The organism is Streptomyces sp. NPDC002884, assembly GCF_040295245.1.
Classification (GTDB): domain Bacteria; phylum Actinomycetota; class Actinomycetes; order Streptomycetales; family Streptomycetaceae; genus Streptomyces.
Genome location: NZ_JBEOVB010000032.1, coordinates 57,672 through 106,510, shown reverse-complemented (window position 1 = coordinate 106,510; position 48,839 = coordinate 57,672). Strand labels below are relative to the sequence as shown.

The window sequence follows — 48,839 nt, the reverse complement described above, 5'->3', positions numbered from 1 at the left end:
GGTCCCGGAAGCCCGGGTCCACGCGGCCGCGCGAGCAGCACAGGCCGACGGCTTCATCCGCCGTCTGCCCGCCGGGTATCACACCCCCGTCCGCACGGTGAGCCGGGCACCGGCTCCAGGCCGTTCGCGGCATTCCCGGACGCCTCCGGCATGGCGGCCCCGGCCGCGGCGTTCACCGCCGCCGAGGCCCCTGTGCCCTCTGTCGCGCAGGGGTTCCAGCCCTGGCCGACGGCAGCCCGCCTCGTCCGCGGCCGCGGACAGGGAGCTGCCGTCGGCGCACAGCGTGCCGACGCGGGTAGTGCCGGGCCCTGCGTCAGAAGGTCAGGTTCCAGGCGTCGATCTTGCCTGTGTCGGAGGCGGCGTTGTCGTTGACGCGCAGTTGCCAGGTGCCGTTCGCGACCTCGGAGGAGGCGTTCACGGTGTAGGTCTGGGCGATGTTGTCGGCGCTGCCGCCGGTGTGGTTGTGCAGCGTGTAGACGGTGCCGTCCGGCGCCACCAGGTCGACCTTCAGGTCACCGATGTAGGTGTGCTTGATGTCCACACCGACCTTGAGGGTGGCCGGGGCGTTGCCGGTCACGCCGGTCACGGCGATCGGGCTCTCCACGGTTGCGTTGTCGTTGACGGCGAAGTCCGCGAGGTTCTCGAAGTACTTGCCGGGCGGCGGGGTGGTCCCGACGGCCTTGAGGGCGTCGACCTGTCCTTCGCCGAAGAACGAGTTACTGGCCGTCGTGCCCGTGCAGCGGCTGTCCGAGGGGCAGGCGATGTCGTTGGCCTGGGCGGCCAGCTTGGCGCGGATCTGCGCCGGGGTGATGCCCGGTTCGGTGCTGGCGATGAGTGCCGCCACGCCGACCACGTGCGGGGTGGCCATCGAGGTGCCGCTCTTGCTGCCGTAGCCGCCGCCGGGGACGGTGGAGTACACGTTGCTGCCCGGCGCCGCGACGTCGATGACGCCCTGCCCGTAGTTGGAGAACGAGGCCTTGGTGACGCCCGTGCCGTTGGCCGCGACCGTGACCACGCCCGGCAGCTCGGTCGGGATGTCGAGGCAGGCGTTGGTGATGGTGCGGGTGACCGGCGTCGAGTCGTTCGGGCTCGCGGAGTCGGTCGTCTTGTGGGCGAGGTCGTAGTTCTCGTTGCCCGCCGCGGCGATCTGGAGGGAGCCCTTGCCCTCGGCGTACTCCTGGGCGCGCTTGACGCCCTCGATGATGGCGGCCTGGTCGATGTTGTCCGGGCAGTTGAACTGCCACGGGTCCGTGTAATAGCTGTTGTTGGTGACCTTGAAGCCGTGGTCACCGGCCCAGACGAAGCCGCAGATGGTGTTCTCGGCGAAGAAGAAGGCGTTGCCCGGCTCGGCGACCCGGACCGCGGCGATCGTCACGCCGGGGGCCACGCCGACGACGCCCTTGCCGTTCTTGGCCGCGGCGACGGTGCCCGCCACGTGGGTGCCGTGCGTGTCGACGTCCCGCCAGGCCCCGGCACGGGTGTCGGGCTTGCCGTAGGCGCAGGAGACCGAGTCGGCCGCGTCGAAGTTGGGCGCCAGGTCCTGGTGCCGGTCGTCCACACCGGTGTCCAGGATGCCGACCTTGACCGAGGCGGAGCCCGGGTTCACGGCCCAGGCCTGGTCGGCCTTGATCTGGCTCATGTCGGCCCGGACCGGTTCGCCGGCCGGGGTCGAGGCCTGGGCCGGATCGGCCGGGAGCGCCGGGTTGTAGGCGTCGGCCGGGACGTCCGAGGTGCGCGTGGCGCCGACCTGCTGCACGCCGGCGACGCCGCGCATGGTGGCGGCGAACCCGCTGGACGCCGAGTGGGCGACGATCACGCCGATGGCGTCGAAGTTCGAGAAGACGGTGCCGCCGTTGGCCGCGATCGCGGAACGGACCGCCGAACTGTCACCGGGGGCGGTGATCACGAGGTAGGCACGCGTGCCGGCCACCCAGGTCGCACTCAGGGCAGCCGGCACGGCGGCCGGAGCGTGGGCCTTGGCGGCCGACGCGGCGGAGGGGGCGACGGGGAGCGTGCCCGCGAGGGCGCCCGGGGCGCCGAACGCGAGGACGGCGCCGAGCGTGGCCGCCAGCACCAGCGTGCGTCTGGATCGGCCGGATATGGGGGGTATCAATGCGTCCTCCGGAGACGGCCCCGCCGCGCCGAGGGCACCGGCGGGGCCGTACGAAACGAATGGTGGATGCAAGATGTCAGGTGCATGCTCCTGTGCGGAAGTACCTTTCCGCACAGGGATGTCACAGGAGCATGGCTGAAAAGAGACGCACTCCGGGAATCCGGGGGGCGAGATCCCTCGGGAGCCCGGCGACGCCGACCGCGCCCTGGCATACGCCGCCGACCTGGCGCCGGCCGTGCTGCCCGCACCAGAGTTCCGGACCCGACCTGAGACGCTCCCCGGCCATCGCCGCCCTTGAGGCCGTTCTGCACGAAGGCCTGCGGCCCGCATCCGCATCACCTACGACGGACCCACCACCGTCACCGATCCCCTCGTCCCCGGCGCCCGAGACCAGTACGCGACCGTCGTCCTCGCCCGGATCAGCGCCGGCACCTGGCTGTAGCCCGCCCCGAGCGGCCCCGCCCCCAACTCCCCGCCGACGTCGATGAGATGACCGCGCCCAACATCCACGGAACCTACCTGCCCGCGCTCAAGACCCACCTGCCGCTCGGCCGACCCGAGCACTCGACCAGCAACCAGCAACTAGCAGCCAGCAACCAGCACGATCGGCGCGGGGCCGGCATCCACCGCGGCAAGGGCGGTATCGGCTCGGTCGACTCGTCCCGGCATCTGCCCGTCCCCGGCATCGGAGTTGCCGGGGACGGGCCCTACCGGGCCGCCGCTTTTCCGGTGCTGTTCATGGGCTGCAGTGGGCCCTGCTTCGATGCCTCCGGTTGCCGCAGATCCTCGGCCAGCTCCGGCTGTCAGTGCCGCCGGTTAGCCTTGCCCGCTCGGAACAACTGAGGGAGAGCCGGGCCAAGTGCTCACATCGCGTATGCCGGACCGATGGATCTTCAGCCAGGGCGACTTCACGTCACGCGCGGCGCTGCACGAGCGATACGGCGGCTCGCGGATGGCAGGAATCGCTCCCACGAACAAGAGCACCCATATCTTCCTGTTCGGTTTCCAGCACGCACCCAGCAGCGGATGGCGAGACGACGGCTTCTACTACTACGCCGGCGCCTCCGACCTCAGCACCGGAGACTGGGAGTCCAACCCCGCAAACAAGGCGATCGAAACGGCCTGGAGCCGCGGTCGGCGTCTGCAGATCCTCGAGGCCCCCGCGGTCCGGCGCGATCGGCTGTGGCGGTTCGTCGACTCCTTCATGCTGGAGGACATCGCCGGAGAACTCACCGTTCCCCACCACCCTGACAGACCACCGGCCCGCCACCCGCTGTTCCGCCTGCGCAGCATCGACAGCGTCACCCACCGGCCAGGACAGCTCCTGCCACCTGGCGATCCCCGATACGTGGACGTACGCCGCGTTGAACGCTGCGACCTGCTGTGCCGCGAAGCCCGGGAGTCCCCCCTGGCCCACGAACGGCCCGAGACCAGACTGTCCAAAGCCTTCGAACGCTACGTGATGAGCCAGGGCTACGCCGTCCACCGACTCGGTATCCGGCACACCGCAGGCTGCTCCCCGATGCTCACCGACACGTGGATCGCGCACCTCAATCTGCTCATCGAGGCCAAGGCCGGCCCAAACACCACCGACGACGTCCGCATGGCCATCGGGCAGCTTGCCCACTACACCCGCCACACCCCCGGTGTCCTGCGCAAGGCCGTCCTCCTGCCCGCCAAACCCGACCGAGAACTCAGGGAGCTCGTCCGTGACATGGGCGCCGACACCATCTGGCCGGACGGCAACACATGGTGTACCACGGGCCTGTGGAGCGACCTCATCGGCCTGACGAGGCACGCCGCACATTGAGCAGCGGTCCGTCCTGCCATCCGCCGTAGCGCATCCCCAGCAGGTGCTGACACGGCACGACGCGTGACCATCTGTCCTTGATGGCCTTGTGGTCCCCTGGCGGCCGCCCGGCGGGGCACTCGGCCGGGGCAGCGTGGCGACAACCGCAAGGTCGAGCTGCTGACCGAGCTCACCGACCCGGTGCGGGCGGTCTTCGGCTCCCGGGGCGGGCGGCGCAGCCCCAGGCTGCCTCCCCGGTCGGTTCAGCGTCTGGAGTCCACCATCGCGACGATGGCCGCCGACACCGACCGGCAGCTTGCTGCCGCCACCCCGGCGTCCTGACAGCACCAGCGTCTGGTCGCCGCCTTGCTCGACGGCGACTCGACCGATGAAGGCGCCACCCCGCGGTCCTCATGTGGACGCTGCCCGCCAACAGGCGCGCCCGCCCCGGGCTGTGCCGTCAGCCGGATGCCTGCCAAGTGGTGGTGAACAGCGCGCATTCGAGCAGGTCGGGTGATGCGCCGAACGGCCAGCTGTCACCAGCTGGCACCGGCGGCCAGCTGATGGGTGGTGGCGTGCAGGAAGCAGAGGTAGACCCGTAGCGGTGGGACGACCAGGTCCCGTCCGCCCACACTCGGGCGGCAACGGAGCCGTCCGGGTCGTGGCCGCTGGCCCAGTCCACTGCGGCGGCCGTCCTGCGCAGGTGACGGGACAGGACACGGTCAAGGATGAGCGGTCGCGGGCGGCAGGCGGTGCCGGCGAAGTAGAGGAACCCAGCGACTGCACGGCGGCATCGGCCAGCAGCGACGCGGCCATCTCCCGGTCCACCGCATTCATGGCCGCCCAGGCAGCCCCAGCGGACCTCCGGGACCGTCAGGCCGAGTGGCGCGAGCAGGAACGGCGCCGCGAGGCCGCCCGCATCGCGGCGGAGGCAGAGCTGGCTCGGGAAGCCGAGGGCGCCGAACTCACCGACCGGTGAGGGTTGGACCGCTACGGCCCGGCGTCCGGAGCCGGAGCAGCCTCGTCGCTGGGCTTCGCGCGAGCCGGAGCACGTCCACGACGCGCAGATGGAAGACCGCCGTCGTCTCGACATGCCCGTGGCGCGGTCCCAAGCCGAGGAGTCCCACCGCGCGAGCCCCGGCCAGGGCTCGCGCCGAGAAGCGCAACCGCCGCCGAGGCTGAACCGGCATGGGGCCAACCCTCATGACTCCTCGGCGTCCTGGGCCCGGAGGTGGTCGTCGGCTACCGCGAGGGCATGGAGGGCCAGCTCCGCGCCCTCGGCCTGGGCACCGGGCCAAGGCGTGCGTGTCCTGGTCGAGCCTCAGACCCCCGCGGCCTCGCCGGCCGGCCGTGTCGTGCCGAACTCGGCGGCGGCGAGGACAGAGTCCAGTCGGGCTCGCGTGGCGGCAAGGTCCCGCATGTGATCGTCGAGGCGGTTCCGCTCCGCGCGAAGCCGGGCGATCATCTCCGGGCCGGCGATACCGGTGTGCACGCACGGCAGGAACTCCACGATCGTCCGGCTGCTCAGCCCGGCGGCGTAGAGGAGCTGGATCCACCGCACTCGCTCCACGGTGTCCGGACTGTAGAGGCGCTGCCCGCCTGCGCTGCGGCTCGACGCGATGAGCTGCTGCTGCTCGTAGTAGCGCAGCGCCCGCGTGCTCACTCCCGCGGCCGATGCCACCTCGCCGATACGCATCCCGTCGCTCCCTCTGTTCCACATGCCGCTGGGTCCCGGTTGCCGCCGGGCCGTCCCGTGGTTCGTCACCAGACTTGCCTTTGACGTCAACGTCAACTTTTACACTCTGGCAGCCGGCCATCAACACCGGCGGAACCGACCATGACGGAGTAGGACCTCATGAGCACTGACGACACCACACCCGACGGCCTCATCCCCGCCGCCATCCTCGCCTCGGACACGCCGGTCGCGGTATATGGATACGCCCGGGCCAAGGCGGGCGAGGAGGGCCGGATGCTGGGCGAGATCCAGGCGATCATCGGCCTCACCCGCAAGGAGGACGGATGCGAGCAGTACGTGGTGCACACCGCGCCGGACCAGTCGGGCGCCTTCGCCTTCTACGAGCGCTGGTCCTCCGGCGCCCACCTGCTGGCGCACGTGTCGCAGCCGTTCATGCAGGCGTACTTCGCCGCCATCGCAGGGCTGGTCGAGGGGGAGTTGGAGGCCCACTGGCTGCACCCCCTCTCCTGACCCACAGCACACGGCCGGACCCACGGCACACGGGGCCGGCCGCATCCGGCGATCGCCGTCCGCCGTTGCGCGGCATGCGGGCCGCCGGAATCGGCGTGGAGGTCGGGGACCGTCACATTGACCGGCCGTTCCTCCCGCACTGACACGTCCGGGGCCGTCGATACCGGCCCCGGACGCAGCACCAGCACACCGCACAGAGCACGGCCTGGAGATCGTCAAAGCTGTTGCCGAGGACCTCGTCGTCGAGCAGCAGACGGTCGGTAAACGCGTCATGGCCCGCATCCCCTGCTCGGCACGTCGGTACGTCGGCAGCGAGTTCGGGGCGCTCCGTCTGACGGGCGGAAGCGGCGTGGCCCCGGGGGATCCGCGTCGGCCGGTTTGGGGCGGTGTCGCAAGGGAGGTGCCACGGGTAGTCCGGTGCCGTGCGGGTACCCGCGGCCGGGAGCCCGCCGCCGGTGGGCGTACGCCGGAAGCGTCCGTCAGGAAAGTGGGAGAAGACATTGGGGTTGCGCGAGTCGGGTTTCGCACTGGCTTCCCGGTACTCCGCCCGGATACTGGCCGGCCGGTACCGCCTGGACGCGCTCATCGGTTCGGGTGGTGCCGCGGACGTCCATCGTGGTTTCGACTTGAAGCTGCGTCGGCCGGTGGCAGTCAAACTCTTCCGGCCCGACACCGGGTTCGACACGGAGGAAGCCCTTCTGAGTGAGGCCATGATCCTGGCCCGGTTGCAGCATCCCGGACTGGTGACCGCCTATGACGCAGGACGGCACGACGGTGACGCCTATCTGGTGATGCAACTGATCGAAGGCCACACCCTCAAGGCGCGCATCGCCGAGGGCCCCCTGTCTCCCGGAGCCACCGCCACGGTCGGCGCCGGTCTCGCCGATGCCCTGGCCCACGCGCACGAGGCGGGAATCGTCCACCGCGACGTCAAGCCGTCCAACGTCATCCTGGACGCATCCGGTCGTGCCCACCTCACCGACTTCGGTATATCCCGGCTGCTCGATGCCACCACACGCACCGCCACCGCCACCGGCACCCTCGTCGGCACGGCGGCCTATCTCTCGCCCGAACAGGTCCTGGGCCGGCCCGTCGGACGGCCGTCCGACGTCTACGCCCTGGGGCTGGTACTCCTCGAATGCCTCACCGGCAGGCTCGAGTACGACGGCGGTCCCCTGGAAGCGGCGATAGCGCGGCTTCACCGCGCGCCCCGCCTCCCGGACTTCCTCCCCACGGAACTCGCCGCCCTGTTGCGGGACATGACCGCCCTGGACGAGCAGACACGCCCCACGGCACCCGACTGCGCCCGGACACTGACCCTCCTGTCCACCGGCACGGACCTCACGGGCCTCACGGGCCTCGGGTCCCGCCTGCCCGCAGGCCGTGTCACGAGCATCGTCGCGGGCCGGCAGCCTGCCGAGGGCACCACCGGTACCCGCAGGGAGCCGCTGCCCGCCCCGGAGCGGCCCCTGGCCGAAGCGGCCCCCGGAGCCGCTTCGGCACCTGCTCGCGTCCGGAGCCGCGTCCTGATGGCCGGGGCAACTGCCGCACTCACCGCCGCCATGGCCGCCACCCTCGCCGTCGCCGACGGTTCCTCGCGGCAGGGCGCCGAGAACAAGGCGGCCTCTCCCGCCGGCGGTCCGGCCGTGACTTCCCCTTCCTCCGGCACCTCACAAGGCGGCGACGGCAGCTCCGGCACATCACCGGTGCCACAGCCGTCCGTCGGCCGCACCAGCTCCGCCCCCGCGCACAGCGTCCGCCCGCTACCGGGAAACCTCACCCCGGCACCCGGCACCGCCGCCGACACCGCAGCGCGCCCCGGAACCAGGGCCGCGAGCGGACCGCCCGGTCAGGCAAAGAAGGAGGCGACCACGGGTCAGGGCAGCGCACGGAGCGCGGAAAAGGCGACGAAGAAAAAGAAGCGGTAACCGCCCACCGGCGCGCCTCCCGGAGGGATGCTCCGGGAGGCGCTGCACGCGCCGGCGGCCGGGTAGGTGTGGGAGTCCACTGTGTTGGTCGGCCTGAAGCAGGGGCGGCAGTGCACAGGCCGGAGACGATTCGGCCGCCCGGTCGTCGAGGCGCGGCGCGCTCTCCTGCACCGCCGGGGTCCGGGAGGATCCGAAGTCCGCTGAAGCGAAGCGATCTCTGGTTCGCTGAAGCCGGGGCGTGCTGTCCGGTGACGCGGAACGGAGGTGCCCGGAGCCGTCAATCCTGACGATCGTCAAGGTCCGGGGTTGCCGTTCGGCTCGGGTTCCCGGCTGTTCCCGCTTCTACGTTCGGGCTCATGGAAAGAGAACCGCGAAGGAAAGCCCGAGCCGGTCGGCTGCTCGGCGCGTCGGCCGTCCTGTTCGTGGGGGCGGGAGTTGTCACGTGGCTGTCCCCAGGTGGGCTGGGCGAGGCTGGTGCTGTCGAGGTCACGGGGGGTGCTTCGGCGTCCGCGTACCGTTCGGTGGCCGGGGCGGTGGCGGACGCACCGTCGTGGCTGGGCCCGCTCCTGGAAACGGCCACCGAGGGCACTTTGGTGATCCTCGCCATGCTGCTGGTCCGGATGGGGTGGACGGCAATCCGCCGCAAAGACCCACGGGAGGCCGCCGGATCCGTCCTGACCTGTCTCGGAACCGTCGCGGCCTATGCGGTGAGCGAAGCGCTGAAGCTCGTCGTGGACGAGGAGCGTCCTTGCCGTGCGTTACGCGCAGGCGCCGAATCCGTCGCGGAATGCCCCGGGGCGGGGGACTGGTCCTTCCCGAGCAACCACGCCACCCTGGCCGCCGGGCTGGCCGTCGGTCTTGCCGTGCTGCGGCCCCGCCTCGCCGCCGTCACGCTGCCGCTGGCCGGGGCTGCCGCGCTGCTGCGTGTGCTGACGGGGGTTCATTACCCGCACGATGTGCTCGCCGGCGCAACGCTCGGCGGCGCTGTCGTGGCGGCGGTGCTGCTCGCGTTCATGCCCCTTGCCCAGGGGGCGGCATCACGGCTGGGAAGGGGAAGGCGGCGGCGCGATGATCCCGGCCTCGTGGGCCACGACCGCGGCAGCGGCCCGGTTGTCGACGCCCAGCCTCGCCAGGATGGAACTCACGTGGGCTTTGACCGTTCCCTCCACCACGTGGAGCCGCCGGGCGATCTGCCCGTTGGACAGGCCGCTTCCGAGGAAGGCCAGTACCTCTCTTTCCCGGGCGGTGAGGGCGTCGACCTGGCGGCGGGCGGCGGAGCGCCGGCCGGCCAGGGTGCCGGCTCCCGTCGCGGCGAGGTGCGCGATGACCCGGGCCGCGACCCTCGGTGACAGGTAGGCGGCGCCTTCGGCCACCGCACGGACTCCGGCGATCAGTTCCTCGGGTTCGCCCGATTTGATCAGGAAGCCTGCGGCACCACCGCCGAGTGCCTGGAGGATGTAGTCGTCCTCGCCGAAGGTCGTCAGCATGATGACGCTCGTGGCCGGCACCGCTCTGCGGATCTCCGCCGCCGCGTCGATGCCGTTGATCCCCGGCATGCGGATGTCGAGGACCGCCACCGCGGGGCGGTGGCGCCGCACCTGGTCCACGGCGTCGTGCCCGTCGACGGCCTCGGCGACGACTTCGATGTCCGGATCCGTGGCCAGGACGGCCCGCACCCCTGCGCGGATCATCGGCTCGTCGTCGGCGATCAGCACCCGGATCATCGGGCGCTCACGGGGCGATCGTGTCCAGGGACACCAGGGTGTCCTTCCGGAAGCAGAGCTGATAGGCGTCGCCGGACCGGTCGTCGAACCGGTCGGCCGTCATCGCGTAGTACTCGCACGTCGTGCCGTCTCTCGTCGGCTCGGCCGTCAGTGGCCGATGGTTCGTCTGCCGGTCCGGCAGGAGGCGCTCCACCTCGGAACGATCTTGTCCTACATGCAGGCGGGCATAGTCGCGTGGGTCCAGGACCGACTGTGACGCCGTCATCATCTCCCAGCCCGTGAGAGCTCCGCTCAGCACAGCTCCTGTCACGAGGGGCACCATGACGGCGGCGACCAGGGCCCGGCCGACCCGGCGCCGAGCGCGGCGATGTTCCTGCGGCAAGCCGTCACCGCGAGAGGCCGAGGGGGCAAGCGGCGGCAGCGGCGGCGAGGGTGCCGACGGGGGTGTGTGCGGGATACGCGCGACGACTGCGTAGCCTCCGTCGCGCGGGCCGTGGTCGAACGAACCGCCGCTCAACCGCATACGTTCCTCGAGACCGACAAGGCCGCGCCCTCCGCACCGAGGCCGGGACCGCGGGCCGGCCGCGGACGAGGGCGGGCCGTTCGCCACGACGACCCTCGTTTCTGTTGCCGTGTGCGTCACGTGGACAGTGGCGGTCGCGCCGGACGCGTGCTTGGCGACGTTGGTCAGGGCTTCCTGCACGACCCGGTGCGCTGCCCGTTCGACCGCGGGCGGCACATCGTCCGCCTCGCCGCCGATGCGCAGTTCCACCGTGAGGCCGGCCGCGGAAGCCTCGGAAGTCAGGCTCGTGAGGCTGGAGTCGGGGGCCATGGGCGTTGCGCCGGTCTCCTCACGCAGGACACCGATCACCTCGCCGAGACGCTCCACAGCGGCCGCGGCTCTGGCTCGGATGTCCCCCGCGGCCCGCTGGTGGTGCTCTTCGAGGTCCGGCGCGAGTTTGAGCGCGCCGGCCGACAGGGCGATCAGGCTGAGGTCATGGCCGAGCACGTCATGCATGTCCTGGGCGATACGTGCCCGCTCACGCAGTCGGGCTTGGTCGGCGATCAGTTGCTGCTCACGGTGGAGCTGATCGGCACGCTCCCACCCGGCCCGGACAAGCTGCCGGTACTGGCACCAGAACCGGCCCGCGAACCAGGGCAGCATCGTGGCGGCAACCACCACGGTCACGAAGCGGCCGGCCAGGGGGAGCCAGGCAGGAACGACGGACAGGGCCACGACACCGGCCGCGAGGATCGCGACCAGGGCGAGAGCCGTCGGCGCCGTCCGTCCGGGCTGCCGTCCTGCCAGGAACGCGGCGACGGCGGTCGGGACAGCCCACCACGGGTTCATCACGCTCAGAGCGGCGACCACCGCGGTAGCCGCTGTGAGGATGGTTCCAGGATCAAGTGCCCGCCGTGGAAAGGCGGTTCCGGTCGCGATCGCCGCCTCACGATTGATCATTTCGCTCTCCACGGAGGTGACGGTACGGACACCGGGCACCGTCCCACCACTGCCGAAAGTCCAGTTTGCGCCGGTGACCGGCAAGCACCGGGCGCCGAGGCGTCCGTACAGGGTTCCTGCCGCCCCGCGAGAGGCTTCTTGTCTCCCCGCGTAGCGCGAGGGCTGCCGTCGGGGCCCATCAGGCCCGGGCCCCTGGCTCTGGGTGCGGGGGAGGGGCGGTCGGCCTGGCGAGGGAACGCCTGGCCGTGCCCGCCTGGGCGTGCCCGCCTACTTGGCGGGTGCCTGTCGGCTGTGGTCCCTGACCGACTTCTCGATGGTGTGCGCCCACGCGGTGAACATGTCGACCTGGTCGGGGGTCAGATCGCGCACGGAGATCTCCTCCAGGACGCGCCACATGTCGGCGATGGGCTCCCGCAGGGCACGGCCGGCGTCGGTGAGGCTGACCACCATGACCCGCCGGTCGTGGGGAGCGGGCTCCCGGGTGAGCAGTCCGGCCTCCTGCATGCGGCGCAGCGACTTGGAGACGGTGGAGTGGTCAAGGCCGACATGTTCCAGCAGTTGCGCCTGTGTCTGCCCGTCGCGGTCGAAGAGCTGCATCAGCAGCAGTTCCTGTCCCGGGTGCAGGTTCAGGGCGCGCAGCATCGCGGCGGCGTGGCCGCGGTGGGCGCGGGCGAGCTGGAAGATGGCATAGCTCAGTCGCCCGTCGCGCGCCGTGCTCGGCAGCTCAGATGCGGTGGTGTCGGACATTTTTCGCTCCCTGCCCACAAGATGGGGGTGATCGGTCAGTTGACGGTGAGGACGATCTTGCCGCGGTTGTGGCCGGCATCGCTGGCCTGCTGCGCCTTCGCTGCTTCTGCCAGCGGGTAGGTGGCGCTGAGCGTGGTCACCAGTGTGCCGTCGGCGGCCTGCCGGGCCAGTTCGGCCAGCCTCGCGGCGGAGCGGCGCTGCGGGCCCTCCGCGAAGACGACGCCGAGTTCGCGGGCGCGGAAGTCGGCGGTGGTGACGATCCGGTCGGTGCCGCCGCGCAAGGTGATGGAGTCCTCCAGCGCGCCCTTGCCCGCGGCGTCGAAGACGGCGTCCACCCCTTGGGGGGCGAGCTCGCGGACCCGCTCGACCAGGTTGTCCCCGTAGACCAGCGCGGTCGCGCCGAGCGAGGTGACGTACTCCTGGTTGGCGGCTCCGGCCGTGCCGATCACGCGGGCGCCGCGTGCGACGGCGAGCTGGACGGCGATGGTGCCGAGCGCGCCGGACGCTCCGTGGATCAGCAGCGTCTCGCCCGAGGTGACGCCGAGCAGGTCCAGCACGCGTTCGGCACCGTCGCTCGCCACGGGCAGGGCTGCGGCGTGTGTCCAGTCCAGACCGGCCGGCTTGGGCGCGAGGACGGCCGCGGGCGCCAGGGCGTACTGGGCGTAGGAGCCGGTGTCGGACCAGCCCAGGATCTCGTCCCCCACCTTCAGGTCGTCGACGTCCTCGCCGACGGCGTCGACGACACCGGCGATCTCCCCGCCGGGGACGGCGGGCAGCGTGGTCGGGAAGACGGCCTCCATGACACCGGAGCGGATCTTGCCGTCCACCGGGTTGACGCCGACAGCCTGGACACGCACACGGACCTGGCCCGAGCCGGGCTGAGGAATGTCGATCTCCGCCTCGTGCAGAACCTCGGTGCCGCCGAACGTGTCGAAAACGATGGCCTTCATCACGGTGCTCTCCTCGGATGGGGTTGGTGCGCCGACCACTTCCGTGGCTAGCCATATAAAAGTAACACCGATTGCGTGGCTAGCCAAGTAATTGCTTGGAGGGGGTCTCGGAGGCGCGGCGTCCTGGTGCTGCCGTGCCAGTGACATCCCTCACGTGCCCGGTCCCCGTCAACGTGTCGCGGTAGTACGTGGCGGGTGGTCGACATAGGCGGATCTGGCGTACGGAAGCAGGCATACGCGGCACCTCGGCCGGGGTCGCCGGCCCGGGTCACCGGCCTCGAGCCGCCGGACCGCCTCTGCCGTCCTTCTGACGGAGTGTGAGGCGCCGTCGGCGTCCGGCGCGGCGGCCCGGCACGATCCCGGGCCGGATTCAAGGGGTGCCCTCACCTACTAGGCGAGGTAGTGGAAGCGCCCGTTGCCATGCCCTCATGCGTCTTTTAACAATGACGGCCCCACAAGGCGTCCCCGCAGGTCAAGCGCAGTGTCTGTGCGAAACCGAGCCCGCCGGAGGCGCCAGGACAGTCGACCGAACGAGGTCCGTATGAGGAACCACCGGAAGCACCGCAGGAAGACGCACCGCCGCCCCATAGCAGTCGCCGTCCTGGCGATGAGTGCGGTGGCGGTGCCGTCGGCCGCCATGGCGTGCATCGGCGACGGAGGAGTCGAGGCCGTCACCGCCACGTCCGGCAGTCCCTGGACGGACGGGACGAAGGCGTCCTGGAACGGACACCGGACGGACGGGAGGAAGACGTCCTGGGACGGGCACCGGGGGCGGGACGTCCGGACCGCGAAGCCCACGGCGACGGCTTCACCCTCGGCCTCGCCGACGACCTCTCCCGGGACCGCGGCGCCCGCCCCGGAGAAGCCCAAGGCGCCCGTCTCGAAGACGACCACCCCGCCCGCCCCGACGAGGACCACCGCCGCGCCGAAGCCGACCGCCGTGCCCCCCTCGACGGCGACCGCCGCGCCGAAGCCGCCCGCCGCCACGGCCCCCGCCGCCGGCACGGCGACCCCCGCCGTCGCCCGGGTGGTCGCCCTGGTCAACAGCGAGCGCGCCAAGGTCGGTTGCTCCCCGGTCACCTTGAACGCGAAGCTCTCGCAGGCCGCCCAGGCCCACAGCGCGGACATGGCGAGTCACAACACCATGTCCCACACCGGTTCCGACGGGTCCGACCCGGGACAGCGGATCACGCGCGCGGGCTACCTCTGGAGCACCTACGGCGAGAACGTCGCGTACGGGTACTCCACGCCCGAGCAGGTGATGGCGGGCTGGATGGCCAGCGCCGGTCACAAGCGCAACATCCTGGACTGCGGCTTCAAGGAGATCGGTGTGGGGGTGGCGCAGCCCGGCAACTACTGGACGCAGGACTTCGGCACGGCCCGCTGACGCTCCCGGAGTCCACGCCCGTGACGGCCCGCCGACCATCACGCCGACCGCGGCCGCGGCCGCCCCGCTCGCTCCGGAGCGGCGGCGGCCGGGGCCGAGCGGGCCAAGGGTCAGCGGACCTCGGCGCCCAGGGCGATGTCGAAGCCGGCGCCGTTGCGTGCCAGGCCCACCAGGAGGATGCCGGTCCATTCGAGGGCGTGGGTCATCTCGAGCCCTCCCGCGTCGAGGGCCCGCATGTCCAAGCTCTCCAGAAACGCCGCGACACGTGCCTTCGCCTCGGCGCTGTCGCCGGCGATGAACGCATCCAGGGGCCTGTCCTCGGCGAGGACGCCGCGGAAGATCGAATTGAATGCCTTCACGACGTGTGCGCCCTCGGGGGCGACGGCGGCGATCTGCTGGGACACCGAGTCGCCCGCCGTGGTCACGAGTCCGCTTACGTCGGCGTCGAACGGGTTGGTGATGTCGACGAGGATTTTGCCGGCCAGCGCGTCGCCGTAGTGCGCGACCACTTCGGCCGCGCCGGTGTACAGGACGGCCACGATGACGATGTCGCCCACCGGCCTTGCGCCGAAGGTGCCGACGGTGGCTCCGTCGCCGATCTGGTCGGCGAGTGCCTGAGCCTTGGCGGGGTTGCGGCTCATGAACTCGATGGTGTGGCCGTGCTTCGCCGCCCGGGTGCCGATGGCGGTGGCCATGTTGCCCGAGCCGATGATGCTGATGGTGGTCATGACGTGGGTTCCCTCGTTGTGTATGGATCAGTTGGCCGTGGGGTTCTTGCCGGCGTGCTGGGCCTGGGTGCCGATGGTTCGCCGGCGCCCAGGTGTCGGATCGGCCCGCTGACGACCTGGTCGACGGGTTCGGTCCGGCCGGTCTCGTGGTGGGGCCGGGTGCCGCCGCGGATCAGGGCACGGCAGATGACGGCACCCGCCCATAAGGCGCCCACGGCCCACCAACAGCCGCCGGCCCGGTCCTTCGCCGAGCCCCGTCGGGCCGGCGTCCGGCCGCGCGGTGCCGACGACCAGCAGCGACGCGCTCAGATCACCGTGGTGCCGCCGTCGGCAACCAGCTCCATGCCATTGACGTAGCTCGAGTCGTCCGAGGCGAGGAACAACGCGACCGACGCGATCTCTTCGGGGCGGCCCATCTCTCGCCGCGGGATCACGGATTCGAACCGCGCCTTCATCTGCTCGTCCATCACCTCCTCCAGGATCGGCGTGGCGACCTGGCCGGGGGTCGGCACGTTCACCCGGATCCTCCTGTCCCTCAACTCGGACACCCATACCCGTGCGTAGGCGGGCAGCACGGCCTTGCTCGCCGCGTACGCACTCCAATCGGGGTAGCCCCGGAGTGACGCGTTCGACCCGGTCATGAAGATCGAGCCTCCGTCGTTGAGCAGCGGCAGCGCCTTCTGGACCGTGAACAGCGTGCCGCGCGCGTTCAGCGAGAATGCGGCATCGAACTGCTCCTCGGTGATCTCGCCGAGCCTGCCCTGCTCGCCCGTCCCGGCACTTGCCCACAACACGTCGAGCGTGCCCTTTTCCCGCCTGACCGTCTCGAACAAACGGTCCAGGTCATCGAGGTCGGCCGCATCGCCCTGTACGCCGGTCACGTTCCGGCCGATGAGCCTGACGGCTTCGTCCAGCGCGTCCTTGCGCCGGCCCGAGATGAAGACGTGAGCTCCCTCGTCGACGAACAACTTCGCACCGGCCAGCGCCATCCCGCTCGTCGCGCCGGTGATCACCGCAACCTTGCCATCGAGCTTTCCCACGACCACTCCGTTCACCTGCCGTGCCGATGTTAAGTACACCGAGCTGCGTACTTAACGTATAGATCAGTCGCTCGGGGCGCAAGCTATGCACACCGATCGGTACCCCAGTGGGCTAGGCTGGGCGTATGACGGAGTTGGAGAAGGGGCCGCGAGGCATGCGCCGCGGCAGGGGTGCACGAGAGCGCATCGTCAGTGCGTCACAGCAACTGTTCCGCGACCAAGGCATCAACGGCACCGGCATGGACCAGCTCTGCGCGGTGGCCGAGGTGTCCAAGCGCACGCTCTACCAGCACTTCGGCGGCAAGGACGAGCTGATCGCCGAAGGCCTGCGCCGGTTCGATCCCGACATCCTGCCCGAAGTGTTCGACCGCACCGACCTCACACCTCGCGAACGGCTCCTCGCGGCGTTCGACGTGCACGCGCCGCTGTGCCCTTTCATCGCGGCGGCCGTCGAGATCCCCGACCCGGGCCACCCGGCACGGGTATACGCCCGCGACTACAAAAAAGCCTTTGCCGCCCGGCTCACCGATGCCGCCCGCGAGGCCGGCGCCACCGACCCCGAACAGCTCGGCGAGCAACTGGCGCTGCTCCTGGACGGCGCCTCGGCCCGCAGCCGAGTCCTCGACACCGACGCGTTCGCCACCGCCGCCGCCATCGCGGCCGTCCTCGTCGACAGCGCCATCGCCACGGCAGCGGCACCGGCCGGCGCAGGCGCTGTCGAGCAGCACGGCCAGGACGACGACGCCGGCCGGGGCGGGGCCCGACGTTCCGGCCGGGGCGCCGTTGCCGAGCACCCTGGTCAGGGCCACGTCCTTGACCCCGTCACGGAGCAGCTGTGATCGCTTCAGGGAGCGGGGCGTGGCCGCCTACCGACGGTCGAGCCACGCCCGGTACGCGGCCACGGCGGTCGGTAGCGTCGGGAACATCAGGTCCTCGCCGACCGTGTCCGTGAGGCCGTACGCCTCCAGGTCGTCCAGCAGGTCCTGTTTCACCCGGGCGAGGGCGAACACGATGCCGCGGCGGGTCAGTTCGCGACGCAGCTCGTCGACCGCGTCGAGGGCGGTGATGTCGACCTCGACGTTCGCCTCGGTGTTGAGGACGAACCAGCGTACGGAGTCGGTCTGTTCGTCGACTGCGGTCAGGGCGCGGTGCCGGAAGTCCTCCGCGTTGGCGAAGAACAGCGGCGAGTCGTAGCGGTAGACGAGGAGCCCGGGGATCGTCCGGGCCTGCGGATAGTCGTCGACGTCGTGCATGCCGGCGACACCGGGGACCAGGCCCTCGACGGCGTCGTGCGGACGCGCCACCCGGGTCAGCAGCTCGGCCACCGACAGGCCGACGGCCACGATCACCCCGTACAGGATGTCGAGGGTGAGTACGCCGACGAGGCAGCCGAGCGCGAGGAGCAGCTCCCGGCGGCGGAAGTGGGCCAGCCGCCGGAAGCCGGCGAGGTCGATCATGCGGACCGCCGCGTAGACGACGAGTGCGCCGAGAACGGCGGACGGAGTGCGCGCCAGCAGCGGGCTCAGGAAAAGCAGTACGGCGAGCACCACCGCTCCGGCCACCAGCGAGTACGCCTGACTGCGGGCGCCCGCCGAGGAGGCGAGCGCGGTGCGGCTGGCGCTGCTGCTCACCGGGAAGCCGTGCAGCGCACCGGCGCCCAGATTGGCCGCGCCCAGGGCGAGGAACTCCTGGTCGGCGTCGAGCCCGGGGCCTTCGTCGTCGCGGTCGGCGAACGCCCGCGCGGTGAGGATGAAGTCGGTGTAGGCGACCAGCAGCACGCCGAGCGCGGGCAGCACGAGGTCCGGCAGCTCGCTCAGGTCCGGGACGGCGAGGCTCGGCAGACCGGCCGGAACCTCTCCGATCACCTTCAGCCCGTACCGCCCGTCGAGGTCGAGGACCGCGACGGCGGCGGTCCCGAGGACGAAGGCGACCAGCGGGCCGGGCACGGCGGGGGCGTAACGGGCCGTCACGAAGAGGAACACGAGGACGACGGCGGAGAAGACGACGGTCGCCGGGTCCGCGTCGGGCAGGTGGACGAGGAAGGACCACACCTGGGGGAAGAACTCCGCGCCCGTCGTCCGCACCCCGGTGAGCTTGGGCAGCTGATCCACCATCATGATGAGCGCCACGCCCGCGAGATAGCCGATCAGGACGGGGCGGGACAGCAGATCCGCGAGGAAGCCCAGCCGCACCGCCCGGGCGACCAGGCAGAGCAGTCCGACCGTGACCGCGAGAGCCGCCGCGAGCGACGCGTAGCGCCCGGCGTCCCCGGCGGCGAGCGGTGCGACCACGGCGGCCGTCATGAGGGCGGTCGTGGACTCGGGGCCGACCGACAGCAGCCGTGAGGAACCGAACACCGCGTACAGCGCGAGGGCCGGGAGGATCGCCCACAGACCGGTGACCGGCGGCAGCCCGGCGACGTCCGCGTAGGCCATGACCTGCGGCACCAGATAGGCGGCCACGGTCAGCCCGGCGAGCAGATCGCCCGTGAGCCAGGCGCGCCGGTAACCGAGGAGCGCGACGAGACCGGGCACCGGCCGGCCCCACTTCGGGACGTGTCTGTCCGAGTCTCGGGACATCTGCCGCCTTCCGCCGTCTGCCCTCATGATCCACCGGCCGCCGGAGCTACGGCGAGAGCCCGCGTGCCCGGCGTGCCGCACTCGACCCAACGGCCATGGCGAACAGGGCCGTTCGGCCCCATGGCCGCGGACCTTCGGCATGCGTCGCCGGCCTGTGCGCGCGGCCACAGTACGAGGTGTCAGGCATCGACCCGTTCTCCCGCGAAGGGAGCCGCGACCACCGAGCTGCCCTTCGTCCGCGACCACGGCCGGCCGCGCCGACTGCCGACGGCGCGGTGGGCCCGTCACCCGGCCCGCCGCGCCGAGCCGTGCGGGGCCGGTCGGCCCCCGTTCGGGACCAGTGGCCCCTGCACGACGAACCGCCCGAAGACGACCCTGGAATCGGATCCCTCGCCTCAGGAGGTGGAGATCATGCTCCGCACCATCACCGTAGGTCTCGACGGCTCCCGGGAGAGCCGGGCAGCCGCGGAATGGGCGGCCCGCGAAGCGAAGCTGCGCGGCCTGCCCCTGAAGATCGTCCACGTCTGGGAGCCGGTGCCCGAGCCCATGGCACAGGCGCCGCTCCTCGGCGCGGAGACCCACCAGCACTGGACCGAGAGGATCCCGCGCGAAGCCGCGGAGGGCGTCCGGCTGCGTCACCCCGGCGTCGAGGTGCACACCGAACAGGTCTCCGGATACCCGGGCAACGCGCTGGCCGAGGCGGCGAGGAGCGCCGAACTGCTCGTCCTGGGCTCGCGCGGCCTCGGCGGGATCGGCGGCTTCATGGTCGGCTCGGCCGGCCTTTCCGCCATCGCCCACGCGGACCGCCCCGTCGTGCTGGTGCGGGCGCTGGAGGTGGCTGCCGACGAGCACGAGGCGGACCCGGCAGGCGTCCCCTCCGCCGCGACCCCCTTCCTGCCCGTGGTCCTCGGACTCGACGTCGAGCACCCGGACGAGACGCTGATCGAGTTCGCCTTCGACGCCGCCGAGCGCCGCGCGACGTCCCTGCGGGTCGTCCACGGCTGGAACCCGCCGCCCTACTACGCGTACGGCACGCCCGCCAACCCCGCGCTGCACGAGGCACTGGCCCTCGGTGACGCCGAGGCGCTGGCCGAGGTGCTGCGGCCCTGGCGGCAGAAGTACCCGGACGTGGAGGTCGTCGAAGCGTCCCGCTACGGCAGCGCGGCCGTCCACGTCGTGGACGCCGCCCGCGAGGCCTCCCTCGTCGTCGTGGGCCGGCGTATCCGCCGCAGCCCGTTCGGCGCCTACATCGGGCACGTCACACACGCCGTCCTGCACCACTCCACCGCCCCCGTCGCCGTGGTGCCCCACGGCTGACCCGCCCCCGGATCACTCCCGCTCACCGGCGAGGAGGCGGCGAGGAGGCGGCGAGGAGGCGGCGAGGAGAGGAGAACCATGAAGGCAGCGGTCGTACGAGCGTTCGGTGAGCCCCTGGTCATCGAGGAACGCCCCGACCCGGAGCCCGGCCCCGGCCAGATCCGCGTACGGACGGACGGAGGCGTCCGGACTGCCCGAGCAGGTGACGGCCGAGGACATGGTGCGGGCCGCCGAGCAGGTGACGGCGGAGGTCATCGTGCAGGCCGTCGGGCGGCGGGCCCGCACGCGGCGCCCGGACGTCGAGGTGTCCACCGACGTGCTGCCCGAGGAACCCGAGTACGCCCTGGTCCGCTCAGAGGCTCGCCGCGTGGTCGGGGACGTAGGTCTGCAGATCCCGTGGCGGGCGCTGGTAGCCGGTCGACCGGGGCCGCTCCGGGAGCTCCAGCACGGGCGGCGGCACCTCGCGGTAGGGCACGGACGACAACAGGTGGGCGATCATGTTCAGCCGCGCCCGGCGCTTGTCGTCGCTCTCGACGACGTACCAGGGCGCCTCGGAGATGTCGGTGTGCACCAGCATCTCGTCCTTGGCACGGGAGTACGCCTCCCAGTGCGTGATCGACTCCAGGTCCATCGGCGAGAGCTTCCAGCGCCGCAGCGGGTCCTCCAGCCGCTTGCGGAACCGCTCCTGCTGTTCGGTGTCGCTCACGGAGAACCAGTACTTGCGCAGCAGGACCCCGGCCTCGACCAGCATGCGTTCGAAGATCGGGCACTGGCGGAGGAACAGCTGGTGCTCCTCCTTCGTGCAGAAGCCCATCACGTGCTCGACCCCGGCCCGGTTGTACCAGGACCGGTCGAACAGCACGATCTCCCCGGCCGCCGGCAGATGCTCCACGTACCGCTGGAAGTACCACTGGGTGCGTTCGCGCTCGGTCGGTTTCGGGAGCGCCGCGATCCGGGCCACCCGCGGGTTGAGGTGCTCGGCGACCCGCTTGATCGTCCCGCCCTTGCCCGCCGCGTCCCGCCCCTCGAAGACCACCACCAGCCGGGTGCCCGTCGCCCGCACCCACTCCTGGAGCTTCACCAACTCCGTCTGCAGCCGCAGCAGTTCCTTCTCGTACGCCTTGCGCGGCAGCTCCACCGCCTTCTTGCCGGCCATGCCGCCTCCACCACCCGATGATCCAACGCCGACGATTTCCGGAGCCCCACCATGTCCAAGGTCGAACACCAGGACGCCACCGTACTTTCCGACGAGGAGCTGCGCACCCTGGACGCGCACTGGCGGGCCGCCAACTACCTGGCCGCCGGACAGATCTATCTGATGGCCAACCCGCTGCTCACCGAGCCGCTGCGGCCGGAGCACGTGAAGCCGAGGCTGCTGGGCCACTGGGGGACCTCACCGGGGCTCAACCTCGTGTACACCCACCTCAACCGCGTCATCCGCACCCGTGACCTGCACGCCCTGTGCGTCTGGGGCCCCGGCCACGGCGGTCCCGCGGTCGTCGCCAACTCCTGGCTGGAGGGCACCTACACCGAGACGTACCCGGACGTCACCCGCGACGCGGACGGCATGGCCCGGCTGTTCCGGCAGTTCTCCTTCCCCGGCGGCATCCCCAGCCATGTCGCCCCGGAGACGCCCGGCTCGATCCACGAGGGCGGTGAGCTCGGCTACTCGCTCTCGCACGCCTACGGCGCCGCCTTCGACAACCCGGACCTGCTGGTCGCCTGCGTGATCGGCGACGGCGAGTCCGAGACCGGCCCGCTGGCCGCCTCCTGGCACTCCGACAAGTTCCTCGACCCCGTCCACGACGGCGCGGTCCTGCCGATCCTCCACCTCAACGGCTACAAGATCGCCAACCCGACGGTGCTCTCCCGGATCCCTGAGGCCGAACTCGACGCGCTGCTACGGGGATACGGTCACGAGCCGATCCACGTGACCGGCGACGACCCGGCCCAGGTGCACCGCGCCATGGCGGCGGCGATGGACGACGCCCTGGACCGCATCGCCGTCATGCAGCAGACCGCCCGCGAGAACGGCGTCACCGAACGCGTGCGCTGGCCCATGATCGTGCTGCGCACCCCGAAGGGCTGGACCGGTCCCGCCGCAGTGGACGGCGTGCCCGTCGAGGGCACCTGGCGCGCCCACCAGGTTCCGCTGGCCGGCGTCAGGGAGAACCCCGAGCACCTTCGCCAACTGGAGGCCTGGCTGCGCTCGTACAAACCCCGGGAGCTCTTCGGTACCGACGGGCGGCCCGCCGCCGATGTCCTCGCCTGCGTCCCCGACGGCGCCAAGCGGCTCGGCGCCTCCCCGCACGCCAACGGCGGCCTGCTCGTCCGGGACCTGCCCATCGCACCGCTCGACGAATTCGCCGTACCGGTCGACAAGCCGGGCGCCACCCTGCACGAGCCGACCCGCGTCCTCGGTGACCTCCTGGCCCGGGTGATGAAGGACACGGGCGGCCGCCGGGACTTCCGTCTCGTCGGCCCGGACGAGACCGCGTCCAACCGGCTCCAGGCCGTCTTCGAGGTCAGCGGCAAGGCGTGGCAGGCCGAACACCTGCCGGTCGACGAGCATCTTGAGCAGCACGGCCGGGTGATGGAGATCCTCTCCGAACACACCTGCCAGGGCTGGCTGGAAGGCTATCTGCTGACCGGCCGGCACGGACTGTTCTCCTGCTACGAGGCGTTCGTGCACATCGTCGACTCCATGGTCAACCAGCACATCAAGTGGCTCAGGACGTCGAGGGAGTTGCCGTGGCGCGCACCCGTCGCCTCCCTGAACTACCTGCTCACCTCGCACGTGTGGCGGCAGGACCACAACGGGTTCTCCCACCAGGATCCCGGTTTCGTCGACCACGTCCTCAACAAGAGCCCCGAAGTCGTCCGGGTCTATCTGCCGCCGGACGCCAACACCCTGCTGTCCGTGGCCGACCACGTCCTGCGCAGCCGCGACTACGTCAATGTGATCGTGGCCGGGAAACAGCCCTGTTTCGACTGGCTGAGCATGGACGAGGCCCGCGCCCACTGCGCCCGCGGCGCCGGCGTCTGGGACTGGGCGGGGACGGAGAACGGCGACGAGCCGGACGTCGTCCTGGCCTGCGCCGGTGACGTGCCCACTTTGGAGGTGCTGGCCGCCGCCCAGTTGCTGCGCCGCGAACTGCCGGATCTCGCCGTGCGGGTCGTCAACGTCGTCGACATCGCCCGGCTGCTGCCGAGCGGCGAACACCCGCACGGCATGGGCGACTTCGAGTACGACGGACTGTTCACCAGCGACAAGCCGGTGATCTTCGCTTACCACGGTTATCCGTGGCTGATCCACCGCCTCGCCTACCGCCGCACCGGCCACGGCAACCTGCATGTGCGCGGCTACAAGGAGTTCGGCACCACGACCACGCCGTTCGACATGGTCGTCCGCAACGACCTGGACCGCTACCGCCTCGTGATGGACGTCATCGACCGCGTCCCCGGCCTCGCCGTGCGCGCCGCCGCCCTGCGGCAGCGGATGGAGGACGCGCGACTGCGCCACCACGACTGGATCCGGGTCCACGGCACCGATCTGCCCGAGGTCGCCGACTGGACCTGGGACAGCTGACCCGCCCCGACCGCTCGCGGTCACGGCGGAAGCGGGGCCGGTCGGCGGCGGCAGGGCCGACCGGCCCCGGGGCGGCCCCCGTTCAGCCCATGGGCTCCGCCGCCGCTGCGCCGGACGATCGAGGTGTCGAAAGCCATGGAGGAGACCTGCGATGACGGACGATCTGCTCGACCGGCCCACGGTCCACGCCCTGCTCGTGGACGGCACCACCGTGTGCATACGGTCGGCGATGCCGGACGACCACGAACAGCTCCAGGGGTTCTACGAGGAGATGTCGCCGGAGAACCTCCGCCTGCGCTTCTTCGCGGCGAGCCGGCGCTCGGCCGCCATGGCCGCCGACCGGGCCTGCGCCCGGCCCCGCCCGGGCTACCGGGCCCTGCTGGCCGAGGCGGACGGCCGGGTGATCGGCATCGCCGAGTACGACACCGGCGCGGAGCCGGACGGCGGTGCGAAGAGCGCTGACGGCGGTGTGAACAGCGCTGACGGGGGTGCGGAGAGCGCTGGCGGCGGTGTGAAGAGCGCTGACGGGAACGGCGGCGCGGAGCTCTCCGTCGCCGTCGCCGACGGCCTGCACCACCGGGGCGTGGGCACCCTGCTCGTCGAGCACCTGGTCTCGGCGGCGCGCGCGGAGGGGATCACCACCTTCACGGCCGACGCGCTGAGCGAGAACCACGAGGTGCTCCGTCTCTTCGCCGACCTCGGCCTGCGCACCTCCCGCCGTTTCGAGGGGCCGGAGGTGCGCTGCACCGTCCACCTCGATGAGGACGACACCTATCTGTCGGCCGTGGAGGACCGGGGCCGTGCCGCCGACGTGGCCAGCCTGCTGCCCCTGCTGCGGCCGTCCGTGGTCGCCGTGGCCGGCGCCGGACGCACGCCCGGCTCGGTGGGCCGGGCGATCCTCCACCAGCTGCGCACGGGCGGTTTCACGGGCCGTCTCTTCGCCGTGAACCCCGGCGTCGCGTCGGTGCTCGGCGTGCCGTCCCATCCGTCCGTCGCGGCGCTGCCCAGGACCCCCGATCTGGTCGTCGTGGCCGTGCCGCCCGCCGCGGTCCCGGCCGTCGCCGACGAGTGCGGCCGGGCCGGGGTGCGTGCGCTCGTCGTCGTCACGGCCGGACTCGACCACGTCCAGGCGCAGTCCCTGCTGGAAGCCTGCCGTACCCATGGAATGCGGCTGGTCGGCCCCAACTGCCTCGGTGTCTCCCACACGGATCCGGAGCTGAGCCTCGACGCGACCTTCGCCGCCGAGCATCCCCGCCCGGGGACGGCCGGGGTCGCGGTGCAGTCCGGCGGGATCGGCATCGCCCTGCTCGACGGGCTGTCCCGGCTCGGCATCGGGGTCTCGTCCTTCGCCTCGCTCGGCGACAAGTACGACGTCAGCGGCAACGACATGCTCCAGTGGTGGGAGAGCGACGGCCGCACCGACCTCGCCCTGCTGCACCTGGAGTCCTTCGGCAGCCCGCGCGCCTTCTCCCGCACCGCCCGGCGCGTCACGCGCCGCATCCCGGTACTCACCGTCGACGCCGGCCGTACCGAGGCGGGCCGCAAGGCGGCCGCCTCTCACACCGCGGCCGCCGCCACCCGCACCATGACCCGTGGCGCGCTGTTCACCCAGGCAGGCGTCACCGCGACCCGCTCGGTCGGTGAACTGCTCGAAACGGCGGCCCTGTTCCACTCCCAGCCGTTGCCGGAGGGCAGCCGCGTCGTGATCGTCACCAACGCGGGCGGCGCCGGGGTGCTGGCCGCCGACGCCTGCGCGGAGGCGGGACTGTCACTGCCGCCGTTCACCCCGGCGATGACCGACGAACTGCTCGCCGTGCTGCCGGACGGCGCCGCCGTCGGCAACCCGATCGACGCCACCGCCGCCGTGTCGGAGGAACAGCTGACCGAGTGCGTCGACCGCCTGACCCGGTGCTCCGTCGTCGACGCCGTCATCGTGGCTCTCGTCCCCACGGCGGTCGCCGCCGCCACCGGTGACGACCTGGTGCGGGCCGTCACCGCCGCTCCCGGTCGACGGGCGCGGCCCGTGCTCGCCGTACGACTGGAGCAGGACCGGTCCGTCCGGCTGCTGCCCGCCGCCGACGGCGGCACGATCCCCTCGTACGCCGAACCGCAGGCCGCGGCCCGGGCGCTGGCCCATGCCGCCGAGCGTGCCGCCTGGCTCGCCCGGCCCTCCGGCGTCGTCCCCGACCTCGACGACATCGAGACCGCGCGGGCCCGCACGGTCGTGGCGGAGTACCTCGCCGGGCACCCCGACGGCGGCTGGCTCGACCCGCACACCTGTGCCGACCTGCTCGCCTGCTACAGCGTCCCGCAGATCCCGTGGACCTGGGCGGAGACCGAGGACGAGGCCGTCCGCGCCGCCGACCGGCTGCGCGGCTTCGGTGGCCGTGTGGTCATGAAGGCCCACTGGCCCGGGCTCGTGCACAAGACCCTGCACCAGGCCGTCCGCCTCGACCTGCGCGGCGACGCCCAGGTGCGGGCCGCGTTCCGTGACCTGGAGACCCGCTTCGCCGGGCTCATGACCGGCGTGGTCCTGCAACCCCTCGCCGCGCGCGGCACCGAACTCTTCGCCGGCGTCGTCCAGGACGAGGTCTTCGGCCCGCTCGTGCTGTTCGGGCTCGGCGGCACCGCCACCGAGGTACTGGCGGACCACGCGGCCAGGCTCGCCCCGCTGACCGACCGTGACGTGCACGAGTTGATCACCTCGCCGCGCTGCGCCCCGCTGCTGCTGGGCGCGAACGGCAGCGCTCCGGCCGACCTCGAAGAGCTGGAGCAGCTGCTGCTGCGGCTGTCCCGGATGGCGGCGGACCTGCCGCAACTCGCCGAGGCCGACTTCAACCCCGTCCTGGCGACAGCGGACGCCGTCACCGTGCTCGACGCACGGATACGCCTGCTGCCGCGCCGCCCCCAGGACCCGTATCTGCGCCGGCTGCGCTGAGGAGGGAACGGTCATGAGGCACGAACCGACCGGACGACGCCCGTCTACGCACCGAAGGCAGGCGCAGGAACAGGCACGGGACCAGGGACAGGCACGGGACCAGGGACAGGCACGGGACCAGGCACAGGCGCAGGGACAGGCAATGCACGGGGTGGCCGATGAGCGGCCGCGCCGGCTGTGAGAGGAGGCGGACCACCATGACCGACACGGTGTTGGTGACCTACGGAACGACGAACGGATCCACGGCGGAGATCGCCGAATCCGTCGCCGAGGTCCTGCGCAAGGCCGGGCTGACCGTCGAGTCGCTTCCGGCCCGTTCGGTGCCGAGCGCGGCGCGCTACGACGCCGTCGTGGTCGGCGGCGGGCTCTACGCGGGGCGCTGGCACAAGGACGCGCGACGGTTCGTCCGCCGCAACCGCGTCCTGCTCGCCGAGCGCCCGGTGTGGTTCTTCAGCAGCGGCCCGCTCGACGCCTCGGCCTCCGGGCGGGACATCCCGCCCGTGCGGGGCGTGCGGAGGGCCATGAACCGGCTGGACGTCCGTGAGCACGTCACGTTCGGAGGGTGCCTGGAGGAGGGCGCCAAGGGGCGGGTGGCCGGGATGATCCTCCGCTCCGGGAAGGGCGGCGACTTCCGGGACTTCGGCGTGATCCAGGCCTGGGCGAAAGGTGTCGCCGACGCACTGACGCGCGCTTAGGAGAAGGAGAGGAACTGTTTCTCCTCGTCGTGGTGACACCGGGTCGGCCGGCCCTTCCTTCACCACGGGCCGGACGGCCCGGGCGGAGCCCGACGAGGCGCGGCCGGGGACCGACGGCCCCTGGCCGGGGTCGGCCGCACCCTTCGACGATGGCCATTGCCCCTACCGGTTGCCAGGTGAGAGACGAGAAGGCAGATGGACGCCGACGACGGATTCTGCGCACTCGACCGACAGGAGTGCCTGCGCCTGCTGGCCACAGTGCCCGTGGGGCGCATCGTGTACACGCGGCAGGCGTTGCCCGCCGTGCTGCCGGTCAACTTCTGTCTGGACCGCGACGGCGCGGTGCTGGTGCGTACCTCGGCCTCCTCGGAACTGGTGAGCGCGATCGACGGAGCACTGGTCGCCTTCGAGGCCGACGAGGTCGACGCCGCCGCACACTCCGGGTGGAGTGTGGTGGTCATGGGAGCGGCCACGGTCGTGACCGACCCCGCCGAGCACGTTCGGCTGCTGCGGACCGGGCCGCGTTCCTGGGCGCCGGCGACGCAGGAGGTCTTCGTGCGCATCGACGCGGAGCTGGTCACCGGACGCGAACTCGCCGGCGGACGCACCGTGTACGGCGTGCACTTTCCTCCCTGAACCCCGTCACCACGCCTCGGGAACCTGATCACTCCTACCAGTTCCGGACCGAACGGCCTTTCCGGTCGCGCACGACCGACGCCGTTCAGGTCGTCGGGGACGGACCGCCCGCTGTCAGGCGGACCCCGGTGATCAGATCGGGGCTGATGCGAACGGCGTGATCCAGCTTCTGTGACACCCACGGCCGCAACAAGGCCCGATAGCGGGCCGCTTCCCGTGGGTCGGTGACCAGCCGCGCATAGCCCGTGACGACGACGCTCCACCCGAGGTGGGTGTCGGGGTCGATGTCGTCGGCCTCGTAGGCGACGACGGCTCCCTCAGCCTCGTTCTGCCGGGTGTACCGGGTCAGCGCGGCGTCACCGTGGGTGCGGATGACGATCTCGCCGTCGACCAGGACGTGGTTGACCGGACGGATGGCCGGCAGCGCGTGCCGGGTGAAGACGATCCGCCCCAGGGCCACGCCACCCAGGAGCCGCAGCGCCTCGACGGCGTCCAGCTCGACACTCCTGGGCGTCTGCGCGGCTGTCGCCTGGTCGTCGTCGCCCGCCATGGCAGGTCTCCGTATCGTTGGGTCTCCCACACCTGTCCGCCTGTCCGCCTGTCCGCCTCCCGCGGCTCCGCGGTCCCGCGTGCTCCAGTGGTCCCGTGACGGTGGGGATGCCGAGTGGACACAGGCAACGGAGCGACACCGCGGGGGATCGGTGCCGCTCCTGCGTCCACTGTCTCTCGCGCCACACTGTTCCCGCAGGTGCCGATGGTCCCTCGCCGTGGGCCGGACGGCCCTCATCCCGGCGATGGCCCACCGGCGGTGGCCTACCGGCGGTGGTCTACCGGCGGTGCACCGTCTCCGGAGAGGCGGCCGGGGCCGGCACGTGGGGATCGTGGTGGCCCTTGCACGGAATCGCCGTTCGGGCCGATGCCGAGGATCGTGTCCAGCATGCCGGGCATGGAGCGGGCCGCGGACCGGAGGCCCTGGGCTGCGACGCGCGAGGGCGGGCGGTCCGGGCCGGGACCTCTGACGGACGAACGGGAGTGCCTGAACCGGAGTCCTGGGCACGCGGCTGGATCTGGTACCGCGCCCCCCGGCCGACTACTACCGTGACGGATGACGGGACCAGTGGGTGTCCGTGCGCCGAGGGATCTGGAGGACTACCGGTGGGAAGCCCGGAGGAGGCTCGCGTGCGGCTGCCGCAACTGCGGTTGGACGAGCTGCTGGAGGAGCTCCAGGCACGCCTGGACGCGGCCCGTGGCACGCGTGACCGGGTGCACAGCCTGCTGGAGGCGGTGCTGTCGGTCGGCCGGGAGCTGGATCTGGAGCAGGCCCTGCACCGCATCGTGGAGGCAGCCGCGGTGCTGGTCGACGCGGAGTACGCGGCGCTCGGCGTGATCGGCCCGGACGGCAGGCGGTTGTCGGCCTTCCACACGGTCGGGGTCAGCGAGGAGCAGATCGCCGGTATCGGCCCGTACCCGGAGGGGCACGGGATCCTGGGGGAGCTGATCCGTCACCCCGAGCCGCTGCGGCTGGCGAAGATCTCCGAGCATCCGGCCTCGTACGGCTTCCCGGCGCACCACCCTCCGATGAGCACCTTCCTCGGCGTTCCCATCCGGGTGCGCGACCAGGTCTTCGGCAACCTGTACCTGACCGAGAAGCGGGGCGGCGCCCAGTTCGACGAGGAGGACGTCTCGGTCACGCTGACGCTCGCCGTGGCGGCCGGTGTCGCGATCGACAACGCGCGTCTGTACGAGGAGTCCCGGCTGCGCGAACGCTGGCTGCGGGCGAACGCGGAGATCACCCACAGCCTGATGTCCGGCGCCGACCGCACGGAGGTCCTCGCGCTCATCGCCGAGCGGGCCGGTGAGATCACCGGATCCGCCCTCGCCGCGGTCGCCCTGCCCATGGGGGACACCGGGTCGCTCGCCGTGGAGATCGCCGTCGGCATGGACGCCGAGGCACACCGGGGCCTTGTCCTGCCCATGGACAGCAGCCTGATGGGGCTGGCCTTCTCCGGCGCCGCCACGGTCTCCAGCGCCGATGTCGGCCAGGACGAACGAATCTGCCTGGAGCCGCCGAGGTTCGGAGGGCTCGGTCCGGCCGTGGCTGTGCCCATCGGCACGGGCGACGCGGGTCCACGAGGCGTGGTCCTGCTGGCGCGTATGACCGGTGAGCCGGTGTTCTCGCCGATGGAGACCGATCCTCTGAAGGCCTTCGCCGGGCAGGCCGCCCTCGCGATGGAACTGGCGGAACGACGTCACGACGCCGAGGAGGTCGCGGTGCTCAAGGACCGCGACCGCATCGCACGCGACCTGCACGACCTGGCCATCCAGCGGCTGTTCGCGACCGGCATGACGCTCCAGAGCGCGGGTCGCTTCATCGAGCACGAGGAGGCCGCCGAGCGCGTGGTGCGCGCGGTCGACGACCTGGACGAGACCATCAAGATCATCAGATCGACGATCTTCGGCCTGCGTACCCGCGAGGGCGCGGGGGAAGCCGGCCTGCGGGCCCGCGCCGTACGGGTGGTCGGGGAGGCGGCGCCCGTTCTCGGCTTCGCCCCCGGCGTCCGGATGGAGGGTCTGCTGGACACCGACGTGCCGAGGGAGATCGCCGACCACGTGGTGGCGGTGCTCTCCGAGGCACTGACCAACATCGCCCGGCATGCCCACGCGGACCGCGCCGACGTACTCCTGGCCACGGACGGACGGGAGATCCGGCTGTCGGTCACGGACAACGGGGTGGGAATCCCCGCCGACGGCCGCCGCAGCGGGCTGCGCAACATGGCGGAGCGCGCCGAGCAGTTGGGCGGCCGACTGGACCTGGAGAAGCCGGAGGCCGGCGGCGCCAGGCTGGTGTGGCGGGTGCCGGCGCGGAAGCCGTAGGGCAGGGGCAGGGGCAGGGGACGGGGCAGGGGACGGGGACGGGGGACGGTCGCCCGCGTGTGCCCCGACCGGCGGACGGCGGCCCGGGAAGGGCTCCGGGGGCGGGGGCGGGCGTCAGCCGCTCGCGGAGTCCAGTGCCGACTGGAGCGACTGGCGGTAGCCGTCACTCGTATACGTGGCTCCGGAGACGGTGTCGATGTCCGCGCTCTGGGCCGTGAGCGCCTCCCGGGTCAGCTGCGGGATGGCATACGCGTTGATCTGCTGGTCCCTCGGGTTCTCCTGGGGGTAGGTGACCGCGGTGACGTCGGTGAGCTTTCCGTCCTTCAGGGTGACGCGGACCTGGACGGGGCCCCAGCGGGTCTGGACGGAGTCCCCGGTGAGGGTCCGCGTTCCCGTGGCGGCGGCTCCGCCCGACCCGCCCGACCCGGTTGTCCCGCTCGACGCGCTGGAGCCGGCGGAGGGCACGGAGGAGGACGCCGATCCGGCGACGGCCGGTGCCGTGTGCGGCTTCAGCGACAGCAGCAGGACCATCCCGGAGACGGTCGCGGCGCTCGCCAGCACGATGCGGCGCAGCGGACGGTTCTTCTTCAACGTGTGCAAGACGGCCTCACAGCTCGAAGGACTCGTGGTGGATACGGCTGTCCGGGACCCCGGCGGCGTGCAGCGCCTCGTACAGGTCCTGCGCGAACCCGTGCGGGCCGCACAGATACACGTCGTGGGCGGCCAGGTCGGGTACGGCCGCTCGCAGGGTCCGCGCCGTGAGGTCGGGGCGCCGGCCGTGCGGGCCGTTGAGCGCGTAGTGCACCTTCGCCCCGCGCCACCGCGCGACGGTCTCCAGCTCGGCGCCCAGGGCGAGGTCCTCGGCGGTGCGGGCGCGGTAGAGGAGGGTGACGTCGCCCGGCAGCGTCTCGAACAGGGCGCGCAGCGGGGTGATGCCGACGCCGCCCGCGATCAGCAGGGACCTGTGCGCGCTCCGCCGGTCCGCGGTCAGCGCCCCGTACGGCCCCTCCGCCCACACGCGGGTGCCCGGCCGCAGCAGGCCGACGGCGGCGCTGTGGTCGCCCAGCGCCTTGACGGTGATGCGCAGCAGGTCCGGGCGCGGCGGCGCCGACAGGGAGTACGGCGTCGAGGTCCAGCGCATGCCCTCGGTGAGGAACCGCCAGCGCAGGAACTGCCCCGGCCGCGCGCCCATCTCGTCCAGCCGCCGGCCGCGGACCACGACGGAGTACACGCCCGGCGCCTCCCGGTGCACCGAGTCGACCCGCAGCCGGTGCCGCAGGTTCAGCCGTACCGGAGCGAGGATCCGGAACCACAGCACCAGGGCCGCGACGCCCAGGTACAACGCGTACCAGGCGGCCTGGACGGGCCGGCTGCCGACGAGGTCGGACCCCAGGGCGAGCTGGTGGCCGAAGGCGAGGAAGACCGCCGCGTACGTCAGCAGGTGCGTGTAGAACCAGAACTCGTGACTGACCCGGCGGCGCACCGCGCGGGCCGAGACGATCCCGACCGCGAACAGGATGACGGTGCCGGCGGTGGCCTTGAGCATGTCCGGGTAGTCCAGGACCACGGTGAGCGCCTCGTCCACGATCGAGGAACCGTCCTGGGCGCCGTACCCGAGCAGGATCAGCACGATGTGCGCGACGAGCAGACAGACCGTGTAGCGGCCCGCCATCGCGTGCCAGCGCGTCACCCGGTCCGCCCCGATCCGCCGCTCCAGGAGCGGGACGCGGGCCATCAGGGCGACGAGGACGGCGCAGGCGTACCCGCACAGCAGTCCCGCGATCCGCCCGGACCCGGTCAGCCAGCCAGAGGCGCCGACGACCGTACCCGTGTCGTGCCACCACAGGGCGACCACGGCGGCGGCCCCGCCCCACAGGAGGGCGAGCACCGGGCCGACGGGCGAGCGCCGTGGAGCGGGAGGCGCCGGGGCCACCCTCGGTCGCGCGTGGGCCGTCGTCATCCGCAAGTCCCTTCGGCTGTCCTCACGGCCCCGTACTTCGGCCGTCCGGAACGACACTGTGCCGACACAACCTCTGAGCCCGCTCTCAGCGGCCGGCAGGTGGTGCGGCCCCGCCGCAGGTGGGGAGGGCCGGCCAGGCGCAGGTGGGGAGGGCCGTCCGGGCGATCGGCGGCGGTCGCGGGCAGGGCGGACTCAGAGGGAACTCAGAGGTGGGGAAGGCAGCTCACGACGCGGCGAGGCCGCATCCTGGTAACCGAGATGAACACTTCCCGCCCCCGCGGCTCCGGCCGCCCCGTGCTGACCCGGACCGACGGCGCCCCGCTCCGGGTCCTGGTCGTCGACGACGACCCCGACCTCGCGGAGGTTCTCTCCGGCGCCCTGCGCTACGACGGCTGGCAGGTGCGCACGGCGGGCGACGGTGCCTCGGCCGTCGCCGAGGCACGCGAGCTGCTGCCCGACGCCATCGTCCTCGACGTAATGCTCCCGGACACCGACGGCTTCGCCGTGCTGCGCTCGCTGCGGGCCGTACGCCCCGACGTGTGTGTGCTCTTCCTGACCGCCAGGGACGCGGTCGAGGACCGCATCGCGGGCATCACGGCGGGCGGCGACGACTACGTGACGAAACCGTTCAGCCTGGAGGAGGTCGTCGCCCGCCTGCGGGGACTGCTGCGCCGGGCCGGCATGGCCCGCCAGGCGGCGGACGGGCCGCGGCTGACCGTCGGGGACCTGGTCATGGACGAGGAGGCCCGCGAGGTCACCCGTGGTGGCGAGCTCGTCGAGCTGTCCCCGACGGAGTTCGAACTGCTCCGCTTCCTCATGCGCAACCCGCGGCGCGTCCTCAGCAAGGCGCAGATCCTCGACCGGGTGTGGTCCTACGACTTCGGCGGGCAGGCCCATGTCGTCGAGCTGTACATCTCCTACCTGCGCAAGAAGGTGGACGCGGGTCGCCCGCCCATGATCCACACGGTGCGGGGCGCCGGATACGTGCTCAAGCCGGTGGCCCGGTGAGGCCGGGCGGCCGGCGACAGCGCCTCGCACACGGTCCGTTCCGGCGCGGTCCGTTCCGGCGCGGGGCGAGGCGGTGGCCGGCCCGCCTGCCGCGGCCGCACACCCTGCGGGCGCGGCTCACCGCCGGACTCGTCGTACTGCTCGCGGTCAGCTGCGCGGCCGTCGGGGTGGCGGCGGTGGTCGAACTGAACGGCTTCCTCACCGGCCGCCTCGACCAGCAGCTGCGCGAGACGGGCGAACGGTTCCCGGCGAGCCTGGAGCACGGCGGGACCCGGCCCTCGGACCACGACGGCGATGGCGACGGCGATGGCGATGGCGACGTCGATGGCGACGGCGATGGCGACACCCGCCGTCAGACCGTCGGCACCTTCGGAGCCCGCCTCGTCGGCGACACCGTCACCAACGCCGCGGTGGTGGGTTCCAGTACGGGCGCGGGCGCACAGAACGTCCCACTCGCCGCCGCGGACAGAAGAACGCTCGCCGCGGTGCCGGCCGACGGCAGGGGCCACACGATCGACCTCTCCGCGCTGGACGACTACCGGGTGATGGCGGTCCGGGGCAGGGACGGTGACGTCCTGATCACCGGGCTGCCCACCGAGCCCGTCGAGGCCACCGTCCACCGGCTGGAGCTGGTCGCCGCGGTCGTCCTCGGCGCCGCGCTCGCCGTGGCGGGCTTCGCCGGAGCGCTGTGGGTGCGCTGGTCGCTACGACCGCTCAGCAGGGTGGCCGCGACCGCCACGAAGGTCAGCCGGCTGCCGCTCTCCAGCGGCGAGGTGGGCCTCTGGCCGCGCGCGCCCGAGGCCGACCCGCGCAGTGAGGTCGGCCGGGTCGCCGACGCGTTCAACACGATGCTGGGCCATGTCGAGGAGGCGCTGACCAAGCGCCACGCGAGCGAGGAGCGGCTGCGCAGTTTCGCCGCCGATGCCAGTCACGAGCTGCGCACGCCCGTGGCGTCGATCCGCGGCCACGCCGAACTGGCGCTGCTGCACCCCGGCCCGGTGCCGCAGAAGGTGGCGCGGGCCCTGGAACGCATCGAGGCCGAAGCGGCCCGCATGGGCGAGATGGTCGACGACCTGCTGCTCCTCGCCCGCCTCGACGCGGGGCGTCCCTTGGAGCGCCGTCCCGTGGACCTGACCCGTCTGGTCCTGGACGCGGTGACGGACGCGCAGGCCGCCGGCCCCGGACACCGCTGGATGCTGGAGCTGTCCGAGGAACCGGTGACCGTGCCGGGTGACGCCCATCGGCTCCATCAGGTGCTGGCCAACCTGCTGGCCAACGCGCGCCTGCACACACCCGTCGGCAGCACGGTCACCATCTCCCTGGAGACCGAGGACGGCACGGCGGTGCTCAAGGTCCACGACGACGGCCCCGGCGTCGCCCCGGACGTCCGGCCCAGAGTCTTCGAGCGGTTCACCCACGGGGACCGCCGTCGCACGGAGGGCGTGGAGAGCGGCACCGGTACCGGCCTCGGCCTCTCGATCGTGGCGGCGGTGGCAGAGGCCCACGGCGGCAGTGTCGCCCTCGAAAGCGCCCCCGGCTCGACCGTGTTCACGGTGCGGGTCCCCGTCGGCGACGGATGACCAGGATGCCGACGTTCCGTCCTCCCCTGTCCGTGTCCCTGTCCCGCCGGAGGCCGATCGGCCTCCGGTCGGGACCTCCGGCCCCTCCTGCGGCACCCGCGCGGCCCGGAGACTGAGAGCGCATCCCTGAAGGAGGTCCGCACATGCCCGCCATCATCGTCGGTCTCGACGGCTCGGCCGAAAGCCTGGCCGCCGCAGACTGGGCCGCTCGCGAAGCAACGCAACGAGAGGCCCCGCTGCTTCTCCTGCATGCCGGGGACCCGTTGGGTTCTCTGTACGTCCCGTACATGGGGGTCCCGGCGCCGGGCGCCGTCGAGGCGCGGCGCGACTGGTCCGCTCAGCTGCTGCGGGAGGCGGAGTCCCGGCTGACGGAAAGCCACCCCGGCCTGCGGATCACCACCCGGCAGGCCGAGACGGAGGCCGTGCCGGCCCTGCTGGCAGCCGTCGAGGACAAGGACACCGAACTGCTGGTCCTCGGCTCCCGGGGCCTCGGCACGGTGGCCGGGTTCCTGGTCGGCTCCGTCGCTCTCGCGGTCGTGGCACGCACCGAGCGGCCCGTCGTCCTCGTACGGGCGGGTGAGCACGCCGAAGACGAGCATCGTCCGGACGCCACGGGCGCCGCGTCGGACAGCACTGCGTACCGTGACGTCGTGCTGGGGCTGGACCTGGAGGAACCGGGGGACGCCGTCGTCGAGTTCGCCTTCGAGACCGCCCACCGTCGGGAAGCCGCCCTACGGGTCGTGCACGGCTGGAATCCGGCGACCGTCTACGGCTACGGCGCGGCCATCGACTCCGGACTCGGCGCCGAGCTGGCGGAGGAGACCAGGAAGGGAGTGAGCGACGTCCTGCGCCCCTGGAAGGAGAAGTTCCCCGGGGTGGAGGTGCGGGCGCAGGCCGTCGTCGGCAACGCGGGACGTCATCTGGTGGACGCCTCGCGGGACGCGTCGCTGGTCGTCGTCGGGCGGAAGAGGCGGCACGCGTTGATCGGCGGCCGCATCGGCCCGGTGGCCCATGCGGTGCTGCACCACGCCTCGGCGCCGGTGGCGGTGGTGCCGCACGACTGAGGTGCGGCAGGCCGGCCCGGTCCTCCGCGCGATACCGCAGCGCAGTCGAGGAACGACCGGTGGCCACGGCCGATCGTGTCCATCACGGTCCCAGTCCCGGTCCCGGAGGAGAAGGCGGGGACCCGGGACCATCCAGGTGCGGCGCGGCTGAGACAGGGCGCGTCGGGCCGCATCAGGTGTGCGCGGCCGGTGGCTCACCGGTCGCGCACACCGCTGCCACGATCAACAGCAGGTGGAACCAGGGCAGTCGACCTCAGAACGGCGTGGGCGCCGGAGCCGCGTGGATCGCCGCCGCGCGTCAGGGGGTGCCGCTTCCGGCGGTGAGGCGACAGCGGACGTCCACGATTCCTTCGACGGCCCGCGCCAGCCGCTCGGCCACCGGTATCAGCTCGGCGCGGTCCACCCATCCGGTGAGAGTCACGACCCCCTCGGACACCTCGACCCGGATGTGGTCGGCGGCCGGCGGGAACAGGTGGTCGACGACCTCGTGACGCACCTCCTCGGTGAGGTCCTCGTCGTCCCGCAGGAACACCTTGAGCAGATCCGAGCGGCTGACGACACCCTCCAGCTTCGCCTCGGCGTCGATGACGGGCAGCCGTTTGACGTTGCGCCGGGCCATGATGCGGGCCGCCTCGGCCAGCGTGGTGGTGCCGTGCACGGTGACCGCGGGGCTGCTCATCACCTCCTCGGCGGTCAGCGCGCCGGCCTTCGCCAGGTCGGCCAGGCGTTCCCGCCGGGTGAGCCGGTCCGGAACGCTGTCCCGGAACTCCTCCTTGGGCAGCAGATCGGCCTCCGAGACGACTCCGATCACCCGGCCCTCGCCCTCGAGTACGGGCAGCGCGCTCACCTTCCACTGCTCCATGAGCCGGACGATGTCCTTGAACGGTGCGTCGCGGCCGACGGCGACGACGGCGCGGGTCATCACATCACTCACGACGTGCGGGCTGGTCTGCATGGTCTCCTCCTCGAAACGATCAGGCCGGGACGGGGAAACCGGGCGGCGTTCACCTCGGAACGAGGGCGGCTCGCCCTCCCGGTGATCGACGGGAACCACAAGGTGATCGGTGTGATCTCCGAGACCGGCGGCCTCGTGCTCGTGCACGGCACGACCGGCCGGCTGCGGGGGCTTGTCGTCGAGGCGGTAGGAGAGGTAGGAGAGGTCGCACCGCGCGGTGACGACATCGCTGGCCATGAGAGCTCCTGTCCCCGTGGCCTTCATGGCTGAGCCTCGCTTTCGTGGGTGGCAGTGTTCAGGAACCCCTTTCAGGGGCCTCGACTTCAGCTTCCTGCCATGACCGCTGGGGCCGCATGGGCCGATCGTCCCCGCCAGGGGCCCGTCCGCCCCTCGTCCGGGCCGCCCACCGGTGCGAGGGCGAAGTGGCCCCTGTGCTGCAGGAAAGGCGGTGGGGACGATGACACTTCCCCTGGTCATGGGCGTCGAGGGATCGACGCGAGTCTGACGGCGGTCGACCGGGCAGTGGACGAGGCCGCCCGGCACGACCTCCCGCTGCGGCTGGTGTACGCCTCGCGCTGGGAGCGGTACGAGCGAGCCGTTCCGTCCAACGGCCTCAGCCGTCCGTCGAAGCGCGTTGTCGCGGAGAACGTCGTCGCCGCCGCGGCCGAGCGTGCCGGACAGCGGCATCCGGATGTGAGATCACCGCTGCGGCCACGCGATCGAGGCCGTGCGCTCCGCCTTTCGCGAGGCCGGGGCAGGCGGTTGTCCCCTGGACGTCGTACGCGCACGGCGATGCCCCGCTCACGAGGGCGCGGACGATCCCGCGCTCGCGGGGGAGCCGGCGCGTCGGCACGAGGAGCGGGCCTCGGCCCGGCTTCGACACGCTGCTGCAGGATGCCGTGGCGGTCCATCCCGGTGTCCTGGTGCGCCGGGTCACGGCCGAGGGGCCGGCCCGCAGCGTCCTGGTGCGGCGCTCGGAAGCCGCCGATCTGGTGATCGTCGGGGCCCGGCGCGGGCACGGCCACCTCGGGCCTCAGCCGGGCCGGGTGAGCCACACCCTCCTCCACCACGCGCACTGCCCGGTGGCGGTCGTACCGCAGACGGTGTGAACGTTGTACGTGTCCGTCCGGAGGGCGAGTGACGATGGCTGATGGGTCCCGTGACGTGCTCGCGCCCGCACCGCGGGGCGTCGAGGCGGCCGTGTGCGACACCGACGGAGTGATCACCGACTCGGCGAGGGTGCACGCCGCCGCGTGGAAGACCGCCTCCGACACCTTCCTGACCGAGAACCCTCCCGAGGATCCCGCGCGGGGTCGCCCCTTCGACTCCGGCTGCGACTGTCTGCGGGACGTGGACGGCAGGTCCCGCCTCGACGGCGCCGCCGCCTTCGCGGCCTCGCGCGGCCTCGCCCTTGTCGTCGGCGTGGACCGCACCGCCGATCCTGACACGCGGGCCAGGCTCGTGCGGCACGGAGCCGGCATCGTCGTGGACGACCTCGGAGAGCTGCTCGGCGAGGGAGCACGGCGGTGACGGGCTGGACGTGGGAGTACCACGGCTACGACCCGGCACAGGAGCGCCTGCGGGAGTCGTTGTGCACGCTGGGCAACGGCTGTTTCGCCACCCGCGGTGCGCTGCCGGAGTGCACCGCGGACGACGTGCACTACCCGGGCACCTATGTGGCGGGCTGCTACGACCGGCTCGCCACGGACGTCGCGGGACGCCGGGTGGAGAACGAGGACATGGTCAACCTCCCGAACTGGCTGCCGCTCCGGTTCCGTCTCGCCGGGCAGCAATGGCTCACCCCCGACACGGCCGAGGTGTCGGCCCACCGGCAGGTGCTGCACCTGGCCTCGGGCCTGCTGGAGCGCCGCACGCGGTTCGAGCTCGGCGAGGGGCGGGTGCTCGTGGTGCGCCAGCAGCGCCTCGTGCACATGGCCGACCCCCATCTGGCGGCCCTGCGCACCGAGTTCACGGCCGAGGGTTTCACCGGAGAACTCGATGTGGAGGCGGCGCTGGACGGTGGTGTCACCAACTCGGGGGTCGCGCGCTACCGGGACCTCGACGGCCGTCACCTCACCCGGCTGCGCACCGGGTCCGTCGAGCCGGACACCGTGTGGCTGCGCTGCCGTACCCGCACGTCCGACGTCCGGATCGGCATGGCGGCCAGGCTGGACGCCGACGCGCCGGTCATCGACCGGCACGAGGAATCGCGCGTCGGGCAGCGGGTGCGTCTCGGTCTGCGGCCCGGCCGGACCGTCACCGTCGACAAGACCGTCGCCCTGCACACGTCCCGCGATCCCGCGATCAGCGACCCCCTGGACGCCGCGATCGACCGCGTCGGCGCGGCGCCCGGCTTCGACGAGCTGCTCGAAGGGCATCTGACGGCCTGGGACCAGCTGTGGCGACGAGCCGAACTGGACGTGGCCGGGGCGGCCGGAGACATCCTGCGGCTGCACCTCTTCCACGTCCTGCAGACCCTCTCCCCGCACACGGCGGACCTGGACGCCGGCGTACCGGCCCGAGGACTGCACGGCGAGGCGTACCGCGGCCATGTCTTCTGGGACGAACTGTTCGTGCTGCCGTACCTCGACCTGCACTTCCCGGAGGTCTCCCGCGCCCTGCTCCGCTACCGGCACCGCCGCCTCGACCGCGCGTGCGCCGCGGCCCGTGCGATCGGCCGGCGTGGCGCGCTGTACCCCTGGCAGAGCGGCAGCGACGGTCGCGAGGAGACGCAGCGGCTGCACCTCAACCCCCGGTCGGGGCGCTGGCTGCCGGACCACTCACGGCTCCAGAGGCACGTCGGCTCGGCGGTGGCGTACAACGTGTGGCGGTACTGCGAGGCCAGCGGCGACGCCGAGTTCCTGCACACCAAGGGCGCCGAGATGCTGCTCCAGATCGCCCGCTTCTGGGCGGACTCGGCCACCTGGGACGAGCGGCTGGGCCGCCACCGCATCCGGCGCGTGATGGGCCCCGACGAGTACCACGACGCCTATCCCGACGCACGGCAGCCCGGTCTCGACGACAACGCGTACACCAACGTCACCGCCGCCTGGGTGCTCACCCGTGCCCTGGACGTCCTGCGGATCCTGCCCGAACCCCGGCGGCGCGAACTCACCGAGCGCACCGGCCTGGACGACGGCGAGCTCGAACAGTGGGAGGACGTCTCGCGCACGCTCCACGTGCCCTTCCACGACGGTGTCATCAGCCAGTTCGAGGGTTACGACACCCTCACCGAACTCGACTGGGAGGGCTACCGCGAGCGGTACGGCGACATCCGGCGCCTGGACCGGATCCTGGAGGCGGAGGGCGACACCGTCAACCGCTACAAGGCGTCCAAACAGGCCGACGTGCTGATGCTCGGCTTCCTCTTCTCGCCGGCCGAACTCCGTTCTCTCTTCGAGCGGTTGGGATACCCGCTGGACGAGGACACCTGGCACCGGACGGTCGACCACTATCTCGCGCGCACCAGCCACGGCTCCACCCTCAGCGGGCTGGTGCACGGCTGGGTCCTGGCCCGAGCACGGCGCGCCGAGGCGTGGACGTACTGCCAGGAGGCCCTGCGCGGCGACATCGCCGACCTCCAGGGCGGCACCACGGGCGAGGGCATCCACCTGGGCGCGATGGCCGGCACCCTCGACCTCGTCCAGCGGGGACTGACCGGACTGGAGACCCGCGAGGGGGCGCTGTGGCTCGATCCGGTGCCACTGCCGGAGCTCTCGTCCTACGGGTTCTCCCTCCGGTACCAGGGGCACTGGGGCGTGCGGCTGCGCCTGGAGCGCGGCGGGCTGGAAGTGACGGTGCCGCCGTCCGACCGCGCACCGATCGACATCCGGCTGCCGGACCGGGCGGTCAGCGTGCAACCGGGCGAGACGTGTCACCTGTTCCTTCCGGACTGACGGCGGGCGCACGCGGAGGGGCCGGACGGCCCCCGGAGGGGACCGGGCAACCCCTGCCCCCGCACGGGCCGCGGTGCGAGGCCGGTACCGGGGCATTCCCTCCGAGCGCGTCGGCGGTGTCCGCCGCGAGCCGTGGACCCACCGCGCCGCCTGCTCTCATCCATCGACCGGAGTGATGCGGCGGCCCGTGAGGCGCGCGGGGCGGATCGACACCCACATCTCGCGTTCACCGCCCGCCCATGGTGTGGTGCGGGCGCGTTCGGCGAGCCTGCGCACCTCCATCGGCTGGGTCACGACGGTCGCGGGGCCGACGGCGAGGACGCTCCAGCCGCGGCTCATGGCCTCGTCCATGTGGTCGACTTCGAAGGCGACCTCCGTCCCGACGGCCGCCGCGGGCGTGGAGTTCGGCGCGGTCCGGAAGACGATCGCGTCGTCGACGACGTCGTAGTTGACCGGGACGACCGCCGGGCTGCCGTCGGCCGCCCACACCGCGACCCGCCCCACGCCGTGGGTGGAGAGCAGGGTGCGGCACTCCTCCGGGCCGATGTCCCGCAACTCGGGACGCAGCAGAGCCTCTCCCAGGCCGGGTGGCAGATCCGTTCCTCCGCCACGCAGCGCGGTGACGGTGGTGCCCAGTGCGTCCGCCAGTTTGATGAGGGTCGCGATACTCGGGTCGGCAGGACGTTCCTCAAGGTACTCGAGGTAGCCGGGGGACATGCGGGCGCGTCGCGCCGTCTCCTCGCGGCTGAGGTTGCGCCTTCGGCGTTCGACGGCTACACGCCGGCCGATGTCCGCGGGGTGGGGTGTTCCGTGCGGCACGGCCTCCGGCTCGGCCGGGCCGGGGTCGGGGTCGGATGGGGGATGTGCGATCCCGGCCCGACCGTGTTCGAGATGGTGGATGTGCGCGTCGGGTCCGGGGAACACGAGTGTCACCTCGTCCGTGTCCGACCAGCGCACGTCGTAGGGTGGAGTGCCGTCCTCGTGATGGAGTCCGACGATCTCGCCGTCGCGCTTGGCGGCGCTGGTTCTGGTGCTTTCGATGACGAGTTGGTCGCCGAGGTGAGCTCTCATGGCGCCGCCCTTTCGTCCGAGTGGTGCTGTGTTCAACGTGCCGCGCGCGGCGTGCAGCCGCACGGGGCGAGCCCGGGAGGCCGGCCCACCGACGCCGTGCGGGGCGTCGGCCGAAGGCACCCGTGGGCTTCTGTCCGACCTCCTGCTCGTCAATGGCGGAACCGTGCGGACCACCGCGGTTCCACGAGGTCCCACTCGGCGTCCCACTGCGCGTACCTTCTCCGGTCCAGGAGCAGGCGCATACCGACCCAGGCCGCGTGGCACCCGGCGGCCACGCCGAACGCCGCCGTCCCGCCCATGAGCCAGCCGCTGGTCGTCGCGTTGAGCGTGCTTGTCGGCGCAGTGGTGACGGTTCCGTCCCGTGTCACCCACACATGCATGGCGGTGCCCTTGGAAGTGCCGGGCTTCACCGGGGCCGCTCCCGTCCGCGGGGTGCCGTCGGCGTCGGTCCAGCGGACCTGCGCCGGCCGCTTCGCCCAGTCGCCGCCCTTGACGGTCGACGTGAGCCGGGCGGTGACCTGATGCCGTTCCGCGGCCTGGGCCCGCACGGTGCGCATGGACGCCTGGTACGACGTCACTCCCGCGCCGACCGCCGCCACCGGCAGCCCCGCGACGAGCACGAGCATCAGGACGCGGCGGAACCAGCACTCGATCCGGTCGGACGTACGTCTCAGGGAATTCGCGCTCCCGGTCGCGTCGTCGCCGCGGCGCCTCGACGGCGGCCCGGATGCGTTCGGCGAATCCTGTGCGCTCATGAGTCGGCCTCCAGAAACTCGCCGGCCGTGCCCCCACAACGTCTTCCCACTGTCCGACGACGAGGGACCCGGTGCCTTGGGCCGAAAGTCCCTGGGGGCCGGGATTTCGGCCCAGGCTCCGGTATTTCGGCTCAGTGGGCAGAGTCGCGCGTCCCTGTGGCATCACTACGTCGCCTGCCGCGTCTTCGTCCGCGCCAAGGTCTCCCTGGTGGGGCGCGGCCCACCTCGACCTGTCCCGTGTCGACGGCGGCCCGGCTCCCGAGCGACTCGACGACCTTCGCTCCTGCCTCTACGGACGGAACACCGTCCTGCGTCTGCACTTCACACAGGAAGAGGAGAACTGCTTCTCGCCGGCGTCGCCTCCGCCCGACGGAGCCCGCTCGGCCCGATGAGCGGGCTCACACGATGTCGAGCACGTCGTCCACGGCGCGGCGCGGTGTTCCGGGACCCGAAGGGCCGTATCCCAGCCGGAGCACCATCTGGACGAATCCCATCGTCGACTGCGGGTCGCGCACGGTCCATCGCAGTTCCGGCCATTCGAGCGCCTGCGAGGTGAGTGAGGTGGCGAGCCCGTCCTGAGTGGCCTGGAGCAGTACGCGCTCCATGGCCTGGCCCGCCAGCAGCCAGTCCCTCGGCCGGTCGGTCGCGGTGCCCAGTACGGCCAGCTGAGGCGCGTCCTCGAACGCGGCGGTCGGCCGCCCGGGAACGGCGCGCCTGCCGGCGAAGTCACGCACGGGCGCCCTGCCGGAGCGCAGGCGAGGGCCGAAGGCGTACTCCGGCACCCCGTCGCTCACCGCCTCCGCCGCTGCCGTGCCCACACGGGTCCAATGCCTGAGTTCCTCGGACGCGGCGTCGTCCATGGCGTCGCGACCATCGGCGTCGTGCACCAGATCCAGCAGCGTGTGCACATGCCATGCGTCAGGGAAGAGCAGCCGCACCCCCTCCAGGAGAGCGGCAGCGCTCAGGGATTCCTTGATGGCCTGGGGTATCACCTCCGCGGTGAACGGGTGCCGGCTCGTGTGGCGGCGCCGGATCGCCGGACAGAGCGGGATGAGGTCCTCCTCGACGCCGTTCCCGGTGAGCGCCGGACTCGTCAGCCGCACCACCGCGAGCAGGCGCGGGTCCCCGGGGTCGGGCAGCAGCTCGGTGGTCGTCGCCCAGCCCGCGCCGGCGGCGGCGACACGCAGGTTGAACAGGGCAGCGGCGCAACCCAGGTGAAGACCGCGGGTCGTGGGGTCCACCTGCGGCATGGCGCGCTCGAGATCCGAGTACACCTGGAAGGTGCTGTCATCGCGCCGGAACCGGAATCTCCACGGCTGCGCGTTGTGCATGGACGGAGCCGCTGAGGCGTCTTCGACGAGGGCTGTCACGGTCGTCGTTTCGAGTGTGTGCACGGACACCTGACGTACCTTCCTTCAGGGCCGACCGGCCGTTCACGGAAGGGCGATCACCGCCTCTTCCCCTATGTCACGGTGGTGCCGGGAGCGGGCGCATGGCCGCGGCCGCAGGATCCGGAGTGTGCGGCGATGGCGATGGGGCGCAGGAACAGGCAACGTGTGCGGTACGACCGGTCAGCTCCTGTCGGCCTGTCGGCCTGTCGGCCTGTCGGCCTGTCGGCCTGTCGGCCGTCACCGGTACGCAGGACGCTCAGACGGCGGCGGTATTCGTCCTCCTCGATCTCTCCGCGGGCGAAGCGTTCGGTTACCCGCTCGGATCATGGCCGTACCAGAACGGTCACCCGTTTCCTCGCGGCCACCGGATTCGGGCCTCGCGCCCGTGGTCTCGGTGCGCCACTCCTACCGTCGCTCCCGCCCACCCGGCCGTCATGGGCCGAAGGGCCCAAACCCCCTTGGTATTGGTCCCCGACTCCCCGACTCCGCAGGACCGGTCGGACAGGGAGAAGGCGTCCTGCGGCGCCGGGACCAGAGCCGGACGGCCGGTCGACGAGGACCTTCGGCCCATGCCCCGGCCCGCGCGTGATCTGGAATCCCTGCTGGAGGTGACCGCTCCGCTTCCTCGGGACGGCGGTCGGCGGGGGAGACGTGTGTGTCTCGAGAGGTGGCCGCCATGACAAGCTGTCCACTGTCCACTGCCCAGTTCCAGGAGGTCACCATGGCTGCAGAGTCTCCGTCGCCCGAAGAGTCGGTTGACGGCGAGAGCAGTTCCCTCTCGCCCGAGAACGACGGCCAGAACGACTTGAAGCGCAAGTTTCGGGAGGCGCTGGCGCGCAAGCGCGGTCTGCAGGCGGACGCCACCGACTCCGCTGCGAACACCGACACGTCGAAGATCCACGGCGCGCACGGCCCGGCCGCGAGTCAGCGGTCGTTCCGTCGAAAGAGCGGCGGCTGAGTTCCACGACGGCCTCAGGACGGAACTGACTCCGGCCGGCATCAGGCGAGGTCTGATGCCGGCCGCGTCCTGCCCGAGGCAGTATGACTTTTGTGGCTCGACTCTTCGAAACCCGTGACTGCTCCGCTGACCACGTACGCACCCGTCTGACGGCGGCCGGGGCCGCGGTGGTGACCGTCGGTGCGGGGTCGGGACTCAGAACTGTGGCGGCGGGGAACCTGGCCAAGTACGGCGGCGACGCGCTGTACACCCTCCTGCTCTTCACACTCCTCGTCCTGGTGGCGCCCCGGGTCAGGCCGCCGACGGCCGCCGGAGTCGCGCTGGCTGCCAGTTGGGCGGTCGAGTTCCTCCAGCTCAGCCCGGTGCCGACCGAACTCTCCCGGCACAGCACGCTTGCCCACCTCGTGCTCGGGTCCACCTTCAACGCACCCGACCTGTTCTGGTACGCGGTCGGAGCGGGCGTGGGCTGGCTCGTCCACACCGCACTCGGTTCCTTCTCCTCGCACCGCCGACGTAGCCGTCCGGCATGTCCTCAGGAAGCGACCTGAACCCGGAGCGGCAGCCGACGCCGCGGGGCGCGTCCTGGCCTGCCAGCGAGCGGTACGCCACGGGCCGATCGGGAGAAGCGGATCCAGACCGACCTGCTCTCCGCCGCCCTCGTAGGGTGTGACCTCACTCGGGATGCCGACCACCATGCCCGCGATCCGGTCCAGCACACCGGACAGCCGCAAGGTGTGCAGGTCGCACCAGATCCGCGTGACCGGCCGCTGTACCTCTTCCCAGAACAGGACGGCGCCGTCGAACCGTTCGGCGGGCAGTGCGAACGGTGTCGCCTGCAACTGGACCAGGCGGTTGAGCAAGCCGCCGACCAGTGGTCCCTGCGCCCGGCCCGGCCGCCAGGTTTCCCAAACCCCGCTGGCCGGCAGCACGCCCGGCGCCTCGGCCTTGGTGAGCACACGGGCGTAGAGGTCGACGAGTTCGGACCGACGGGCCTCGTCGCCCAACGTGTACCAGTCGTTGCCGAAACCGTGGGTGACGATGTCGGCGTGGAAGCCGACGAGGCCGGTCTTGGCGTACAACGCCATGTGCAGCAGCGAGATGTCGCTGTAGCCGAGGATCGGCTTCGGATCGGCCCGAACCGCATCCAGATCGATCAGATCGAGATAGCCCATGGTCGCCTGTCCACCGGTGTGCGCGAGGACGGCCCGCACCTCCGGATCCCGCAGCAGCGCATTGAGCTCGGCAGCCTGTTCCGCCGGAGCGCCCGCCGCCCACCAGCGGCTCCGCGCGGGGTCGACCATCGGGCTGACCCGCACGCGGAAACCCATCCGTTCCAATATCGCCACACCGCGAGCGAGCAGTGGCTCCTCACCGGGCTCGAGCGGGCCCGAGGGCGCGGTGACGACCACGAGATCGCCGGAACGCAGCGCACGGGGACGACGGATCGTAGGCATGGGGTCTCCTTGATGATCGACAACGGCGGAGAACCCCGCAGGTGCCGCCGGTATTCCGCCTTCTCGGCGCGATCGAGAAAAGGCCTGTCGGACCGACCGGCACGCAATCGGGCCCCGAGGGCAACCTCCGAGGGAGTTCCGGAGCCGGCCACCCGGCGGCTGCGCCATGCCGTTGACCTGGTGATTTGGTGTGCCGCTCGGCACGGGATACTGATCGACATGCGCATCGATCTCGATCCCCGGGCCATGGACGTCAGCGAGTTCTACCGGCTGCTCACCGCCGTCGTCGTACCCCGGCCGATCGCCTGGGTGTCGACCCTGGCGGCGGACGGCACCACGGCCAACCTGGCCCCGCACTCCTTCTTCACCGTCGCCTGTACCGACCCGCCGATCGTCCAGTTCACCTCCGTCGGTCGCAAGGACTCGCTGCGCAATGTCGAGGCCACCGGCGAGTTCGTGGTCAACTTCGCGTCCGAGCCGCTCTTCGACCAGATCAACGCCACCGGCACCGACTTTCCCGCGCACGAGGGCGAGTTCGACGCGGTGGGCATCGAGCGGGAGCCCTCGCTGCGGGTGAAACCGCCCCGGGTGGCCGCTTCCCCGGTGGCTCTGGAGTGCCGGCTGCACTCCACGCTCGGCATCGGCAACTCCACACTGGTCCTCGGTGAGGTCGTGCACGCCGTCGTGCGCGAGGACGTCCTCGTCGACGGACACCCCGACATCCGGCTCCTGCGGCCTCTGGCCCGGCTGGGCCGCAACGAGTGGGGCACCGTCGGGGAGATCCACGACCGGGCCCGTATCTCCTACCGCGACTGGCCGCCCTCCTGACCCGTCCGCTCCTATGATCGAAGCATGACCAGATCCGGTACGAGATCCAGTACGAGCTCCGGGACGAAGACCGCGGCGAAGGCTGCGAACGGGGCCGTGATCAAGGGTGGCGACGCCGACGGTTCCTGGCGTTCGCTGTGGTCGAAGAACTCGGCGCTGTCGATCGGCTCCGTCGACTCGTTCCTCTCCATCGGTTCGGTGGGCAGTTCGCTGTCCATCGCCTCGGTCGGCAGTTTCCTGTCCGTGGGGTCCGTGGGCTCCGCCGCGTCCTTCGTCTCCGCGGGCTCCTGGCTGAGCGCGACTTCGGTGCTGTCCGCCCGGTCGACCGGCTCGGTACTGTCCTGGCGCTCCCGCGGCGGCCTGTGCGCCGTCGGCACGGCGGCGGTCACGGTCGCCGGGGCGGCGCTGCTGTACACGCGGGCGTCGGGCCGAAGCCGTCCCCCGGGGTGACGAGAGCCGTTCCTGATCGCGCACGAGGCCGGCCGGCGAACCGGACGGGTCAGCCGGTCGGGAGCAGCTCGTCCCGCGCCCCGCGCCACTCACGTGGGGAGCGCCCGTAGGTCGCGCGGAAGACCCGGCTGAAGTGGGCCGGGTTGGCGAAACCCCAGCGCTGGGCGACCGCCGACACCGTGGGGGCCGTCGCGTCGGGCCGGTGCAGTTCCCGGGCGCAGCGCTCCAGTCGGCGCCGCTGGATCAGCCGGGCGACCGTGGTGCCCTCGCCCTCGAAGAGCCGGTGCAGATAGCGCACGGAGATGTGGTGCGCCGCCGCGACGGTCCCCGGTGAGAGGTCCGGATCGCCGAGGTTGCGGTCGATGTGGTCGCGGACGCGCAGGACGAGGTGGTCGCCCGGGTTCGCGTCCGGCGACGCGTCGTCCTGGGTCCGCTCCTCGACCAGGGTGGCGAAGAGGTCCACCACCCCCGTGGCCAGCCTGGTGGCGACGGCCGGGGCGCAGGGCGGGACCGAGGCGGTCAGCGAGGTCAGGAAGTTCACCAGCAGGGCGCCGAAGCCCGCCGTCCCGGAGATCGCGGTCCCGGTCACCCGGCGCAGGTCGGCCTCCGGCAGGCCGAGCGCCCGCCTCGGCAGGTGGACGACATGGACGGCGAAGCGTTCCGGGAAGTCCAGGGAGTACGGCCGTCCCGTGTCGTAGACCATGAGGTCGCCCTCGTCCACGAAGGCCCGCCGGCCGTCCTGGACCAGGGTCGCCGTACCCGCCGTC

Annotated in this window: 42 protein-coding genes and 3 pseudogenes (1 of these 45 only partly in view); 24 read left to right on the top strand and 21 right to left on the bottom strand. The window is 71.9% G+C overall.

Going from position 1 to position 48,839, the window contains the following annotated elements:
- Positions 1-313: 313 nt before the first annotated feature.
- The gene (locus ABT070_RS37780; protein ID WP_351767440.1) at positions 314-2,074 is read right to left on the bottom strand and encodes a S8 family peptidase; all 1,761 of its coding nucleotides are present in this window, start codon (positions 2,072-2,074) and stop codon (positions 314-316) included.
- 528 nt (positions 2,075-2,602) lie between these two features.
- Here ABT070_RS37780 and ABT070_RS37775 point away from each other — a divergent pair.
- Together ABT070_RS37775 and ABT070_RS37770 are read left to right on the top strand one after the other, a co-directional pair.
- Positions 2,603-2,956 (top strand): hypothetical protein, encoded by a 354-nt coding sequence (locus ABT070_RS37775; RefSeq protein ID WP_351767430.1) that lies wholly within the window; start codon positions 2,603-2,605, stop codon positions 2,954-2,956.
- Positions 2,957-2,972: 16 nt separating this feature from the next.
- Positions 2,973-3,923 carry an SRA domain-containing endonuclease gene (locus tag ABT070_RS37770; RefSeq protein ID WP_351767429.1) on the top strand — a complete coding sequence of 317 codons (951 nt, stop codon included), beginning with the start codon at positions 2,973-2,975 and terminating at the stop codon, positions 3,921-3,923.
- A gap of 439 nt (positions 3,924-4,362) precedes the next feature.
- Here ABT070_RS37770 and ABT070_RS37765 read toward each other — a convergent pair whose 3' ends face one another.
- Positions 4,363-4,617: a hypothetical protein gene (locus tag ABT070_RS37765; RefSeq protein WP_351767439.1), complete on the bottom strand. Its 255-nt coding sequence runs from the start codon at positions 4,615-4,617 to the stop codon at positions 4,363-4,365.
- On the opposite strand from ABT070_RS37765, the gene ABT070_RS37760 reads away from it, so the two are divergent.
- Entirely contained in the window at positions 4,564-4,881 is a 318-nt protein-coding gene (locus ABT070_RS37760) for a hypothetical protein (RefSeq protein WP_351767441.1), read from the top strand. The genes ABT070_RS37765 and ABT070_RS37760 overlap by 54 nt on opposite strands.
- A gap of 342 nt (positions 4,882-5,223) precedes the next feature.
- Here the strand turns inward: ABT070_RS37760 and ABT070_RS37755 are convergent, their stop codons facing one another.
- A complete protein-coding gene (locus tag ABT070_RS37755) occupies positions 5,224-5,598 on the bottom strand; it encodes a MerR family transcriptional regulator (protein ID WP_351767428.1) in 375 nt (124 codons plus the stop codon).
- A 159-nt stretch (positions 5,599-5,757) separates the two neighbouring features.
- Between ABT070_RS37755 and ABT070_RS37750 the strand changes: the two genes are divergently transcribed.
- The 3 genes and pseudogenes from ABT070_RS37750 to ABT070_RS37740 all read left to right on the top strand — a co-directional run.
- Positions 5,758-6,108, top strand: coding sequence for a putative quinol monooxygenase (locus tag ABT070_RS37750; RefSeq protein WP_351767427.1), 351 nt, complete (start codon positions 5,758-5,760; stop codon positions 6,106-6,108).
- Positions 6,109-6,563: 455 nt separating this feature from the next.
- Complete coding sequence (locus ABT070_RS37745) at positions 6,564-8,036, top strand: serine/threonine-protein kinase (RefSeq protein ID WP_351767426.1); 1,473 nt, start codon at positions 6,564-6,566, stop codon at positions 8,034-8,036.
- A 356-nt stretch (positions 8,037-8,392) separates the two neighbouring features.
- Positions 8,393-9,121 (top strand): annotated as a pseudogene (locus ABT070_RS37740) (phosphatase PAP2 family protein); the annotation flags it as partial.
- Here the strand turns inward: ABT070_RS37740 and ABT070_RS37735 are convergent.
- The 4 genes from ABT070_RS37735 to ABT070_RS37720 form a co-directional block, all read right to left on the bottom strand.
- Positions 9,074-9,760, bottom strand: coding sequence for a response regulator (locus tag ABT070_RS37735; RefSeq protein WP_351767425.1), 687 nt, complete (start codon positions 9,758-9,760; stop codon positions 9,074-9,076). The pseudogene ABT070_RS37740 and the gene ABT070_RS37735 overlap by 48 nt on opposite strands.
- Positions 9,761-9,767: 7 nt before the next feature.
- Positions 9,768-11,222 (bottom strand): sensor histidine kinase, encoded by a 1,455-nt coding sequence (locus ABT070_RS37730; RefSeq protein ID WP_351767424.1) that lies wholly within the window; start codon positions 11,220-11,222, stop codon positions 9,768-9,770.
- 267 nt (positions 11,223-11,489) lie between these two features.
- Positions 11,490-11,969 carry a MarR family winged helix-turn-helix transcriptional regulator gene (locus tag ABT070_RS37725; RefSeq protein ID WP_351767423.1) on the bottom strand — a complete coding sequence of 160 codons (480 nt, stop codon included), beginning with the start codon at positions 11,967-11,969 and terminating at the stop codon, positions 11,490-11,492.
- 35 nt (positions 11,970-12,004) lie between these two features.
- The gene (locus ABT070_RS37720; RefSeq protein WP_351767422.1) at positions 12,005-12,919 is read right to left on the bottom strand and encodes an NADP-dependent oxidoreductase; all 915 of its coding nucleotides are present in this window, start codon (positions 12,917-12,919) and stop codon (positions 12,005-12,007) included.
- 541 nt (positions 12,920-13,460) lie between these two features.
- Between ABT070_RS37720 and ABT070_RS37715 the strand changes: the two genes are divergently transcribed.
- A complete protein-coding gene (locus tag ABT070_RS37715; protein ID WP_351767421.1) occupies positions 13,461-14,306 on the top strand; it encodes a CAP domain-containing protein in 846 nt (281 codons plus the stop codon).
- 110 nt (positions 14,307-14,416) lie between these two features.
- Here the strand turns inward: ABT070_RS37715 and ABT070_RS37710 are convergent, their stop codons facing one another.
- Together ABT070_RS37710 and ABT070_RS37705 are read right to left on the bottom strand one after the other, a co-directional pair.
- A complete protein-coding gene (locus ABT070_RS37710; protein WP_351767420.1) occupies positions 14,417-15,034 on the bottom strand; it encodes an NADPH-dependent F420 reductase in 618 nt (205 codons plus the stop codon).
- A 305-nt stretch (positions 15,035-15,339) separates the two neighbouring features.
- Complete coding sequence (locus ABT070_RS37705; protein ID WP_351767419.1) at positions 15,340-16,074, bottom strand: SDR family NAD(P)-dependent oxidoreductase; 735 nt, start codon at positions 16,072-16,074, stop codon at positions 15,340-15,342.
- Between the two features lie 125 nt (positions 16,075-16,199).
- On the opposite strand from ABT070_RS37705, the gene ABT070_RS37700 reads away from it, so the two are divergent.
- Positions 16,200-16,913 carry a TetR/AcrR family transcriptional regulator gene (locus tag ABT070_RS37700; protein WP_351767418.1) on the top strand — a complete coding sequence of 238 codons (714 nt, stop codon included), beginning with the start codon at positions 16,200-16,202 and terminating at the stop codon, positions 16,911-16,913.
- Positions 16,914-16,940: 27 nt separating this feature from the next.
- Here ABT070_RS37700 and ABT070_RS37695 read toward each other — a convergent pair whose 3' ends face one another.
- Positions 16,941-18,653, bottom strand: coding sequence for a SulP family inorganic anion transporter (locus ABT070_RS37695; RefSeq protein ID WP_351767417.1), 1,713 nt, complete (start codon positions 18,651-18,653; stop codon positions 16,941-16,943).
- A gap of 411 nt (positions 18,654-19,064) precedes the next feature.
- Between ABT070_RS37695 and ABT070_RS37690 the strand changes: the two genes are divergently transcribed.
- Positions 19,065-19,970: a universal stress protein gene (locus tag ABT070_RS37690; RefSeq protein WP_351767416.1), complete on the top strand. Its 906-nt coding sequence runs from the start codon at positions 19,065-19,067 to the stop codon at positions 19,968-19,970.
- 12 nt (positions 19,971-19,982) lie between these two features.
- Here ABT070_RS37690 and ABT070_RS37685 read toward each other — a convergent pair whose 3' ends face one another.
- On the bottom strand, positions 19,983-20,282 hold the full coding sequence (locus ABT070_RS37685) for a hypothetical protein (protein ID WP_351767415.1): 300 nt from the start codon (positions 20,280-20,282) through the stop codon (positions 19,983-19,985).
- 40 nt (positions 20,283-20,322) lie between these two features.
- Complete coding sequence (gene ppk2, locus ABT070_RS37680) at positions 20,323-21,126, bottom strand: polyphosphate kinase 2 (RefSeq protein ID WP_351767414.1); 804 nt, start codon at positions 21,124-21,126, stop codon at positions 20,323-20,325.
- A 51-nt stretch (positions 21,127-21,177) separates the two neighbouring features.
- Between ppk2 and ABT070_RS37675 the strand changes: the two genes are divergently transcribed.
- The 4 genes from ABT070_RS37675 to ABT070_RS37660 all read left to right on the top strand — a co-directional run bounded on the left by ABT070_RS37675 (position 21,178) and on the right by ABT070_RS37660 (position 27,828).
- Positions 21,178-23,559, top strand: coding sequence for a phosphoketolase family protein (locus ABT070_RS37675; RefSeq protein WP_351767413.1), 2,382 nt, complete (start codon positions 21,178-21,180; stop codon positions 23,557-23,559).
- A 151-nt stretch (positions 23,560-23,710) separates the two neighbouring features.
- Entirely contained in the window at positions 23,711-26,497 is a 2,787-nt protein-coding gene (locus ABT070_RS37670) for a bifunctional acetate--CoA ligase family protein/GNAT family N-acetyltransferase (protein ID WP_351767412.1), read from the top strand.
- A gap of 197 nt (positions 26,498-26,694) precedes the next feature.
- Positions 26,695-27,192 (top strand): flavodoxin domain-containing protein, encoded by a 498-nt coding sequence (locus tag ABT070_RS37665; protein ID WP_351767411.1) that lies wholly within the window; start codon positions 26,695-26,697, stop codon positions 27,190-27,192.
- Positions 27,193-27,387: 195 nt separating this feature from the next.
- The gene (locus ABT070_RS37660) at positions 27,388-27,828 is read left to right on the top strand and encodes a pyridoxamine 5'-phosphate oxidase family protein (RefSeq protein ID WP_351767410.1); all 441 of its coding nucleotides are present in this window, start codon (positions 27,388-27,390) and stop codon (positions 27,826-27,828) included.
- 85 nt (positions 27,829-27,913) lie between these two features.
- Here the strand turns inward: ABT070_RS37660 and ABT070_RS37655 are convergent, their stop codons facing one another.
- Entirely contained in the window at positions 27,914-28,378 is a 465-nt protein-coding gene (locus tag ABT070_RS37655) for a pyridoxamine 5'-phosphate oxidase family protein (protein ID WP_351767409.1), read from the bottom strand.
- Positions 28,379-28,983: 605 nt separating this feature from the next.
- Here ABT070_RS37655 and ABT070_RS37650 point away from each other — a divergent pair.
- Positions 28,984-30,702 (top strand): sensor histidine kinase, encoded by a 1,719-nt coding sequence (locus tag ABT070_RS37650; protein ID WP_351767408.1) that lies wholly within the window; start codon positions 28,984-28,986, stop codon positions 30,700-30,702.
- Positions 30,703-30,816: 114 nt separating this feature from the next.
- Here ABT070_RS37650 and ABT070_RS37645 read toward each other — a convergent pair whose 3' ends face one another.
- Together ABT070_RS37645 and ABT070_RS37640 are read right to left on the bottom strand one after the other, a co-directional pair.
- Positions 30,817-31,302 (bottom strand): FMN-binding protein, encoded by a 486-nt coding sequence (locus ABT070_RS37645; RefSeq protein WP_351767407.1) that lies wholly within the window; start codon positions 31,300-31,302, stop codon positions 30,817-30,819.
- Positions 31,303-31,309: 7 nt separating this feature from the next.
- The gene (locus ABT070_RS37640; RefSeq protein WP_351767406.1) at positions 31,310-32,662 is read right to left on the bottom strand and encodes a ferredoxin reductase family protein; all 1,353 of its coding nucleotides are present in this window, start codon (positions 32,660-32,662) and stop codon (positions 31,310-31,312) included.
- A 258-nt stretch (positions 32,663-32,920) separates the two neighbouring features.
- Between ABT070_RS37640 and ABT070_RS37635 the strand changes: the two genes are divergently transcribed.
- The 3 genes from ABT070_RS37635 (at position 32,921) to ABT070_RS37625 (ending at position 36,314) form a co-directional block, all read left to right on the top strand.
- Entirely contained in the window at positions 32,921-33,670 is a 750-nt protein-coding gene (locus ABT070_RS37635; RefSeq protein WP_351767405.1) for a response regulator transcription factor, read from the top strand.
- 86 nt (positions 33,671-33,756) lie between these two features.
- The gene (locus ABT070_RS37630; RefSeq protein ID WP_351767438.1) at positions 33,757-35,250 is read left to right on the top strand and encodes a sensor histidine kinase; all 1,494 of its coding nucleotides are present in this window, start codon (positions 33,757-33,759) and stop codon (positions 35,248-35,250) included.
- 143 nt (positions 35,251-35,393) lie between these two features.
- A complete protein-coding gene (locus ABT070_RS37625) occupies positions 35,394-36,314 on the top strand; it encodes a universal stress protein (RefSeq protein WP_351767404.1) in 921 nt (306 codons plus the stop codon).
- Positions 36,315-36,612: 298 nt separating this feature from the next.
- On the opposite strand, the gene ABT070_RS37620 is transcribed toward ABT070_RS37625, so the two are convergent.
- Positions 36,613-37,269, bottom strand: coding sequence for a CBS domain-containing protein (locus ABT070_RS37620; protein ID WP_351767437.1), 657 nt, complete (start codon positions 37,267-37,269; stop codon positions 36,613-36,615).
- A 457-nt stretch (positions 37,270-37,726) separates the two neighbouring features.
- On the opposite strand from ABT070_RS37620, the pseudogene ABT070_RS37615 reads away from it, so the two are divergent.
- The 3 genes and pseudogenes from ABT070_RS37615 to ABT070_RS37605 all read left to right on the top strand — a co-directional run bounded on the left by ABT070_RS37615 (position 37,727) and on the right by ABT070_RS37605 (position 41,165).
- A pseudogene (locus ABT070_RS37615) lies at positions 37,727-38,378 on the top strand (universal stress protein).
- A gap of 34 nt (positions 38,379-38,412) precedes the next feature.
- A complete protein-coding gene (locus tag ABT070_RS37610) occupies positions 38,413-38,799 on the top strand; it encodes a hypothetical protein (protein ID WP_351767403.1) in 387 nt (128 codons plus the stop codon).
- Complete coding sequence (locus tag ABT070_RS37605) at positions 38,796-41,165, top strand: glycoside hydrolase family 65 protein (RefSeq protein WP_351767402.1); 2,370 nt, start codon at positions 38,796-38,798, stop codon at positions 41,163-41,165. Before ABT070_RS37610 ends, ABT070_RS37605 begins: the two co-directional genes overlap by 4 nt.
- Before the next feature lie 156 nt (positions 41,166-41,321).
- Here the strand turns inward: ABT070_RS37605 and ABT070_RS37600 are convergent, their stop codons facing one another.
- From ABT070_RS37600 to ABT070_RS37590, 3 genes are all read right to left on the bottom strand, one after another.
- Positions 41,322-42,236 carry a pyridoxamine 5'-phosphate oxidase family protein gene (locus ABT070_RS37600; RefSeq protein WP_351767401.1) on the bottom strand — a complete coding sequence of 305 codons (915 nt, stop codon included), beginning with the start codon at positions 42,234-42,236 and terminating at the stop codon, positions 41,322-41,324.
- A 149-nt stretch (positions 42,237-42,385) separates the two neighbouring features.
- A complete protein-coding gene (locus tag ABT070_RS37595; protein ID WP_351767400.1) occupies positions 42,386-42,991 on the bottom strand; it encodes an Rv1733c family protein in 606 nt (201 codons plus the stop codon).
- A gap of 398 nt (positions 42,992-43,389) precedes the next feature.
- Positions 43,390-44,391 (bottom strand): Acg family FMN-binding oxidoreductase, encoded by a 1,002-nt coding sequence (locus ABT070_RS37590; RefSeq protein WP_351767399.1) that lies wholly within the window; start codon positions 44,389-44,391, stop codon positions 43,390-43,392.
- 712 nt (positions 44,392-45,103) lie between these two features.
- Here ABT070_RS37590 and ABT070_RS37585 point away from each other — a divergent pair.
- Positions 45,104-45,340, top strand: a complete 237-nt coding sequence (locus ABT070_RS37585; protein WP_351767398.1) for a DUF5302 domain-containing protein — start codon at positions 45,104-45,106, stop codon at positions 45,338-45,340.
- Between the two features lie 83 nt (positions 45,341-45,423).
- Positions 45,424-45,888: a ribosomal maturation YjgA family protein gene (locus tag ABT070_RS37580; protein ID WP_351767436.1), complete on the top strand. Its 465-nt coding sequence runs from the start codon at positions 45,424-45,426 to the stop codon at positions 45,886-45,888.
- Positions 45,889-46,023: 135 nt separating this feature from the next.
- Here the strand turns inward: ABT070_RS37580 and ABT070_RS37575 are convergent.
- Positions 46,024-46,794, bottom strand: a pseudogene (locus ABT070_RS37575) (S66 peptidase family protein); the annotation flags it as partial.
- Positions 46,795-47,013: 219 nt separating this feature from the next.
- Here ABT070_RS37575 and ABT070_RS37570 point away from each other — a divergent pair.
- The gene (locus tag ABT070_RS37570; RefSeq protein WP_351767397.1) at positions 47,014-47,622 is read left to right on the top strand and encodes a flavin reductase family protein; all 609 of its coding nucleotides are present in this window, start codon (positions 47,014-47,016) and stop codon (positions 47,620-47,622) included.
- A 24-nt stretch (positions 47,623-47,646) separates the two neighbouring features.
- On the top strand, positions 47,647-48,072 hold the full coding sequence (locus ABT070_RS37565) for a hypothetical protein (protein WP_351767396.1): 426 nt from the start codon (positions 47,647-47,649) through the stop codon (positions 48,070-48,072).
- Positions 48,073-48,121: 49 nt separating this feature from the next.
- Here the strand turns inward: ABT070_RS37565 and ABT070_RS37560 are convergent, their stop codons facing one another.
- On the bottom strand, positions 48,122-48,839 hold the 3' portion of the coding sequence (locus ABT070_RS37560; RefSeq protein ID WP_351767395.1) for an AraC-like ligand-binding domain-containing protein. The gene runs 281 nt beyond the window's last position; 718 of the gene's 999 nt are visible here — the last part of the coding sequence; its start codon lies beyond the right edge, outside the window — the gene reads right to left on this strand; its stop codon occupies positions 48,122-48,124.

Coding starts and splice junctions, on each gene's coding strand:
- ABT070_RS37715 (WP_351767421.1), top strand. CDS start 13,461: ATGAGGAACCACCGGAAGCACCGCAGGAAGACGCACCGCCGCCCCATA.
- ABT070_RS37640 (WP_351767406.1), bottom strand. CDS start 32,662: ATGACGACGGCCCACGCGCGACCGAGGGTGGCCCCGGCGCCTCCCGCT.
- ABT070_RS37600 (WP_351767401.1), bottom strand. CDS start 42,236: ATGAGAGCTCACCTCGGCGACCAACTCGTCATCGAAAGCACCAGAACC.
- ABT070_RS37695 (WP_351767417.1), bottom strand. CDS start 18,653: ATGTCCCGAGACTCGGACAGACACGTCCCGAAGTGGGGCCGGCCGGTG.
- ABT070_RS37580 (WP_351767436.1), top strand. CDS start 45,424: ATGACTTTTGTGGCTCGACTCTTCGAAACCCGTGACTGCTCCGCTGAC.
- ABT070_RS37700 (WP_351767418.1), top strand. CDS start 16,200: ATGACGGAGTTGGAGAAGGGGCCGCGAGGCATGCGCCGCGGCAGGGGT.
- ABT070_RS37565 (WP_351767396.1), top strand. CDS start 47,647: ATGACCAGATCCGGTACGAGATCCAGTACGAGCTCCGGGACGAAGACC.
- ABT070_RS37620 (WP_351767437.1), bottom strand. CDS start 37,269: ATGCAGACCAGCCCGCACGTCGTGAGTGATGTGATGACCCGCGCCGTC.
- ABT070_RS37665 (WP_351767411.1), top strand. CDS start 26,695: ATGACCGACACGGTGTTGGTGACCTACGGAACGACGAACGGATCCACG.
- ABT070_RS37610 (WP_351767403.1), top strand. CDS start 38,413: ATGGCTGATGGGTCCCGTGACGTGCTCGCGCCCGCACCGCGGGGCGTC.
- ABT070_RS37735 (WP_351767425.1), bottom strand. CDS start 9,760: ATGATCCGGGTGCTGATCGCCGACGACGAGCCGATGATCCGCGCAGGG.
- ABT070_RS37690 (WP_351767416.1), top strand. CDS start 19,065: ATGCTCCGCACCATCACCGTAGGTCTCGACGGCTCCCGGGAGAGCCGG.
- ABT070_RS37725 (WP_351767423.1), bottom strand. CDS start 11,969: ATGTCCGACACCACCGCATCTGAGCTGCCGAGCACGGCGCGCGACGGG.
- ppk2 (WP_351767414.1), bottom strand. CDS start 21,126: ATGGCCGGCAAGAAGGCGGTGGAGCTGCCGCGCAAGGCGTACGAGAAG.
- ABT070_RS37595 (WP_351767400.1), bottom strand. CDS start 42,991: ATGAGCGCACAGGATTCGCCGAACGCATCCGGGCCGCCGTCGAGGCGC.
- ABT070_RS37755 (WP_351767428.1), bottom strand. CDS start 5,598: ATGCGTATCGGCGAGGTGGCATCGGCCGCGGGAGTGAGCACGCGGGCG.
- ABT070_RS37675 (WP_351767413.1), top strand. CDS start 21,178: ATGTCCAAGGTCGAACACCAGGACGCCACCGTACTTTCCGACGAGGAG.
- ABT070_RS37570 (WP_351767397.1), top strand. CDS start 47,014: ATGCGCATCGATCTCGATCCCCGGGCCATGGACGTCAGCGAGTTCTAC.
- ABT070_RS37660 (WP_351767410.1), top strand. CDS start 27,388: ATGGACGCCGACGACGGATTCTGCGCACTCGACCGACAGGAGTGCCTG.
- ABT070_RS37655 (WP_351767409.1), bottom strand. CDS start 28,378: ATGGCGGGCGACGACGACCAGGCGACAGCCGCGCAGACGCCCAGGAGT.
- ABT070_RS37625 (WP_351767404.1), top strand. CDS start 35,394: ATGCCCGCCATCATCGTCGGTCTCGACGGCTCGGCCGAAAGCCTGGCC.
- ABT070_RS37750 (WP_351767427.1), top strand. CDS start 5,758: ATGAGCACTGACGACACCACACCCGACGGCCTCATCCCCGCCGCCATC.
- ABT070_RS37635 (WP_351767405.1), top strand. CDS start 32,921: ATGAACACTTCCCGCCCCCGCGGCTCCGGCCGCCCCGTGCTGACCCGG.
- ABT070_RS37670 (WP_351767412.1), top strand. CDS start 23,711: ATGACGGACGATCTGCTCGACCGGCCCACGGTCCACGCCCTGCTCGTG.
- ABT070_RS37585 (WP_351767398.1), top strand. CDS start 45,104: ATGGCTGCAGAGTCTCCGTCGCCCGAAGAGTCGGTTGACGGCGAGAGC.
- ABT070_RS37730 (WP_351767424.1), bottom strand. CDS start 11,222: ATGATCAATCGTGAGGCGGCGATCGCGACCGGAACCGCCTTTCCACGG.
- ABT070_RS37720 (WP_351767422.1), bottom strand. CDS start 12,919: ATGAAGGCCATCGTTTTCGACACGTTCGGCGGCACCGAGGTTCTGCAC.
- ABT070_RS37710 (WP_351767420.1), bottom strand. CDS start 15,034: ATGACCACCATCAGCATCATCGGCTCGGGCAACATGGCCACCGCCATC.
- ABT070_RS37775 (WP_351767430.1), top strand. CDS start 2,603: ATGACCGCGCCCAACATCCACGGAACCTACCTGCCCGCGCTCAAGACC.